General features: G+C 69.1%; 46 protein-coding genes (1 of these 46 only partly in view). 31 read left to right on the forward strand and 15 right to left on the reverse strand.

Translation table 11 applies throughout. From position 1 onward, the window contains the following. Nucleotides 1-40: 40 nt before the first annotated feature. The 4 genes from D474_RS0120845 to D474_RS0120860 are packed head-to-tail and all read right to left on the reverse strand — an operon-like array spanning nt 41 to nt 3,426. Entirely contained in the window at nt 41-832 is a 792-nt protein-coding gene (locus D474_RS0120845) for a pyrimidine reductase family protein (protein ID WP_026118668.1), read from the reverse strand. After that, nucleotides 817-1,512 (reverse strand): class III extradiol ring-cleavage dioxygenase family protein, encoded by a 696-nt coding sequence (locus D474_RS0120850; RefSeq protein WP_017615435.1) that lies wholly within the window; start codon nt 1,510-1,512, stop codon nt 817-819. Before D474_RS0120850 ends, D474_RS0120845 begins: the two co-directional genes overlap by 16 nt. Before the next feature lie 55 nt (nt 1,513-1,567). Further along, entirely contained in the window at nt 1,568-2,428 is an 861-nt protein-coding gene (gene folP / locus D474_RS0120855) for a dihydropteroate synthase (RefSeq protein WP_017615436.1), read from the reverse strand. Then, nucleotides 2,422-3,426, reverse strand: a complete 1,005-nt coding sequence (locus tag D474_RS0120860) for a glucosyl-3-phosphoglycerate synthase (protein WP_017615437.1) — start codon at nt 3,424-3,426, stop codon at nt 2,422-2,424. Before D474_RS0120860 ends, folP begins: the two co-directional genes overlap by 7 nt. A 1,187-nt stretch (nt 3,427-4,613) precedes the next feature. Here D474_RS0120860 and D474_RS32390 point away from each other — a divergent pair. The 13 genes from D474_RS32390 to D474_RS29520 all read left to right on the forward strand — a co-directional run bounded on the left by D474_RS32390 (nt 4,614) and on the right by D474_RS29520 (nt 17,908). Next, on the forward strand, nt 4,614-6,392 hold the full coding sequence (locus D474_RS32390) for a tetratricopeptide repeat protein (protein WP_017615439.1): 1,779 nt from the start codon (nt 4,614-4,616) through the stop codon (nt 6,390-6,392). Beyond that, complete coding sequence (locus D474_RS0120875; RefSeq protein ID WP_161628697.1) at nt 6,389-7,807, forward strand: TldD/PmbA family protein; 1,419 nt, start codon at nt 6,389-6,391, stop codon at nt 7,805-7,807. The genes D474_RS32390 and D474_RS0120875 overlap by 4 nt, the downstream gene beginning before the upstream one ends. Nucleotides 7,808-7,895: 88 nt before the next feature. Then, nucleotides 7,896-8,507 (forward strand): PmbA/TldA family metallopeptidase, encoded by a 612-nt coding sequence (locus D474_RS34335; RefSeq protein ID WP_394296541.1) that lies wholly within the window; start codon nt 7,896-7,898, stop codon nt 8,505-8,507. Further along, nucleotides 8,492-9,124 carry a metallopeptidase TldD-related protein gene (locus tag D474_RS32825; protein ID WP_017615441.1) on the forward strand — a complete coding sequence of 211 codons (633 nt, stop codon included), beginning with the start codon at nt 8,492-8,494 and terminating at the stop codon, nt 9,122-9,124. The genes D474_RS34335 and D474_RS32825 overlap by 16 nt, the downstream gene beginning before the upstream one ends. After that, the gene (locus D474_RS0120890) at nt 9,121-9,675 is read left to right on the forward strand and encodes an NADPH-dependent FMN reductase (protein ID WP_083931893.1); all 555 of its coding nucleotides are present in this window, start codon (nt 9,121-9,123) and stop codon (nt 9,673-9,675) included. The genes D474_RS32825 and D474_RS0120890 overlap by 4 nt, the downstream gene beginning before the upstream one ends. Continuing rightward, entirely contained in the window at nt 9,672-10,388 is a 717-nt protein-coding gene (locus tag D474_RS0120895) for an O-methyltransferase (RefSeq protein ID WP_017615443.1), read from the forward strand. Before D474_RS0120890 ends, D474_RS0120895 begins: the two co-directional genes overlap by 4 nt. Before the next feature lies 1 nt (nt 10,389). Then, entirely contained in the window at nt 10,390-11,076 is a 687-nt protein-coding gene (locus D474_RS0120900; protein ID WP_017615444.1) for a class I SAM-dependent methyltransferase, read from the forward strand. Continuing rightward, the gene (locus D474_RS30575; protein ID WP_017615445.1) at nt 11,073-11,996 is read left to right on the forward strand and encodes an NAD-dependent epimerase/dehydratase family protein; all 924 of its coding nucleotides are present in this window, start codon (nt 11,073-11,075) and stop codon (nt 11,994-11,996) included. Before D474_RS0120900 ends, D474_RS30575 begins: the two co-directional genes overlap by 4 nt. Continuing rightward, nucleotides 11,984-13,483 (forward strand): pyridoxal phosphate-dependent aminotransferase, encoded by a 1,500-nt coding sequence (locus tag D474_RS0120910; RefSeq protein ID WP_017615446.1) that lies wholly within the window; start codon nt 11,984-11,986, stop codon nt 13,481-13,483. The genes D474_RS30575 and D474_RS0120910 overlap by 13 nt, the downstream gene beginning before the upstream one ends. A 135-nt stretch (nt 13,484-13,618) precedes the next feature. Beyond that, complete coding sequence (locus tag D474_RS30580) at nt 13,619-14,374, forward strand: SDR family NAD(P)-dependent oxidoreductase (protein ID WP_083931895.1); 756 nt, start codon at nt 13,619-13,621, stop codon at nt 14,372-14,374. A 54-nt stretch (nt 14,375-14,428) separates the two neighbouring features. Further along, on the forward strand, nt 14,429-15,922 hold the full coding sequence (locus tag D474_RS0120920) for a peptide ABC transporter substrate-binding protein (protein WP_017615448.1): 1,494 nt from the start codon (nt 14,429-14,431) through the stop codon (nt 15,920-15,922). A gap of 523 nt (nt 15,923-16,445) precedes the next feature. Then, nucleotides 16,446-17,060, forward strand: a complete 615-nt coding sequence (locus D474_RS29515; RefSeq protein WP_017615449.1) for an NADPH-dependent FMN reductase — start codon at nt 16,446-16,448, stop codon at nt 17,058-17,060. Continuing rightward, nucleotides 17,057-17,908 carry a methyltransferase domain-containing protein gene (locus tag D474_RS29520; protein ID WP_017615450.1) on the forward strand — a complete coding sequence of 284 codons (852 nt, stop codon included), beginning with the start codon at nt 17,057-17,059 and terminating at the stop codon, nt 17,906-17,908. Before D474_RS29515 ends, D474_RS29520 begins: the two co-directional genes overlap by 4 nt. A gap of 704 nt (nt 17,909-18,612) precedes the next feature. On the opposite strand, the gene D474_RS0120935 is transcribed toward D474_RS29520, so the two are convergent. Continuing rightward, nucleotides 18,613-19,653 (reverse strand): glutathione S-transferase family protein, encoded by a 1,041-nt coding sequence (locus tag D474_RS0120935; protein WP_017615451.1) that lies wholly within the window; start codon nt 19,651-19,653, stop codon nt 18,613-18,615. A 252-nt stretch (nt 19,654-19,905) separates the two neighbouring features. Between D474_RS0120935 and D474_RS0120940 the strand changes: the two genes are divergently transcribed. Beyond that, nucleotides 19,906-21,189, forward strand: a complete 1,284-nt coding sequence (locus D474_RS0120940; protein ID WP_017615452.1) for an FAD-dependent oxidoreductase — start codon at nt 19,906-19,908, stop codon at nt 21,187-21,189. 63 nt (nt 21,190-21,252) lie between these two features. On the opposite strand, the gene D474_RS32830 is transcribed toward D474_RS0120940, so the two are convergent. Together D474_RS32830 and D474_RS32395 are read right to left on the reverse strand one after the other, a co-directional pair. Next, entirely contained in the window at nt 21,253-21,396 is a 144-nt protein-coding gene (locus tag D474_RS32830) for a hypothetical protein (protein ID WP_017615453.1), read from the reverse strand. 515 nt (nt 21,397-21,911) lie between these two features. Then, a complete protein-coding gene (locus tag D474_RS32395; RefSeq protein ID WP_017615455.1) occupies nt 21,912-22,202 on the reverse strand; it encodes a hypothetical protein in 291 nt (96 codons plus the stop codon). A 205-nt stretch (nt 22,203-22,407) separates the two neighbouring features. Here D474_RS32395 and D474_RS0120960 point away from each other — a divergent pair, with 205 nt between their 5' ends. From D474_RS0120960 to D474_RS31225, 7 genes are all read left to right on the forward strand, one after another. Beyond that, a complete protein-coding gene (locus D474_RS0120960) occupies nt 22,408-23,259 on the forward strand; it encodes a helix-turn-helix domain-containing protein (RefSeq protein WP_017615456.1) in 852 nt (283 codons plus the stop codon). Between the two features lie 12 nt (nt 23,260-23,271). Next, a complete protein-coding gene (locus D474_RS0120965; RefSeq protein WP_017615457.1) occupies nt 23,272-23,451 on the forward strand; it encodes a DUF397 domain-containing protein in 180 nt (59 codons plus the stop codon). Nucleotides 23,452-24,355: 904 nt separating this feature from the next. Then, nucleotides 24,356-25,228: a hypothetical protein gene (locus D474_RS0120970; protein ID WP_017615458.1), complete on the forward strand. Its 873-nt coding sequence runs from the start codon at nt 24,356-24,358 to the stop codon at nt 25,226-25,228. A 57-nt stretch (nt 25,229-25,285) separates the two neighbouring features. Next, the gene (locus tag D474_RS0120975; RefSeq protein ID WP_017615459.1) at nt 25,286-25,981 is read left to right on the forward strand and encodes a hypothetical protein; all 696 of its coding nucleotides are present in this window, start codon (nt 25,286-25,288) and stop codon (nt 25,979-25,981) included. A gap of 36 nt (nt 25,982-26,017) precedes the next feature. Beyond that, the gene (locus tag D474_RS0120980; protein ID WP_239647133.1) at nt 26,018-27,439 is read left to right on the forward strand and encodes a hypothetical protein; all 1,422 of its coding nucleotides are present in this window, start codon (nt 26,018-26,020) and stop codon (nt 27,437-27,439) included. A 9-nt stretch (nt 27,440-27,448) separates the two neighbouring features. Continuing rightward, entirely contained in the window at nt 27,449-29,272 is a 1,824-nt protein-coding gene (locus D474_RS0120985) for a DEAD/DEAH box helicase (protein ID WP_017615461.1), read from the forward strand. 56 nt (nt 29,273-29,328) lie between these two features. Then, on the forward strand, nt 29,329-29,838 hold the full coding sequence (locus D474_RS31225; RefSeq protein ID WP_083931896.1) for a DNA mismatch endonuclease Vsr: 510 nt from the start codon (nt 29,329-29,331) through the stop codon (nt 29,836-29,838). Here the strand turns inward: D474_RS31225 and D474_RS0120995 are convergent. Continuing rightward, a complete protein-coding gene (locus D474_RS0120995; RefSeq protein ID WP_017615462.1) occupies nt 29,818-30,951 on the reverse strand; it encodes a DNA cytosine methyltransferase in 1,134 nt (377 codons plus the stop codon). The genes D474_RS31225 and D474_RS0120995 overlap by 21 nt on opposite strands. 430 nt (nt 30,952-31,381) lie before the next feature. Here D474_RS0120995 and D474_RS29525 point away from each other — a divergent pair, with 430 nt between their 5' ends. Next, the gene (locus D474_RS29525; RefSeq protein ID WP_040704108.1) at nt 31,382-32,896 is read left to right on the forward strand and encodes a serine/threonine-protein kinase; all 1,515 of its coding nucleotides are present in this window, start codon (nt 31,382-31,384) and stop codon (nt 32,894-32,896) included. Nucleotides 32,897-32,966: 70 nt separating this feature from the next. Here D474_RS29525 and D474_RS0121005 read toward each other — a convergent pair whose 3' ends face one another. Next, the gene (locus D474_RS0121005; protein WP_017615463.1) at nt 32,967-33,575 is read right to left on the reverse strand and encodes a CueP family metal-binding protein; all 609 of its coding nucleotides are present in this window, start codon (nt 33,573-33,575) and stop codon (nt 32,967-32,969) included. A gap of 216 nt (nt 33,576-33,791) precedes the next feature. Here D474_RS0121005 and D474_RS0121010 point away from each other — a divergent pair, with 216 nt between their 5' ends. Next, nucleotides 33,792-34,883, forward strand: coding sequence for an Rv2578c family radical SAM protein (locus D474_RS0121010; protein ID WP_017615464.1), 1,092 nt, complete (start codon nt 33,792-33,794; stop codon nt 34,881-34,883). 21 nt (nt 34,884-34,904) lie between these two features. Here the strand turns inward: D474_RS0121010 and D474_RS0121015 are convergent, their stop codons facing one another. After that, nucleotides 34,905-35,702: a class I SAM-dependent methyltransferase gene (locus tag D474_RS0121015; protein WP_017615465.1), complete on the reverse strand. Its 798-nt coding sequence runs from the start codon at nt 35,700-35,702 to the stop codon at nt 34,905-34,907. Nucleotides 35,703-36,223: 521 nt separating this feature from the next. On the opposite strand from D474_RS0121015, the gene D474_RS0121020 reads away from it, so the two are divergent. From D474_RS0121020 to D474_RS0121030, 3 genes are read left to right on the forward strand one after another with little or no spacing between them, the layout of a single operon-like run. Then, nucleotides 36,224-37,066 (forward strand): nitrilase-related carbon-nitrogen hydrolase, encoded by an 843-nt coding sequence (locus tag D474_RS0121020; protein ID WP_017615466.1) that lies wholly within the window; start codon nt 36,224-36,226, stop codon nt 37,064-37,066. A gap of 9 nt (nt 37,067-37,075) precedes the next feature. Then, nucleotides 37,076-38,482: a dihydropyrimidinase gene (gene hydA / locus D474_RS0121025; RefSeq protein WP_017615467.1), complete on the forward strand. Its 1,407-nt coding sequence runs from the start codon at nt 37,076-37,078 to the stop codon at nt 38,480-38,482. 11 nt (nt 38,483-38,493) lie between these two features. Next, the gene (locus D474_RS0121030) at nt 38,494-39,519 is read left to right on the forward strand and encodes a TIGR03842 family LLM class F420-dependent oxidoreductase (RefSeq protein ID WP_017615468.1); all 1,026 of its coding nucleotides are present in this window, start codon (nt 38,494-38,496) and stop codon (nt 39,517-39,519) included. Between the two features lie 72 nt (nt 39,520-39,591). On the opposite strand, the gene D474_RS0121035 is transcribed toward D474_RS0121030, so the two are convergent. Both D474_RS0121035 and D474_RS0121040 read right to left on the reverse strand, forming a co-directional pair. Further along, complete coding sequence (locus D474_RS0121035; protein ID WP_017615469.1) at nt 39,592-40,194, reverse strand: response regulator transcription factor; 603 nt, start codon at nt 40,192-40,194, stop codon at nt 39,592-39,594. Further along, entirely contained in the window at nt 40,191-41,327 is a 1,137-nt protein-coding gene (locus D474_RS0121040) for a sensor histidine kinase (RefSeq protein ID WP_017615470.1), read from the reverse strand. Before D474_RS0121040 ends, D474_RS0121035 begins: the two co-directional genes overlap by 4 nt. A 158-nt stretch (nt 41,328-41,485) precedes the next feature. Here D474_RS0121040 and D474_RS0121045 point away from each other — a divergent pair, with 158 nt between their 5' ends. The 5 genes from D474_RS0121045 to rpsN all read left to right on the forward strand — a co-directional run bounded on the left by D474_RS0121045 (nt 41,486) and on the right by rpsN (nt 45,047). Continuing rightward, entirely contained in the window at nt 41,486-42,754 is a 1,269-nt protein-coding gene (locus tag D474_RS0121045; protein WP_040704122.1) for a DUF418 domain-containing protein, read from the forward strand. A 354-nt stretch (nt 42,755-43,108) separates the two neighbouring features. Continuing rightward, nucleotides 43,109-44,209, forward strand: a complete 1,101-nt coding sequence (locus D474_RS0121055; protein WP_017615473.1) for a CobW family GTP-binding protein — start codon at nt 43,109-43,111, stop codon at nt 44,207-44,209. A 3-nt stretch (nt 44,210-44,212) separates the two neighbouring features. Then, on the forward strand, nt 44,213-44,461 hold the full coding sequence (gene rpsR / locus D474_RS0121060; RefSeq protein ID WP_017615474.1) for a 30S ribosomal protein S18: 249 nt from the start codon (nt 44,213-44,215) through the stop codon (nt 44,459-44,461). 44 nt (nt 44,462-44,505) lie between these two features. After that, nucleotides 44,506-44,742, forward strand: a complete 237-nt coding sequence (gene rpmB / locus D474_RS0121065) for a 50S ribosomal protein L28 (protein ID WP_017615475.1) — start codon at nt 44,506-44,508, stop codon at nt 44,740-44,742. After that, nucleotides 44,742-45,047, forward strand: a complete 306-nt coding sequence (rpsN, locus tag D474_RS0121070) for a 30S ribosomal protein S14 (RefSeq protein ID WP_017615476.1) — start codon at nt 44,742-44,744, stop codon at nt 45,045-45,047. The genes rpmB and rpsN overlap by 1 nt, the downstream gene beginning before the upstream one ends. Nucleotides 45,048-45,150: 103 nt before the next feature. Here the strand turns inward: rpsN and D474_RS0121075 are convergent, their stop codons facing one another. The 3 genes in view from D474_RS0121075 to D474_RS29530 are tightly spaced (each overlapping or abutting the next) and all read right to left on the reverse strand, a layout consistent with a single transcriptional unit that may run on beyond the window. Further along, a complete protein-coding gene (locus D474_RS0121075) occupies nt 45,151-48,066 on the reverse strand; it encodes a glycoside hydrolase family 2 TIM barrel-domain containing protein (protein WP_017615477.1) in 2,916 nt (971 codons plus the stop codon). Beyond that, the gene (locus tag D474_RS34340) at nt 48,063-48,236 is read right to left on the reverse strand and encodes a hypothetical protein (protein ID WP_017615478.1); all 174 of its coding nucleotides are present in this window, start codon (nt 48,234-48,236) and stop codon (nt 48,063-48,065) included. The genes D474_RS0121075 and D474_RS34340 overlap by 4 nt, the downstream gene beginning before the upstream one ends. Continuing rightward, a protein-coding gene (locus tag D474_RS29530) for an alpha-galactosidase (protein WP_017615479.1) crosses the window boundary here: on the reverse strand, nt 48,233-48,255 show its 3' end. The gene runs 1,927 nt beyond the window's last position; only the last 23 of its 1,950 coding nucleotides appear in the window; the start codon falls outside the window, past its right edge; it ends in the stop codon at nt 48,233-48,235. Before D474_RS29530 ends, D474_RS34340 begins: the two co-directional genes overlap by 4 nt.

The following is a 48,255-nucleotide window of genomic DNA, read 5'->3' on the forward strand; positions in this document are numbered from 1 at the left end:
GTCATAACCATCAGCTACGCTGGCTCTCTCCCGGTCGGCTTCAGACCCCGTCGCGGATCCACCGGTGCAGGAGCGTGCCGTCGGCCTCCAGCACCAACCGCGGGAACAGGTGCCGGTCCGCGGGGGTCCCGGCGGTGATGCGCTGGGCTCGACCGCCGGCCATCAGCGGAACCACGGTCTGGCAGAGCTCGTCGAGCACACCGGCAGCAGCCACGTCGGCCAGCAGCCGCGGGCCGCCCTCGCAGAGCACCCGGCGCAGCCCCCGCTCGTGCAGCACCCGCACCGCCCTCGGCAGGTCCACCTCGTCCTGCCCGGCGATCAGCACCCGCTCGGCGCCCAGCACGTCGCGTGCCCGCTGCAGCGCTTCCGGCCCCGCGGCCTCGCAGGTCACCAGGTACACGGCGCCACGGTCGGGCACCTCCTCGGCCAGGATCGGCGGGACACCCCCGCTCTCACTGACCACCGCGATCGCCGGATGGGCTCCGCGCCCCTCCGCCAGGGCCCGCTCGGCCAGGACGCCGCTGCGGCGCGCCGCGCGCCGGTACCCCTCGACCCGTGCGGTTCCGGCGCCCACGAGGATCACGTCGGCCAGGTCGCGCAGCAGCGTGAAGACCCGGTTGTCGGGCTCGGTGTTGATGGAGGCGGTACGCCCGTCGTTGCCGGCCGCGCCTCCGTCCAGGGTCGCGACCATGTTGGCCCGGACCCACGCGCGCGCGGAGGTGTCCGGGTAGGAGTACAGGCGCTCCAGGGCCGCGTCGTCGACCGGGTCACCGGGGAACGGCCCGTCGGCCCCCACCACACCGGGAGCCCCTTCGTTCAGGAGGACTCGCACGTCCACACCCCCACCAGGTACTGCACCCCGAACGGGTCGTCCGCGTAGCGCACCCCGGCACGCACCGGAGCCCCCTCGAGCTCGACCGCGGCCGCCATGACCTGCCACGCCGCCCGGCCCGCGGCCATGAGTTCTTCGGCCAGTGCGGTGTCCAGCCCGGCCAGCGCCGTGGTGTCGCCCTCCGCGAGGGCCCGGTGCACGGTGTCGTCGAAGGCGAAGGAACGCTCGTCCAGGTGTCCTGGCGCCTTCACTCCGCGGCGCGCGCTGCCGTCGCCCATGACCAGCAGCCCAACGCGTACACCGCGCCCGGCCAGTCGCGCGGCCAGCCCCGCGACCTCACCGGCGTCGGCGTCGTGGGCGACGGTGTGCAGCTCCACGGGCAGTTCATTCCCGGTCTCGTCCAGGAGCCGCCGTGCCGCCGCCAGGCTCAGCGGGAGCGCGTCGGCCTGCGCCACCCGCGGCCCGTCTCCCCCGTAGGCGCGCGCGGGCACGGGCGCGTCGGTGTGCTCACCGGTGGAGTCACCGCCCCCGACCGCGATCAGGAGATCGGGGTCGGTCGCGGTGAGCTCGGCCAGCGCGCCGTGGCAGGCCTGGCGCAAGGGGGCCGCCACGTCCTGGCCGCCGGTCAGTTCCCGCAGCAGCAGCGGCGGGTGCGGGCACACTGCGGTGCCGACGATCATCGGTGTTTCCTTCCAGGCGGTGCGGTCCGTGGACGCGGGCGGGTGCCGGGGCGGCTCAGGCCAGGCCCCGGACGGTGCGGGCCGGGGGACGCACCCCGCGGATGCTCGCGACCATGTCCAGGACCTGCCGGGTCTCGGCGACCTCGTGGACACGGTAGACCTGCGCCCCGTGCCAGGCCGAGACCGCGGTGGCCGCCAGGGTCCCGGTGAGGCGTTCACCCACGGGCAGGTCGAGGCTCTCCCCCACGAAGTCCTTGTTGGACAGCGACACCAGGACCGGCCACCCCGTGGCGACCATCTCGTCCAGGCGGCGGGTCAGTTCCAGGGAGTGCCAAGTGTTCTTGCCGAAATCATGCGCCGGGTCGATGATGGCCGAGGCCGGGTCCACGCCCAGGGCCACCGCGCGCTGGGCCTGGGCGACGGTGGACTCGATCGCGTCGCGCACCACGTCGTCGTAGGCCACCCGGTGCGGACGGGTGCGCGGGGTGACGCCGCCGGTGTGGGTGCACACCAGCGCCGCCCCCTGCTGCGCTGCGACCTCCGCCAGCCCCGGGTCGTGGCCGCCCCACGCGTCGTTGAGCAGGTCAGCACCGGCCTCGCACACCGCCTGCCCGACGGTGGCGCGCCAGGTGTCGACGCTGATGATCAGGTCGGGGAACTCCGCGCGCACCGCGGCGACGAAGTCCACGACGCGGCGTTTCTCCTCGTCGGCACCGATCTCCTCGCCCGGCGCGGCTTTGATGCCGCCGATGTCGACGAGGTCGGCGCCCTCGTCCACGACCTTGCGCACACGTTCGAGGGCGGGACCGTCGGCCCAGGTCGCGCCCTTGTCGTAGAAGGAGTCGGTGGTGCGGTTGACGATCGCCATGACCAGCGTGCTGTCGGCCCCGTAGTCGCGCCCGCGCAGTCTCAGCACCGACCGGCCACCTCCCCGGCGAGCCCAGCGCCTACGCAGGCCCCGTTTCCAGCAGCCCCGGTCCCGGACTCGCCCGGTGGCGGGCCCACCCGGCTCGCCGGTCCTCGTTCCACGACCCCGACCTCGGTGGTCAACGTCTTCCCCCCGGTCCCGTACTGGTGCAGTTCCACGGTGTCGGTACCCGGCCCCGCACCCGCCCGGCGGTCGGCGACCGCGAGGAGTTCGGTGGCCATGGTGCCGAGCCCGTGCAGGCTCTGGTGGTGGTGTCCCCGGCGACCCATGCCGACCTGGGCGATCGCGTCCACGCCCCGGCTCAGGTGGGTGTCCACGAGGGTGGCCAGTTCGACCCCGTAGCCGACCGGGACGGGCAGTTCGCGCAGCAGGGAGCGCCGGATCGCCCACTCCCCCGACAGCGGCTGGATGATGCCGGACAGCTCCGGCCAGCGCAGCGCGATGGTGGGGCGGGCGACGAGTTCGGTGACGCGGCCGCCCTCGTGGGTGGGGCGGGCGTCCTCACGGTCCAGGACCCGGTCGTAGAAGGCCTTGACCAGATCGACGCGGGGCTCCTCCAGCAGCGGTCCCAGGAGTCCGGACACGAAGTGGGTGTCCCACTCGACCAGGTCGGCGTCGAGGAAGACCAGGACGTCGCCGGACGTGACGAACTGCGCCTTCCACAGTGCCTCGCCCTTGCCGCGGTGGTGGCCCAGGTCGGGGCGCACGTCAACGGTGCGGTGCACGCGGGCGCCGGCTGCGGCTGCCTCGCGTGCGGTGGCGTCGGTGGAGTCGGAGTCGATGACCACGATCTCGTCGAGCAGGGGGAACCGCTCGACCAGTTCCTCGCGCACGCGCGAGACGATGCGGCCGACGGTGGCCTCCTCGTCGCGGGCGGGGACGACCAGGCTGACGGTGGTTCCGGTGTCCCCCTTGAGCTCCACCAGGCGTTGCGGCGTCCACTCCGTCCATTGCCGGGTGCGCCGCTCGAACCAGCCGTCGTTCACCGTGCTCCTCCAGAAGGCTCCCGGGCCGGGGCCGCGGGACATGTGTCGCTCTGCTCTGCCCCGGCCGGGCGTCGGTGCCGGTACGGGGCGGCGGACAGGGGCCGGGCCCTGCTCCCCAGAGCCTACGCGCCGTCGGTCCGGGAGTGTGGGCGGACTGGAGTGAGGCTCACGACGCCGCTCCAAGATTCTGCAGCGCGGACGTTCTTACCAGGACGCCAGCACGCGTCCGCGAACCCGACCTGGTCAGGAGCCTCACGCACAATATGCATCGCCGTGGCCACGAACCTCTCGGCCGGGGACACCCGCCGTCCCACGAACCCGCATAGGCGCTTGCGGCCGTTGACGTAGCGCCATGCGGGCCATGCTCGCGAGCTGACGGGACGGTGTGAGCGAAGCACCCGGACCGCCACCCCTTCTCAAACACGCATTCACGGACATTGGAATGCTGAAACCATCCCATCTTTCTCACGCGTCACGTCCGTGGCCGACTCGGCCGCAACCCCCGACCGCCGCCCACAGATCTCCCACGCAAAAGCCCTGTTTGCAGCCGATAATCGAGCTACCTCAGCGGCATTGCCATGCATAGCAAGATGTTGCCATATCTCTATCCAGTAGTTGACGACACCCAAGCTGCAAGGGAGGATCTTTTCTTGAGGGCGCATTCACGAGCCGAATGAAAACCTCACGATGAAGGACTCATTGAGTTCGGGTTATCACTCAGGTGATCTTTCGGCGGGTGCGAACTCAAGATTTCGAGATCGAGATGAGAATGGAGGTGATTGCGAAAATGTCTGCTCTGCCTGAAGACCTGGTTGTGGCCATTGACGACCTGCTCGCCGAGGCCGACGTCCACGAGTCGGCTCTCGAGGACGAGGTCGAGACCGCGCAGCGTGCTATCGCGTGGTAACGAAAATTGAGGCCCATGGGGTGGACCCAAGCCACCCCATGGGCCCTTCTAGCCGGAACTTCGTTCCGGAGTCCAGTGAGGAGCAGGCGCAATGAGTGGAACAGAGCACGCGCAACTGATAAAGAATGCCATCGGCTCCCGTGAGCCCTTGGGTTCCGGTACAGATCATCGTACACCTCGCCAAGTAGTCCGTGAAGCGGTCTGGTTCACCGGGGTCAGTGATCAGCTCTGTTCGTCCGCTCTTTCTGCGTCGCGTTCCTCCCAGGACAGGCTCGTCGTCGTGGCGGACGGAGCGGGAAAGGTATCGGAACTGCCCTCCTTCGACGTCGCGGTGCGCTTGTCGCGCACACTCCTCGAGTCCCTTCCCGCGCACACGGAATTGACCGATCAGGACCGGGAGGGGCTCCGCTTCCTCGACCCCGGCCTACTCGGGGAAAGCGGAGCACGCCCTTCCGCGCTGGATGCTCATGCTGTCACGTACGCGATCGTGCGGCGTATCAGCAGAGAGTCGCTGCAATCCGCGATCAAGATCGACCTGGTGGCAATGTTCCTTGCGAAGGCGTTGCGTGCCTTCGCCGGTGACCGTGCTGTCACCATCGTCGTTCCGAAATTCGACCTGGTGGACCGCCCCTCCCTGCGGGTGCTCAATAGGTTGCTGTGGCTCGCCGACCGAAACGACCGATTCCGAGTGGTCGGCCTGTGCAGTGGCGATCCGCTCGCGCCGTCGGCGGAGATCGGCTCCGAGCCCGGGACCGCGAATCGCTTGACGAGGTCGAGGCAGCGGCTGTTCGAGCGGCTCCGATTGGAGTGGAAGCCGAAGGTCATCGGCCTCACTCCCGCCGGGCTCATACTGCCGGTGGCCGGCGGCGCGGCCCTACCAGACGGAGACGCCCGGCGCATGGACACGGTGGCCGAGGCGCTCGTCGAACACAATTACGATCGTGCCTACATGCTCGCCGAGATCGCGCTGCGCGATGCTCGCCCCGGGGACACCAAGGCCGACCTTCTGAGACTGGTCGGCCTCTGCGACGCCAACATCGGAGAGGTCGACAGCGGGGTCGAGTCCCTGCAAGCCGCTCTCCGCGAGGCACACCGTCCGGAGCTGCGCGCTCACCTGCACTATCTCGCGGGCCTGCTCATCACCAAGCGCCGCTACGACCTCGACGCCGCCGACGAACAGTACCGCTTCGGCTTGGCGGAACTGGAGGCCTCCGAGGACGAGACCGATGCCCGGTTCGAGCGAGCTTGGCTGCTCAACGGGCGGGCTCTCGTGGCCTCCCTACGGGCCCGGAGGCTCGCTCCGGAAGAACGTGAGGAGCGCCTGCACGAGGTGATGCGCCAGGAGGTCGCTGCCTTTCAGCTCGCAACCCGGGGAAGCGATCCCCGACACGTGTACCTCCGCCACAACCTGCTGGCCAACACCGCGTTCGTCCTGGAGATGCTCGGCCAGTTCGACGAGGCGATCCGCTTCTGGCACCGGGCCTTCGGTCAGTTCCTGGGCAAGTCGGGCCACGCCGGAGCCTTCGAACCCATCTATCGGTACCGAGTCGGAGTCCTCGAATGGAAGGCCGGGCGCCAGGAGGCATTGCCTTCTCTGCGTGAAGCCCTGCACCTGGCCACACTCCGCCACGACCGATTTCAGGCCGAACGCATCCGCTACGCGGTCGGCTACGTCTGCCTCGACCTGGGTCTTATCGAAGAGGCCGTCGGACACCTGCGGGCAGGGCTGTCGCAGGCATGGGAACTGCGAGACCCACTCGCTTGTATCCAGCACGCCACAGCGCTCTGCACCGCCGCTCAGCGCTCGGGCAAGACCCGCCTCGACCGCGCAGTTCGCCGCTGGCTGCGACTGACGGGGCACCACGCGCTGGCGGAGGTCGACGGCGAGCTCGAACCCGCCCCGGCCCCGCCCGCACCCAAGCTGCCCGCCTACATCCCCGGCATCGACCTGGAGCCCACACCGAACATCAACCTGAACGTGTATCTGGTCGGCAACCACGATGCGATCGCGGAGCCCGGGCCCGCTTCAGCAGTCTCATCCGGGGCGGCAGCCCGATGAGATCGCTCCGAGCACAGTCTCCCGACGAAGTACTGCCGCACCACCTGCTCATGGAGTTGCTCGACGAGCTCCGCCGCTCCGGCGCGGACTACGCCGACGCCTTCGTCGAAGAGCGCGATTCCCGATCGGCCGTCGTAGGCGATGGACGGGTCGAGGACATTTCGAACGGATGGCAGTGCGGGGTCGGTTTCAGGGTCCTTCGTGGTGCCCGGGTCGGTTCGTGCAGTACCGAGGACCTTAGTGCCGAGGGTTTGCGCGAGGCCGCCCACCGGGCTGGGAAGACGGCAGGGGCCGCCGTCCCTGAGCATGCGCTGTCGGTGGGCATCGCCTCCCGGGTTGCCCGCAACAGGTCATGGCCAGGACACGAGGGGATCTGCGACTGGAGCCCGCGTCTGGAATTGCTACGCATCGCGGATACGGGCGCTCGCGAGGCCGAGAACACCGTCAAGAGCGTGAGGACCACCTGGTTCGAGAGTTTGCACCGAATCCAGGTGGCCACGAGCGAGGGCGTTCGCCGCAGCGAGCAGCGTGCCCGCACCCGGATGCACGTCAGGGTAGCGGCTGCCGACCGTACCGGGCGGACCGCAACTGGTGCCCGAGCGCCAGGGAAAGGTGGTGGGCTCGAACGCTTCACCGCTGAGACGGATCCGGCGGCGGCGGCCCGGGAGGCAGCGCGCCAAGCGGTGCGGTTGCTCGACGCCCGTGATTGTCCCGGGGGTGAGCTACCGCTGGTCCTTCAGGGCGGCGCGGCAGGCGCCTTCCTCCACGAGGCGTGCGGCCATTCCCTGGAGGCGGGAGAAGCAGGCGGCACCTCGCCGTTCGACGGGCTGGCGGGCCACCTCGTCGCACCGCAGACGGTAACCGTGACCGACGACCACACCCTCGCTGGCGGTTGGGCCACCGAGTCCTTCGACGATGAAGGAACCGACGCCACGCGTACGGTCCTGATCGACCGGGGCCGCCTGGTCTCCCGGTTGCACGACCGCGCTTCTGCCCGCCGTGCCGGGGTGCAGGGCACGGGCAACGGGCGCCGACCATCCTTCCGGGGCCTTCCCTCGCCGCGGATGACCAACCTGTTGGTGAGCCCTGGGGAGGATGATCCTGACGAAATCCTGAGCCAAACCTGTGATGGCGTTCTAGCCCGCGAGTTCGGGCGCGGGGCGGTCGACCCCGTTACCGGCCTCCTGACCTTCGACGTCACCGAGGGCTACCGCATCCGGGCCGGACACGTCTGCGAACCATTGCGGGGTGTGCGGATCACGGGTCACGGCCCGAAGATGCTCGCCAGTATCGACCGGGTCGGTGACGACGTGGAAGTGACCCCGCTCGTGTGCACCAAGGACAACCAGAAGGCCATGGTCTCCGCCGGGTCACCGACCCTGAGGGTCACCGGGGCCTCGATCGGGGGCCGGTGAAGTGGCGGACACGACGGCGCTGGACCGCCTCGCGGTAGACCTGGCCGAGCGGGGCACCGCCGCGGGCGCCGAGGAGGTCGAGGTCTATGTGTGTGATGAGCACACCATGGGCCTGCGCTCATCCGGCTCCGGCACCCTGTCGGCGAAGGAATCGCGCACGCGCGGAGTAGGCGTTCGGGTCGTGAGGGAACGGTCCGTTGGTTTCGCCTACGGATCCCTGCCCGGAGGGCGGGATGCGGTCGGCCTCGTGGAGCGCGCTCTCGCGTCCTGCTCCTTCAACGAACCACTGGAGACTTCGGGGCCGATTCTTCCCGTGCCCGAAGCGAAGGCCCCCTTGGACACGCGGTCCTGGGTCGAGGGGGTACAAGCGTGGTCGATGGACGAGGCATGGCACAGCCTGGACCGTTTCGCCCAGGCTGCCCAGTCCACCCCCGGTGGGCACGACGTCCCCCGTTGCCACTACGGCGTCTCGCTGAGAGTGGTCGCCATAGCCGGTTCCTCCGGGATCCGCACCGGTTACCACAGCGGAGTGCACTTCCTCTGGGGGAGGTCCGGGACGGGGACGTCTCCGCGACAGGGTCTTGTTGGGCCCGCCATCCCGCCGACCTGGAGCCCGTGCGCGCAGCACGCCACGCGGCCGAAACGGTGTCCCGGTCCACACGGGCTGCCCTCCCCCGGGGAGGGATGCCCGTCGTCCTGACCCCGCCGGCCGCGTCCGCCTTGGTGGGACGGATGGCGGGCCCCCTCACCGTTGGCGGGCCCGAGGCGTCCGCGTCTCGCGGGGCGCGGGTGGCATCGGCCGAGGTCTCAGTGGTGGACGACGCGACACTCGACGGTGCACTGGCGAGCGCCCCGGTCGATGACGAAGGTCTCGCCGCACGGCGAGTGGAACTCGTGCTGGGCGGCGAACGCGTCCGGACCCTCACCCCGGGCCGGGGCCACTCGCGTCGGAGCAGCTATCGGGCTCTGCCCCGTCCGGGCGCGAGCAATCTGTACGTCCTTCCCAGCGGCCGGTCGCGACGGGAACTGATCGCCCTGGCCGGTCAGGGACTCCTGATCGAGCAAGTCAGCGGGCTCGCACGGCTCGGTCCGAGCAGCGCGGTGTCGTCCATCGGAGTCCGTGGACGGCGGATCAGGGGTGGCGAGCCCGCGGAGCCCGTGGCGGGCCCCCTGCCCATCTCGTCACTTCCGAACCTCTTCGAGGCGGTAGTGGGCGTGGGTGAGGACTTGGAGTTCTGGCCGGGAAAGGTCAACGCTGGTTCACCGAGTCTGCTGATCGATGCTTCGGGGTTCCCGGAGCGGAAAGGAGAGCGATGACGCAGGTCGCACTCATCTGTGGCAGTCGCAAACCAGCTCCGGGGGCGACGGAGCGTTCGGCCGCTCGTGAGATGCTGCGCGAAGTCGCCAGGGGCGTGGATGCCACAGGGCACGAGAGCACGTGGATCGACCTCCGGCGTGTTGAGCTCCCCTGGTGGGACGGGCGCACGGGCGAGGACTACGGCAGCGCCGATCTCGACCGGCTCGCCTCGGACCTGGAGGCATGTTCCGTCGCGGTGATCTCCGCCCCCGCGTACTGGAACGGGCTGTCCGGACCCGTGAAGAACCTCTTCGACCTCTTGGGGCCCGCCCCGTGGCGGGACACCACAGTGGCCGGGCTCATCGTGGGTATGAACGCCTCCTCCGCCTATGCCGGAGAGGACCAGCTGCGACAAGTGGTCTCGGCTGTAGGGGCGTGGTGGGCTCCGCACTCGATGGTCATCGGGAACCCGAGAGACCACACCGACGTACCCGCCCTGCGCCGCGACCTGCGCCGCTTCGGCGGCTACGCGGGCCTGTTGGCGGGCCGGACAGCGGTGGAGACGCCATGAGCGCCGCCGATGCCAAGCGCCTGACTATTGCCGAGGCCGACAGGGCAGTCACCGCTCTGGTGGACAGGCTCGCTGGGGCCGGCCTGCTGCCGGCGGGTTCAGAGTTCGATGCGGGGGCTTTCCATACCCTTCGCTCGCGCGTTTGGGATGCCTTCCACGTACCCCAGACCTCGATCTCCCCGGTGATGGCCCGACTGATGTTCGCGATCGGGGACTGCACCCGAGCGAGACGGGTCCTGGTCGTGGGTTCCTACTACGGCAACACACTGGTGTGGCTGGCCGGGCGGGCCCTGCTGGAGGGGGGAGCGGACCGGCTGGTGGGAGCAGATGTCGACCCGGATGCCTGTGCGGGGGCCGAACAGAACTTCGCACGCCTCGGAGGGCGCGCCCCAGTATGCATCGAGTCGTGTGACGGCCGTGATGTCCTCCCCAGCGACGAGTGGGACCTGCTTCTGCTCGACGCCGACTGCCCGCACACCCGGAAGGCCATCTACCTTCCCCTCTTGCACGCGGCCCTGCCCCACATGGCCCCGGCGGCGACCGTGTTGGCGCACGATACTGCGTTGCCCGCGTTCGCGGAACAGCTGGCGGGCTACAAGCATGCCGTCGGCGACAGGGACGTCTTCGCCGGCAGTGCCCATCTCGCCGTGGACCCCTGCGGTTTGGAGCTCTCGCGCGTTGGGCGCCCAACCACCACCACACCGAGGAGTTGACGTGACCGCGAAGAACGACCACATCCGGGGTGAGAGCGGCTCGTTGAGCGCGGCCGCCCAGCGGGGGCTGTTCCAACTGCCCCGCCGATTGGACTTCCTGCACGATTCGCTCCCCGAGGCACCGTCGAACATCCTCGACGTGGGCTGCGCAGGAGGCTACATCGGTTTGGTCCTACAACGCCTCGGGCACCGGGTCACGGGTGTCGAGCTCAACGAGGCCATGGCCGCCCAGGCACGTCAGAGGGGCATCGAGGTCGTCGAACACGACTTGGAAGAACCGGTCCCACTGCCCGACGGCTCCTTCGACGTAGTGCACGCCTGCGAGGTAATCGAGCACCTCTTCGACACGGAGGGTTTCCTCCACGATCTGGCGCGCCTGCTTCGGCCCGGCGGCACGCTCGTCGTCAGCAGCCCCAACCTGAACAGTCTCAGCAACCGGTGGAGGGTCCTACGCGGGTCGGCTCTGCCGATGTGGGGAGCCAGCCCGAGCGACCGCCACGGCGGCCATATCCGAGTGTTCAACCGCGCGACCCTCGAAGAGCTGCTCCACAGGACCGGTTTCACACCGGTCAAGACCATCGGCTCCAATCAGGGCGGTCGCTTGGCCCGCATGCTCGACCGCACGCCGAACCTGAGCGAGTTGATCCTGGTCAGGGCGCACCGCGAAGAGGTGATCCCGAGCCGATGAAGCTGCTCGTCACGGGTGGTGGGACCGTGGGTACCGCGGTGGCCCGCGCCGCACGGTCTCGGGGCGCCCAGGTACTTGTGGTCGACGCGCGCGGTCTCGACACGGAGCTCGACTCCGTGAGGTGCGACGTGACCGACACCGCTGCCCTCCTGAGCGTGTTCACCGAATGGGCCCCCGACCATGTCGTGCACACCGCGGGAATCATTGGGCGCAAGGTCGACACAGCCCCTCCCCTGGCAGTGGGTGTCAACGTGACCGGGACCGTGTCGGTCCTGGAGTGCGCCCGACGATCCTCCGTCGAGCATGTGGTTCTCGCCAGCAGCTTGGCGGTCTACGACTGGTCGAGAATCGATCCGGACGACGGCCCCATCCAGGAGGACGCGGCGGGACGGCCGACCTCCCTGTACGGGGCGAGCAAAATCGCAGCCGAGACTCTCGCAGGCCAGTTCGCACGTAGCGGTGGGCCCGCGGTCAGCGTGCTGCGGTTCGCCGGAGTGTACGGCCTGCACGGGGGTGGCGGGGGTGCGCTGCTCTCCTCCGCGCTGTCCAACATCATCCGGCGCTCGATCAGGGGCCAGGAGGTCACCCTCCCTCCCTTCATGGGGTGCACCGAGTACCTGAACGCCGTCGACGCCGCGCATGCTGTCCTCTTGGCCCTGGACACGGGCACGTCGCCGTGGCGCGTCCTGAACGTTGGTGCCGGCCGGGTCCACGGAGCTGACGAAGTGGCCGAGCTCCTGCGGTGGGCCGTGCCTGGTGCTCGCATCGGCGTGCCGCCCACGTCCCGGTTCCTGCCGCCGCTGGACCTGGCTCGCGCGCGCAGTGAACTGGGCTACGCCCCACAGGTCGATCTCCAAGACGGAATCGCGGAGCTGGCCGAGGCCATAAGACGTGATGAGGAAACAGCGTGCACGAATTGATCCTGGAGGCAGGGGCACGGGCCCGGACCGACCCCCTTCCCAACGGTACGCGCGTGGTGGACACCACCTCACTGCCCATGTTCGCCGCAGTGGGGTGGGACGGCGACGGCGCCGACCGGCTCCGCGACCTGGTGCGCCGCAGCGACGCTCTCACCCTTCGTGGGACGGCTGTCCGAGGCGGTGCCCCCGGTATCCTGGCCAACGGGCTCGCACTGCTGGGCGGGCCCGACTACGGGCGCTCCGAACGCGGCGACGTTCTCGCAGGCCGCTACGTGGTCATCGACCTCGAGGGCGCGCCCGCGGATGTCTTCCGGGGAGTCGCACACCTGGAACGCATGGCGCGAGCGCTGGGAGCCGATGACATCCGCTGTGCCACAGACCGCGGCGGGACGCAGGACTCGTGGGCGGTGGTCGGCACGTCCGCCGGAGCTGCCCCGGCGGTGGACGCGGCGCTGGGCCAAGTCGTGCTCCCCGAGCATCCGGAACTGGAGGAGGCGCTTGCTCGGTCCGTCCGGGCCGCAGCGCGCTACTGTCCCCCGGATGGACATCCACGGCTCCGGGAAGCTCTGTTCTCCGGGCTCGGTGCGCAGGCTGCCGGCCCTGCACGCACTCTGACCGTCACGGCGGGGGCCTCCATGGCGCTGACCTCGGCGTTGTCGGCTCTGGTTCCCAGGGGTGGGGCGGTCCTGGTTCCCGACCCCGGATACCCGCCATATCGGGCTCTGGTGCGCAAGCTCGGTCTCAGAGCACTCCCCTACCCCGCTCCCCGACCCGGGGAGCGCTTGTCCTCCCGGGCGCTGGCAAAGGCCGCTGAGGCACACGCGGTGTTGTGGAACAGTCCCAGCAACCCCACGGGTTGGGTCGCCACACCCGAGGATGTCGAGCTCCTGGTCGCGAGCGCGCGCAAACACGACCTGCTCGTCATCAGCGACCAGGTCTATGCCGGACTCGAGTGGGGCGGCGTTGCTGGAAGGGCCGTTCCCCAGGCCACGGAGATCGCGGATCGAACAGTGGTCGTCGACAGTGCATCCAAACGTTATGCGGCAGCAGGTGTGCGTGTGGGTTGGGTCCATGGCCCGACTGAGCTGGTCGATGCGGTCACCTCCGCGCACTGGTCGTTCTGCATGTCCCCGCCGAGCCATTCCCAACTCGCGGTGGTCGACTTGTTGGAAAGGTCCGACGTGATCCTCGACCGGGTCCGTTCGCAACTCAGCGAGGTCCTGGAGCGTCTGCCCCCGCCCGTACCTCGCCCTGAGGCCGGCCCGTATCTCTGGTTGCGCGCAGGTTCCTCCGGGACCTCCGCTGCGAAAAACCTCGAGATCGAGGGCCCGCTGCGCGTGATGCCGGGAGAGGTCTTCGGCGAGCGCGGCACCGGTCGCGTGCGAATCAACCTCGGGGCGCTCGCCGCCGAGGGCGAGGGCGCGGAACGGGCCCTGCACCGGGCGCTCGGAGTCCTTGACACCGCCCGTGGAACGGGGACCCGATGAAATGGCCGAACACGCGCAGATCTCGTCCCCCCCCATGCAGCGAGCACTGTTACGTCCCGTCCTGTCTGCGCTGTGGTTCCTGTCCGTGAGGCCATGGTTCCGACCTGAGTAGGAAAGCGGTGAAGGAGGATTCGTATGGCTGAGCCCGTGGTTGGCCCTGACAGCCCGGTCGCCTTGATTACGGGCGCAACCGGCGTTGTCGGCACACAGGCGGCGATCGCGCTGCGAGCCCGTGGATACCGGGTTGCACTGCACGGCCGCAACAGGCGCAGGATGGCGCGAGTGGTACGGGCCTGCCCCGACCCCGAGGAATCCGTGCTCGCTCTCACCGGGGACCTCGCTGAGGAGGGGACCGCCGCCGCGCTGGTCGACGCGGTCACCGACCGGTTCGGGCGGCTGGACGTGCTGGTCGCGGCGGCCGGGGCCTTCCCCAAGGAGGATTTCGAGAGCGCCGATGACCAGGTGTGGGACTCGATTCTTTCGCTGAACCTGAGCGCTCAGACGAAATTGCTGCGCAGGGCCCTGGGCCCGCTCAAGAAGGCGCGGCCGGGCGTCGTGGTTTTCATCGGCTCGGAGCCGGTGACACGGCCGGTCGCGCGCCCCGACCAGGAAGCCTATTACGCCAGCAAGGGCGGTCTGCTCGGGCTGGCCAGGGGGTTGCAGGCGTCTCTGCTGGACGAGCCGGTGAGCACCGTCATCGTGCACCCGGACTGGACGCTGCCCGACCAGGAGGTAACCGACCCCTCCGCCCAGCTCCCCGCCGGAAACCTGGGGGCTGCTCTGGCCCACATCGTGGAGATGGCAGGTCTTGTCCGGGTACGCGAGGTGACACTTCACCCCCTGGGATCGGCCACGGAGTCCGTCGACCGCACGCCCCGGAATACCGGCTGACGATCGGGGCCGAAAGCAGGATTAATCGAGACGACCCGAGGAACAGAAAGGAGTGTGATCGCGATCCCCGACGTGACCGAAGCACACGAGAACGCCGGAGCCGGTGACCGAACTCTGAGGACATGGCTGCCCGCCGACCCCCCGAACTGGGACCCGCACACGGGTGTGGACGACTGGTCGATGCGCGTGCACGCCGCCCTGTACGAGGGGCTGGTGAGCCCCGGGCCCACGGGGGAGTTGCGACCGGCGTTGGCCCGGGATTGGGAGGTCGACCCCTCGGGCCGGGTCGTCACCGTCCACCTGCGCCGCGGGGCACGCTGGTCCGACGGCCGCGAGGTCGAGGCGAACGATGTGGTGTATACGTTCGCCCGCGGCACGGACCCGGAGCTGAAGATGCGCTCGGCGTGGCAGATGTACGTGTTGAGCGGCGCGCGTGAGCGGCACCAGGGCGCCCCCGGGGCCGTGCTCGACATCGCGGCGCCCGACAGGTACACGGTACGCGTGGTGCTTGAGCAGCCCGTTCCGTACATGCAGGAGCTCTGGGCTCTGCCTGCGTTCGCCCCCCTGCGCGAGGACGCCCCGCCCACCCGCGACCCGGTCAGCATCCTCGGTGTTCCCAGCAGCGGACCGTTCCGATACCGGAGCATCGAACCGGGCCTCTCGATCGAACTCGAACGCAACCCACAGTACTGGGACGCCCCCTCCATGCCCGGTTCTGCGGTTCGAATTGTCATTGGCGGTGACCCTGTTCAGCTGTTCTCCGAGGGAAAGATCGATCTGGCTCCGTTGGAGATCCGCGCCTTGGACGAGGTCGATCCGGTCGATGTCGCCCGGGTCCCCGAGGCCACGGTGAGTTACCTGGTGATGAACACCCGTGACGAGATGTTGTCCTCGCCAAGGGTGCGTGAGGCGATCGCCGCGGCCGTCGACCCGGAGGAGCTGGTGACGGACACGCGCTCCGGTGCTGCGCCGACGCACCGGTTGGTACCGCCGAGCAAGGGAACGCGGAACTACTTGGAAGCGAGCCCCAGCGTGACGCGCCACCGCGGGACGACGATGCGGCTCGACGGTATGCGGCTCGGTCTCGTGTGCACCGACCTGCCTGACAGCATTGCCGAGGCCGAACGTATGGCCGATCAAGTACGAAAACGGACGGGGGCTGTCGTCGAGGTCGACCCCCGCAGCTACGCAGGGCACTACACGGCGATCCGGGAAGGGAACTACCAGTTGTCCATCGCCGCATGGCGGGCCGATTACGATGATCCGGTCGCTTTCCTGGCCGAGCACGTTTCCGACGGAGTAGCCGGAAACCAGTCGAAATGGTCGAGTCCTCGTTTCAACGAGCTGATGTCGAACGCCCGGGGCAAGGTCGAGGCGGCAGCCCGGCACGGGTCCATGGCCGAGGCTGAACAGCTTCTCCTGGATCACAACGCGGTAGTTCCGCTCTATTCCTGGTCCGGCCTGTGGCTGCACCGCCCGGGGACCAGGGGTGTGGTGCACAGGGGGGCGGGAGCCTCCCCCGACCTGCGTTGGGCGGTGGCACGATGAGCACGGAACGCCAAGTTCTCGTCGTGGGTGGAAGTGGCATGCTGCGCCCCGCCGTTCACGATCTTCTCTCCGCCGGCACCCGGGTGTTGTTGGTAGCGCGCCGACCGGAGAGAGCCGATGCCGGGGCCCCGGACAGCGGACAGTTGATTCCTGTCGCCGCAGACTGGTCCGAGCCGGAGGAGCTGGGCCGGAAAGTACGGGAAGCGGCCGGGGGGCGCCCGATCGACGAAGCGATCCTGTGGGTGCACACGCCCTACGACGCGGGCGTGCATCAGGCCCTGGACCCCTTGCTGTCCCCCGGGGCTACCGTGGCCCAACTCTGGGGCAGTGCTGGTGCCGACCCGAATCGGAGCCGTCCTCTGCCGGAGCAGTACAGGCCCCCGCGAAACTATCGCAGCGTCGTGCTCGGGTTCACTCGGACCACACACGGAACCCGTTGGCTGACCGACCGAGAGATCTCCAACGGTGCACTGCGGGGGCTGAGTGAACCTGATCCGGAACAGACCGTAGGAAGGACGCAACCATGGTCCGATCGCCCGTGAAGGCGCACGTCCTTTGCTTGCAGGGCAGCCTGGGCGTCCCGTCCAGGACGGCTGTCCTCTTGGAGCTGGTCGCTCGGCTCCTGCAACGGCAGGGAGCGACGACCGAGACCGTCGATATGCGGGACGTGTCCCTGCCGCAAGTCGACCCCCGCTACCACGGCGCCCCCGAGGACAACCCGGCCCCCGCGGTAGGCGGCTTCCTCGCCAAGGTGCGGGCCGCAGACGCCATGGTGTGGGCCAGCCCCGTGTACCACAACTCCTACTCCGGGGCTTTGAAGAACGCCATCGACCACCTGTCCATCGCCGATGTCCGGGACAAGCCCCTGGCGCTGTGCGGGAACGGCGGGCGACGCGCCAGTGTCCAAGCCACCGACCACTTGCGGATCGTCGCGCGTTCCCTGCACGGGATCGCCGTACCACTCGGGGTCACTACGGCCAATGGCGACTACGCCCGTGAGGGCGACGATTTCCGGATCAGGGAAACCGAGGTGGTGCAGAGGTCAGCTGCCATGTGCGATCAGCTGCTTGACTACGTGGAGAAATTCAGGACCGCGCCGGAAGTGCCCACCAGGGCTCCAGCGGTGGGACGGACATGAGCACCCCGGAGGCTCCCCGCCAGTTAGCGGAATTCAGTAACGAGGACGGCTTCCGCTTCGAGGGTCGAAGCTCGAGCAGTTCCGGGATCCGCGACCAGATCAAGATCCTGGACCTCAACAATGCGCGTCGCGGTGTCCGCTCGCTCAAGGAATGGGCGTTGTTCCGGCTCGCACCGGAATCCGGCCACCGCGCTCTGGACATAGGGGCGGGTACTGGAGAGGACACCGTCGCGCTCGCGGAACGAGTCGGACCAGGAGGGAGCGCGACCGGCGTTGAACCGGCCAATGGTTTGCGGAAGGAAGCACGGCGACGCGCCGGCGACCGTCACCCCGGGGTCGAGTTCGTGGACGGGGACACCCGGACCCTGCCCTACGGCGAAGGTCACTTCGACGTTATCCGCTGCGAACGGGTTTTACAGCACATCGCCAATCCGGAGGAAGCGGTTCGGGAAATGGTCCGTGTCTTGAGGCCCGGCGGGCGAATCGTGCTCATCGACACAGACTGGTCGACCTCCACCCTTCACCCGGGCCGCCCCGATCTTGTACGCCGGGTTCTCGGCGCTCTCAGCGCTCCGCTGGCAAATCCCGAGTCGGGGCGACAGCTGAGGGGGCTCCTGGTCCGGGCCGGCATCGAAATCTCCGATGTGCACGCGTCTACCTGGATCGATGACGGGGACGCGGGTCTGCGCGGCACTGCCGCGGCAATCCCCGAGCGTGCGCTGAAGGCTGGTGCCATCACACGGGAGGAGGCAGACCAGCTCTCCCGCGAGTTCTCGGAGTCGTCCCGGGCGGGGACGTTCTTTCGTTCCACCACCATGTTCGCGGTCTGCGGAGTCCGCCGAACCTGAGGATGACCCGGCCTCGTCGGGGCCGGCGTTCGGGCGGCCCCGCCCGAACGCCGGCACTGCGACGAGCGATCAACCCAGCGCCATCGGGACCCTCGCAGCCCCGGTGACGACCGCGCGCTCCAATGTTGCCCCGGATCAGCTGTTGCAGGCCGAACCTGTTTGGCGAACACCGATTACCTGTTGTGCGGCGCGCCAGTGGCACTCTCTCGGAGTTCTCATCAGTCGATAGGAGCCCCAGTTGTCGCATCACCGTCGCGCAGGTGACCGACGACCCGTGTGAGCACCTCGGTGGCGGCCGACAGCTGCGTTTTATCGACTGTGTCCAAGGCCTTGCACAGCAGGGCGGCGCGCAGGATATTACACCCGCACCGGCGCCGGCCCGCGCGCGGCCCTGCTTCCCACCCCGAGGAGGCCTTCGCCGAGCTGACCCGCAGCAGCGCGCCTAGCCCGCCTCGATCGTCGACGGTGTCCGGCCGTGCCTCGTCGCAGGCGCTCCCGATCCGGTAGAGGCGGCCGCGACACGGACTCGGAGGAGAGCGGCGCCGACGAGCCCATGGTGCAGAACGTCATCGCCGACCCCTGCGGGCCGCGGCGTTCCCACGCGCTCCAGGCCGTAGCCTTCGGGGCGAGCCGCGCGATGCCGCGTCAGCGGAGGAACGGCAGGGATGACGGGACGACCGGGGCGTTCAGCGGCGCTCGCATGGTCAGGGGCTCGATCGCCGGTACTCCCCCGGTTCCGGAACCCGCTCCCCCTCCGGCACCGGCCCCGGCGCGGTCCCGCCGCCGAACGGGGAACCGCCCAACGCCTCACGCCCGTGCGGGATCAGCCACTGGCGCGGGTCCGGGCCCGCCGCCACGATCCGGGTCGGGTTGATGCCCTCGTGGACCCAGTAGTAGTGCACCCGGATGTGGTCGAACTGGGTGGTGTCACCGAACCCGGGTGTCTGGAACAGGTCTCGCGCGTAGGCCCACAGCGCCGGGTACTCGATGAGCTTGCGGATGTTGCACTTGAAGTGGCCGTGGTAGGCGGCGTCGAACCGGACCAGGGTCACGAACAATCGGATGTCGGCCATGGTGATGTGGTCGCCGACCAGGTAGCGCCGGTCGGTGAGGCGTTCTTCGAGCTCGTCGAGGCGGGTGAAGAGCCGGGTGACCGCGCGGTCGTAGCGTTCCTGGTCGGGGGCGAACCCGGAACGGTAGACGCCGTTGTTGATGTCGCGGTAGACCCACGCGCCGATCTCCTCGATCTCGTCGCGCAGGGGTACCGGGTACAGGTCGGGGGCGCCCTCGCGGGTGAGCCTGTCCCACTCGGTGGCCATGTCCAGGGCGAAGCGGTTGTAGTCGTTGGTGACAAGGTGGCCGGTGGGCACGTCGACCAGCCCCGGAACGCTGACTCCCCCGTCGTAGTCGGGGTCGCGGGCCAGGTAAGCCTCGCGCAGCGCGTGGATGCCCAGCACAGGGTCGCGGTCGCCGGGGCTGCCGGTGTCCTCGGTGAAGACCCAGTGCGGGTCGCCGTCGATGATCTCCTGCTTGGGGTCGGTCACCGTGAGGGAGATCGTGTTCTCCAGGCCCATGAGGCGGCGGGTGATGACCGTGCGGTGCGCCCAGGGGCAGGCGCGGTTGATGACGAGGCGGTACCGCCCGGGCTCCGCCGTGCGTTCGAACCGTCCGTCGGCGGTGACGCGGTCGTCGAACGCCGCCGATTCGCGCTTGATCTCCTCGGTCGGGATCCGGTTGGCGCGCACGGTCTGCCCCCATTTCTCGCGTTGCTTCGCGGCCGGTGGTCCGCCGTCGGTGGATCGTCTCCGGCGGACCGCTGCCGGTGGTCCTGCCCTGCGCGGCCGCGTTTGTCACCGGGGGCGCTGCGACCAGTGGCACGGCGGCACAGCGTTCCCCTGACAGCTTCCCAGACGGGCTTCCCGGATAGGCGGTGGTCTCGGGGGAAGAACCGCAGTACGGGAACCGAGGGACACGCCCCGAACCGTGGAGGAGCTGCGATGAGCGCCGTCAAGAACATCGACACCACCTGCGTGATCGTGGGCGGCGGTCCTGCCGGGATGATCGCCGGGCTCCTGCTCGCGCGGGCGGGTGTGGAGGTGACCGTGCTGGAGAAGCACGCCGACTTCCTCCGCGACTTCCGTGGGGACACCGTGCACCCGTCCACCCTGCGGCTGCTCGACGAGCTCGGGTTGGCGGAACGTTTCGCAGCATTGCCGCAGACGCGGTTGGAGCATGTGGCCTTCCCCGTCGACGGCGGTTCCGTGACCATCGCCGACTTCACCCGGCTGCACACGCCGCACCCCTACATCGCGATGGTGCCGCAGTGGGATCTGCTCGATCTGCTCGCCGACGCCGCACACCGGGAACCCACGTTCACGCTCCGCATGAACACCCGCGCGACCGGCCTCCTGCGTGAGGGCGAGCGCGTGGTAGGCGTCGAGTACGAGGGGGCGGACGGGCCGGGGCAGATCCGCGCAGACCTGACCCTGGCCTGTGACGGGCGTCGTTCCCTGCTGCGCGATCTCACCGGGCTGGATTCGAAGGACTTCCCGCTGGACGTGGACGCGTGGTGGTTCCGACTGCCCGGGAGCGGGCCGGAGGAGCTCGCCCTGTCCCCCAGGGCCGGCGCCCGGCGCTTCATGGTGGTCTTTCCCCGCGAAGGGTATCTGCAGATCGCCTACATCGGCCCGAAGGGGACCGACGCCGAGCTGCGGGAACGGGGTGTCTCCGCCTTCCGCCGGGACATCGGCGAACTCGCACCCGAGCTCGCCGAACGCACCGACGCCCTGACGTCGATGGACGAGGTCAAGCACCTGGACGTACGCATGGACCGGCTGCGCCGTTGGCACTCCGACGGGCTGCTGTGTATCGGCGACGCAGCCCACGCGATGTCCCCCGTCGGTGGTGTGGGCATCAACCTCGCCGTGCAGGATGCGGTGGCCGCCGCGACCCTGCTCGCCGGCCCGCTCCGCCGGGGTCGGCCCACCCCCGCGCAACTGGCCAGGGTTCGTCGGCGGCGGTTGCTCCCGACGATGCTCGTGCAGGCGCTGCAACGCGGCATCCACCGCAACGTGGTGACGCCGATCCTCGAGGGTCAGCGAGCGGGCCCGCCCAAGCCGATCATCGCGGCGCTGCGCCGCTTCCCCGCGCTCACGCGCGTGCCCGCCCATCTCGTCGGCCTGGGGCTGCGGCCGGAGCATGCGCCCGAGTTCGCGAGGAGGGCGCCGCAGGATCCGCGGAACTCACGACCGGCCTCGTCCGGGAGCTCGGGCCCGGCCTGACCTCGGTACCAGTGGTGGACCTTTTCCTGCTCTGTTGTCTCGGGACCTGAATCCGGATCAGAGTCAGGGCAGCTGCTCTCGCTCAGCTGCTGCGCATTCGCTCCGGTTCTGAAGACGTATGCGGTCGACCTCGTCGGAGAACTCCTGCTCGTCGGGGGTCAGGGGCAGGTCGGCGGCGGGGTCGTCGGCGCTGTAGGTGCGGACCATGGGTGCTCCTCAAGCTGGGAATGCGAGCGCGGGTGTGCTGTGCAGCCCTGTGGCTGTGGCGCGGCCGGGCGGGGAGCCCCGTTATCTGGGGAGACAGGGCGTTACCCGGCCGCGCCGGTCTCTTCTTGTTAGGGACGAAATCGGCTCCTGGTCCCGGCATCACGTTCGGAGTCAGGTTGCGACCGGACCACCGATCTGGCGCCCGGGGTTGCGCAGCCGCCGTTCGAGCTCGTCGGGTGTGCGCTCCATGAGGGTCGGGGTGACGCCGTTGATGCGTGCGGTGGCCATCCACCAGTTGGGCGTGCGCCAGATGCACCAGCGATGCCCGTAGGTGCGTCGCAGGTGGGCCAGGTCCGGATCGGGTTCTGAGTCAGGCTTCGAAGCCGTAACCAGGTCCGGATCCATATCCGGCGTCGGACCAGGGCCCGGATCCAGATCCTTGTTCGGGCTCGGATTCGGGTTCCGACGCGGGCTCGGGATCGGGCCAGGGTTCGTGGGAGGAACGGAGGCGTTCTTCACATCGCCTCCCCGGTGCGCGCATCACGCGCGAACGGACCGGCCGCCCGAAAGTTCTGAGCGAGCAGGTTCTGGACGAACTGATGCAAGGCCACCCCGGCCAAGCGGGTGAGGTCCTCGGGTTGGAAGGCGTAGCACCGCACCCGATGGGCGCGCCTCGCGCGGACGACGCGGGTGGTGCGCCCCAGGTGCGTAGTGCGCCCGGAGCGCGTTGTGTGCGGCCGGTTTCCGATGGTCGGCCAGGTCGGTGAGGTCGATCGGTTCCGCAGGTTGCGTGGGTCGCGCTCCATGGCGCACACCTCCAGAGAAGAAGCCGGTTGGAAGGTCCGGCGGGAATGTGTACACCCACAAGAACATGAAATCTTCAGAGTTACAAGCGATTCAGATTTTGAATCACCACCTACCATGAGGATTTCATATATTCTGTGTTCGGATGCCCGAATCGGCTGACAGCCGTAACATCCTGAGTGACCCCGTCACAGCAGGAGAGCACTCATGCCCGACACCCCTCGAAGTCTCAGCGTGCGGCGCCGCAGGCTCTCCGAAGAGCTGCGGGCCTTGCGCAACGACGCAGGGATGACACTTGAGGCCGCAGCAGCGGCCACCGAGTGGAGCGTTGGCAAGGTCTCCAACATCGAGACCGGTGTTCGCCTCCGGCCTTCCGTGGTCGAAGTGCGGGCCCTCCTGGACGTCTATGGCCTCACCGATGAGCATCGACGCGAAGCTCTGATCGCCATCACACGCCAGGCCGGCAAGAAGGGCTGGTGGACCAAGTACAGCGACGTCTTCCCCGACGAGTTCCCGGTGCTCGAATCGGAAGCCACTGCGATCAGCACCTACGAGCCGATGGTCATCCCGGGGCTCCTCCAGACCCCGGCCTACGTCGAGCTCCTGACCAAGTCGGCCAACCTCGTCCGCGACCCGATCGACATCCAGCGTGTGGTCGACGCTCGTCGCCGCAGACAGGAGCTCCTCTCCGGAGCGGACCGGCCGGAACTGTGGGCCATCATCGATGCCGGAGCCATCGAACGCCTTCGAGCCGCCCCGGACGTATGCCGCGAACAGGCCGCTCACATTGCGGACCTGGCAGACAGAGGAGACGGCGTCACCGTTCAGATCGTTCCGTTCAGCGCAGGCATTCACGTCGGCGCCAAGGGTTCCTTCGTTCTGATGGACTTCGCCGCAGCCGACTCGGTCACCTACCTGGAAATGGACCAGGACGGCCTGTTCCTGGAGTCGGCGGACGAGACAACGCGTTACCGGAACCTGTTCAACCACCTCGTGAGCCGCTCACTCGGTGTGGACGAGAGCGTCGCCTACCTGCGCGACGCCGCCAAGAAACCCTGAAAGAAGCAGCCGATGCTCATCCCCGACGACCTCGACTTCCGGACATCCAGCTACAGCGACCGGAGCAACTGCGTGGCCTTCGCTGACGCCCACGGCAGCGCCGTCATCCGCGACTCCCAGCACCCGGACCGCGAGCACCTCCCCTTCGCCGCGTCGGAGTGGGTGGCGTTCCTCCGCACCGCGAACGCGTAGAGACCGACGCACGAGGGCCCTCGGCACGAGGCAGAGGGCCCTCAAGTACATACCGGGAACCGTCAGCCTCCGCGTTGCCACCGAGAGCGCGCCACTCGCCGACGTGCGCGCCACGACGTAGCTCGCCGCACGACTGCATGGCCGACTATGGCCACGCAATGAACGCCGGCAACGGGTAAGTCACCTGCATGGAGCAACTGACGTTCCGCAAGTTCAGCTACTCCAGCACCACAGGCCAGAACTGCGTCGCCTTCGCTGACGCGCACGGCGGCGCCCATCCGCGACTCCCAATACCCCGATCGCGAACACGTCCCCTTCACCGCCGCCGAGTGCGTGGCCTTCCTGCCGCACGGACGTGTAGGACGCAGGAAAACAAGCATGCGGCAAGGGCCCTCGGCACGAATCAGAGGGCCCTTGGCGCATGACCACGCCGGACCCAAGACCCCTCTGACCGGCACTGATTTCTGATCTCGAACCTCTGAGCTCTGCAAGTGGCCACAGCTCGTCGGCTTCATCGACATGGGCGCGTATGGCCAGAGCCCGGCGGCCCAGCTACGTTCACAAGGCACATACCTCGCATCCACCCGTCAGTACGCATGCGCAGACACTTCACCCATAACCACCTGAAGTCACGCGATCACGGTGCGGCAAAAACGCGTCGCCGGCACTGCTCAGGAGCAGGTTCCTACACCCCCATCTGCCGGTCCCCCCGGAATTCAAAACATCTCAAAGAGGCGCAACCGGCGCACAAGCCCTCAGGGGTGTCTGCAACCTCGCAATTTGCAGCAAGCCCGGAACAATCCCTGAATTTGTGGAAATCCCGGAACTTGTGGCAAGCTGGGGCGATCGGGGCAGCACCGCAGTTTCGTTTCCTCCCAACGCGCCCCACGAACCGAGGTGAGCTATGCGCGCAGACCCCCCGAGCAACCGGCATCAGGATCAGGATCAGAAACGTCGGGTTGCCTACAGCCTGGCCGACCTCGCGCAGGAGTTCATCACCAGTCGCGGATGGACTCAGTGCCAGGTCGCCAAGAAGACGCGGGAGCTCGAAAACGCTGTTCCGCATAACCAACGGGAGCTGGTGAGGTCGTTCTCCAATTCCTGCCTGTCCCGTTGGAAGACGGCCATCGACAAGCCAGTGCTGCGGCACCAGTTTGTCTCGGTGGCGTATGCCTCGGCACACCTGGAATGGGAATCCTCCGGCGAGGAGGGCGAAAAACCCGGGTTGGGCCACATGTTGGACCTGTGGGAACGGCGGCATCCACCCTCGCCCTTCATCAAGGACAACAACAAGGACGAGGCAGGCAAGGCGACGGAAACGCAGCCTGCGCCTGCCTCGACGCCAGCGCCGGAGCGGCCGCAAATCGACCTCAGCGATTCCGCGCAGATCAAGGCGTTGCGTTCGTACGGCGTCACCGGGATGAACCTCCTCACCGCCGCACGGGCCGGGGACCAGAGGGCGGCGCTCGACTATGCGCTGCTCCGTGCTCTCGACGGCCACCGCCAGGAGAGCCAGGGTTGGTTCCGTGCCGCCTCCGCCGACGACGTCCTTGAACAGGTCGCGGTGCAGTACTACGACTCGCTCCCCTCGTTGGCCGAAATCGCGGTCGAGCGCGCCGCCGCTCTCCCCGATGACGGCATCTACCAGGAGCGCAGGGCACTGCTCCTAGAGCGGGCAGCCACACACCGCTCACCGCGTGCAGCCGACCTGTTCGCCGACCATCTCGAAAGGCGGGGAGAACAAGGCGCTGCAGCACGTTGGCGCGCGATGGGTTAAACCCCTGTCTCCAGCAACACAGCTCCACTCGATGACAACCCAAAGGAGTCCCCTCACATGGCCCCGCGCTGGAACGATCCCAATACGAAACTGGGCGTCCGTGCCCGCATCGCCCTCTGGCTTCACGAAGAAGTCGGGGAAGGCAACGTCTTCGTGAAAGCCGACCTGCGCGAGGCTTTCCCTGAGTCCGAGCAAGTGGACCGCAGGATGCGGGAGCTGAGAGAGCACGGCTGGGTGCTCGACACCAATAAGCAGGACGAGGGCCTCAGGCTCAACCAGCTGCGCTTCGTCAAAGCCGGCGTGCCCATCTGGGAGCCCGGCGCCATGAAGCGCAACTCTTCGGCTCAGATCAACAACAAGCAGCGCTCGGCCGTGATGTCCGCAGACGACTTCATGTGCACGGCGTGCGGCATCGCAGCAGGCGAGGAGTACGCGGAGTTCCCTGGCGCGGAGCCGGCCCAGCTCGCCGTCAGCTCCCGCGCCATGGAACATGCGGACGGGAGCACCAGCACCGAGTTCATCACTGAGTGCAAGAGGTGCAAGGCCGGGACCCCCGCCGAAGACGCGCCGAAACTCCTGCACGTGCTCGACGGGATCGAGGACGTCGGCCCTGCCGAGCGCGAAGAGCTCGCCCAGTGGATCCGCAGGGACCACCGCCTGGTCCGACGCGTCGAACAGTTGTGGACCCAGTACCGCCGCCTGCCTGCCGACTCCCGGGCGGAAGTCGCCGACCGCCTCCGCAAGCAGCCGTAAGCGCAACCCCCTCGAAAGGACATGACTGTGACTCAGATGCCCGTACAGACCCCCCGCGGTGATGAGATCCGCACCATCGTCGAGACCCGGCTTGCCGAGGCCCGTGCTTCCGGCCGAGCGGCGGAAACCGTTCGGATCGAGTTCAGGGGCGAGCCCACCGCCCTTGAGGTCGTCAAGATGCCGGTGGCCGATCTCTACTACAACCCATATACGCACCGCGTCCGTGTTCAGCGCGCCTACGACCCTGTTCGGGATTCCGAGCTCAAGCTCCACCCGTTCAGCGACGAAAGCCAGCGGTACTTGCATGGACTGCTGAGCGGCAACCCGGAACAGCCCGACGCAGTGGACCCGGCCTTCGAAAAGCTCCGGGACGATCTGGAGGAGTACGACCAGAACGACCCGGGGATCATCACGCCCAGCGGTGTCCTGGTCAATGGCAACACCCGACGTGCGGCCCTCCGCGACCTGGGAAAGGATCACATCCGGGTCGCTGTCTTGCCGGCCGACACCACGTGGCCGGACATCGAAGCGATCGAGCTGGAACTACAGCTGCGTCCCGATCTCAAGCGGGAGTACTCGTACATCAACCGTCTCGTCGCAGTCAACGAGATGGTTGTAGCGGGACGGAACATCAGTGAAATCACCAAAGCGTTCCGGACCACCACAAAGAGCATCGATCGGGACCAGTGGGTTTACAGCTTCATCAGTGAGGCAATCAAACGGAGCGAGACCAAGTTGGCCGACGGGAGCCCCGTTTCCCTCCGCCTCATGGATTTCGAGGGCCACGCAGAGAGCCTTCGGGAACTCTACCGCCACTACCAGCAGCTGAGCGGCGCCGACGCCGACCTGCTGAGGGAGAGCCGCCTCTTCTCCCTGATGACAGACTTGGCCAAAACCGAACTCCGGTATGTCCGTCCGGATTTCCACGAACGTTATCTCTCTCCCCGGTTGAGCAAGCGTTTCGCCCCGGCCGAGCAGTCAGCGCCTGAGACCGGAATCCCCGGTTTCGACGCGGCCCCCGACCTCGAACTCCCTGGGGACTCGGACGCCGTGCAGCAGGCCCGGGTCGCCACGGACACTCTCCTTCAGGCCACCACCAAGGCCAATGTTTCTGAGTTCCTGAGCCCTGCTGAGCGAGAAGAGACCACCGAGCTCATCGAGAGCGCAACACAGTCCGTTCGGGATGCGGCAGATGAGTCGAAGGCGTTCGACCTCCGCGAGAAGCGCAAGGCTGCCGCAGCCGAGCGGCTCAGGGAGGCGGTCCGCCTGATTGAGGAAACCACGGAACAAGTTGCCAAGGCCCGTGGGCACAACCTGATGGAGCACCAGGAGCTGGATGAGGCCATGGTGGACCTCTCCGCCGCGCTCAAGAAACTGTCCAAGCATGCGTCCCGTGGGGTCACAACCCCGGGAGACGGGCTCACCTGGCTACAGCACTCCGTCTCCAACAACCCCTAAGGACCACCCATGCCGACTCTGCAGCTCGCCCTGGGGCAGGAGGGGACCTCGGTCTCCCTCCACTCCGAGGACTCTGAGCCCGATGATATCGGGCGGATGGCCGCACAGTTCCCTGGGAGCCAGCGCACGGCACCGCGAACGCTCCAGGTACCGCTCGACGCCTTCCTCCAGAACCCCCAGGGTCTGAGGGCGTGGCCGTCTTCTGATGTGCGCTGGCCGAAAGCCCTCCACCAGCTTCTGAGCGATTCCCTGCGCGATGCGCAGAAGGCCAAGGCCGGCCTGGAGGGCCTCCCCGAACAGCAGTCTGTGAAGGTCAACCCGGAGGAGATTGAGGAGTATCTCGCCCCGGGCTGGATCGCCCCTCTTGCCTGGTTTCAGCGGCGAGACATCAGCAAACTCGCTGAGCTGAGCCACGGGGCGAACTTCAGTGTTCCCGGCGCGGGAAAGACCCGCGTCGCGTTGGCCGACTTCCACGCCAAAAGGCAGGCCGAGGAAGTACAGCGCCTTCTTGTCGTCGCCCCGAAGTCCGCGCATTCAAGCTGGTTTAACGAGAACCAGCTCTGCTTGTCCCGCCCGTTGCGGGCCGACATCGTGGGCGGGGGAAAGACCAACCCCCTCGCCGAGATCCTGATCATCAACTACGAACGGTTGGCCACCCAAGAGGTCTTCCTGAGCAAGTGGCTGACCGCCCAGCCGTCCATGATCGTGCTCGACGAAGCCCACCGCATGAAGCGCGGCTCCACAGGGGTCTATGGCCGGGTCTGCCTGCGTTTGGCCCCCCTGGCCCGGCGCAGGGTCGCCCTGACGGGGACCCCGGCCCCCAACGGGGTCCAAGACCTGCAGAACGTTTTCAACTTTGTCTGGCCCGGGCTCGGCGGCCGCCATGTCGAACAAGCGACCGCGAACCAGTCCCTGGGCGAGGCCAGCTCGCAACTGAAACCGTTCTTCTGTCGCACCACCAAGAAGGAACTGAACCTCCCTCCCCTCAACGCCACGTTTGTCCGGGTGGCGCTGGAGGGTCGGCACAAGGAGGTCTACGCGGCCATCCGCGGCGAAGAGAGCTTGCGTTCCGCCACGGGCCGACCTGGGGAATTGGAGCGCTACGGGCGTTCGGCGATGAACCTCATCATGGCCGCAACCGCACCCGCGCTCCTGAGCTCCGGCAACAGCCGGTACGAGCCCCTCCCCTATAACGTCCCGAAGGTCGAAGAACCGCAGGGCCAGACGCTCGTCCAACTCCTCGCCGACCTCCCCAGGTTCGAGGACTCCCCGAAGTACGAAAAGGCCAAGGAGTTGGTCGCTGCCAACGCGGTACGCGGGCGCAAGACGATCGTGTGGTCGACCTTCATCCGCTCCCTCACGACGCTGGAGCGTATGCTCGCCGAGCTGACGCCGGCCATGGTGTACGGGGGCACGGTTGACAGGCAGGAGCAGATCGACCGGTTCCGGAATGACCCGAATTGCATGGTGCTGTTGTCCAACCCGGCCACACTCGGGGAAGGCATCAGCCTGCACGACGTGTGCCACGAGTCGGTCTACGTCGACCGGGACTACAACGCCGGCCGGTTCTTGCAGAGTTTGGACCGCATCCACCGTTTGGGATTGCCGAGCGACACTGAGACCAATGTGCGCATCATCGTCGCTGAGCAGACCATCGATGAACTCATCGAAGTGCGCTTGGCTGACAAGCTCCACTTCATGGGTGCGGTCTTGGACGACCCCGGCGTCGAGCAGCTGGCCGACCTGGAGGATTACTCCGACGTTCCGGCCGGCCTCGAGCGCTCTGACCTGGAATCGCTGCTGTCCCACCTCAACAGGACACAGCAGCAGTGAAGGAGCTGAAGCCGTCCAGCCACGGGCAGCCTCCGCCACAGGTTAGCCTGCGGAGCGTGGACACCGAAGGACTCAGGGCAGGCCCCCGGAACTCCTCCGCCGGGCCTGCTCATGCGGCCGACAGCACAGAGACGTGGGAAGCCCCGGAAGGGTCCTGGGCTTCCTCAGCCGCCAACCGGCGCAGTATGCGGGGCAACCGCAGCCGGGACACCAAGCCCGAGCTAGCTCTGCGCCGTCTCGTGCACGCACAGGGACTGCGTTACCGGGTCGCCGCCAAACCCCTACCGAAGATGCGCCGGACGGCCGATCTCCTCTTCCGCCCGGCCAAGGTCGCGGTCTTCGTCGACGGGTGCTTCTGGCACGGGTGCCCTGAGCACTTCGTACCACCGAAGACCAACCCCGGTTACTGGGAGCAGAAGATCGGCGGGAACATGCAACGGGACCACGACACTGACGCACGTCTAGCGGGAGAAGGCTGGTTGGTCCTTCGTTTCTGGGCGCACCAAGATCCCGAAGAATGCGCCAAGACCGTCGTGCAGACTGTGTCAGCCCGCCGAAAGCTCTAGCCTGCGCTCCCCGATCACCAAGGTGGCCTCTGGGGGCTCGGGGGGTGTCTCTTTCCGGTCAGCGGCGTTGAGGGCTTCGAAAATCGCTTCGCCCACTGCCTGCGCCACAAGCGGGGGGAAAGCGTTGCCGACTTGGCGGTAGGCGGCTGTCTTACGCCCGACGAACTTCCACTGCTCCGGGAACCCTTGGATAAGCGCTGCCTGGGCAACGGTCAGCTTGGGTCCACGCGGACCGAAAAGATCGCGTTCTTCGTCCTTGGTCTGCCCCAGCGGTTCAGCGACCCCGTGCGCGTCGACGCCGAGTTCCTCCCAGGCGCGCTTAGCCCTGGTCGGCCCGAGGTCAGCACCGCCATGCTTCTTAGATCCGCCTACGAGTGTCGGGGCGACGCTGTTCTTCGCCTTAGCCTTGGCGAGCCACTGGGCAAACGCCTGGTTTGCCTCATCACGAGTTCTTGTCTCAGCTGCGGAGAACCGCTGTCGCATGGACTCCTCGAGAGCGTCCGCGACCGTGGTTTCCTTGCTGGCTCCGCTAGGCTCGATGAAGTACGGTGCGTCGGACTTCATCATCGCGACGAGGATTGACCGCGGCCGGAGCTGTGGGACCCCGAAGTTTCGCGCCTCCAGAAGCTTCCAGAAAACGACGGTGTATCCGAGACCTTCCAGACGGCTCTTGATCTGATCCCGGTACGCTCGGAACTGCTCATCGAGCAACCCGCGGACGTTTTCGATCATGACCGCTCGGGGACGGAGCTTATCGACCATGTCGAGCATGGCCGGAAAGAGATCACGCTCGTCATCGGCCCCGAGCCGCTTTCCCGCCATCGAAAAGGGCGGGCACGGAACACCGCCGGAAATCAGCGCAAGCTTCTTCGCGTCTTCTGTTTGGATGCGCTTCTCAAGGTCAGCTGCGCTGAACGTAGTGAGGTCCTCTTCCAGGACCTCACACCGGCGCCAACCCTGCTTTTCGGTGTTGTACCGGAGAGTCTGGGCAGCATGGGGATCAACTTCGATCAATGCCCGGTGGCTGAAGCCTGCGTTATGCAGACCGACCGCTTGTCCGCCTGCTCCCGCGCAGATCTCTACGGACGCGTACGCGCCGTCGCCGCCCGACATCAGTGACCTCTCCTCATTCAGACCAGATGCAACCTGACGCCGCACCCGGACCTACATCGAACACCCGATCGATGAACAGTACAACCCGATCTTCCCACGCCCTGCCACCAGGCCTCACAGGCCCCCTGTTTGCCATGCGCATCGCGAGATTTGGGAGTTGCGCGCGGGCGAGGGAAGGGGGTCTCATCAGGCTCTTCCGCACCACGGCTGACCTTATCTCAGACCGGGCTGGCCGCGGGCTTCAAGCGCCCTGGCCGCATTGAGCGGACTATCGTCTGCGCCCTCGGAGGCCTCGGCCACACCCCCGGGGGCGGTACCGTCGAGATCGTGTGTTACCGGAACGACACAGGACAGACCGGATACGCACGCGGGCGGCAGCCCCGCTCGGCCCGCACACGACCGTCCCGTGTCCCGACCACCGGAGGCCCCAGTGAGCTCCCCCTCTCCCCTGCGTGAAACCGACCCGCGCCGCGTGGGCGCGTTCGTCCTGACCGGACGGATCGGAACAGGGGGCCAGGGCACCGTGTACCTGGCCGAGGGCCCGGACGGTGCCCCGGTGGCGGTCAAGACCCTCAACAGCCAGGTCGTGGACGACCCGGGCATGCGGCAGCGGTTCGTGCGCGAGGCGCAGGCCGCGCGGCAGGTCGCGTCGTTCTGCACCGCGGCGGTTCTGGCGGTGGACTTCGACGCACGGCCGCCCTACATCGTCAGCGAGTACGTGGACGGCCCCTCGCTGCAGGACCACGTGGACGAGCGCGGCCCGATGGGCGGCGGGGAGCTCGGCCGTCTCGCCGTGGCGACGGCCACGGCGCTGGTGGCGATCCACGAGGCGGGGATCGTGCACCGCGACTTCAAACCCGGGAACGTGCTGCTGGGCGGCGACGGCGCCCGGGTCATCGACTTCGGGGTCGCGCAGAACACACTGGGCGGCAGCACGCTCACCAATTCTCCGATCGGCACGCCGGCGTTCATGGCGCCGGAGCAGATCGCGCACGGGCGGGCCACACCGGCCTCGGACGTCTTCTCCTGGGGCGCGGTCATCGCCTACGCGGCGATGGGAAGCTCGCCGTTCGAGGGCACGACTGTGCACAACGTCCTGCACAACGTCATCAACATCGAACCGGACCTGCGGCGTCTGCCCGAGCCGCTGCGTTCCCTGGTGGCGGGCGCGCTGTCCAAGGACCCGGCGCAACGTCCGAGCTCGGTGGACGTGCTCATGGCGCTGTTGGGGCGCCAGGGCGGCCCGTCGGACGCGGGCACGCTGGTGCAGGCCGCGCACGCCGCGCAGGCGACGATGGTCGACCCGAACGCGGCGCAGCAGCCCGGGGCGACCGCCGTGGCACAGAAGAAGCGTTCGGGTGCGCGCGGTTGGCTGATCGGCGCCGGCGCGGTGGCCGCGGGGGTTGCGCTGTTCCTGGCGGGCCTGTCGCTGGGCGGTGGCCTGGACGGGCTGGACGGTGCCCCGGGGAACGCTCAGGTCGGTAGCGACCAGTCGGCCTCGGGTGAGGAGGGCGACGCTCAGGAGGACCCGTCCGAGGAGCCGCAGGAGCCCGATGAGCCGGCGTCCGGGGACCGCGATCTCGACCCTGCCGAGGGCGTTCCGCGCTTCTCCCAGGCCCACGAGGGCGACTGGGAGGGTGTGGCCGAGAACGGCGCCCTGGTGGAGCTGCAGGCGGATGAGGGCGATCAGAGCGGGCAGCTCGACATCGACCGCGACGACTGCGACACCGACCTGAACCTGAGCGGGGCGACCGACCGCGGGTACAACGGTGTGGTCTCCTTCGAGGCGTCCTCCCCCGGCCAGTGCGTGCTCACGCAGCCGGCCCAGTTGGACGAGCAGGTCGCGGTGATCGTGGACGGCGACACGATGGCGATCGACTTCTTCGAGGAGGGCGATGCCGGCGGTGAGCCGGTGACCACGCTCAGCCTGGCCCGCACCGACTGATCAAGCCGATCCAAGGTGCGGTGGAGCCGTCCACGCCTGCACCGGGAGCCGGATCCCCGGACCCGATGCCTCAGTCCAGCTCGAGGGTGGTCAGGCAGGTGGGGTCCTCCTCGCCGGTGGAGACCCGTGTACTGCCGCTGTACTCGTCGTGCTCGACGGTGACGGTGGCGTCGATGCCGCTGGGCAGCCAGTACCCGGCGAAGCCGTTGTCGAAGGTCTGCACGGTCTCCTCCACCAGGACGCTGTCGTCGGCGTCGTCGGTGATGGTCACGTCGATCTCCTCGTCGCGCAGCTCACCCAGGCAGGTGGTGAGGCTGTGGAAGAAGCAGTCGTGGGTGTGCTCGACGTAGGGCGCCATCGACAGGTAGAAGCGATCCTCGGGCAGGTCGAGCTCGGCCTCCTGGCCGCCCTCCGGTCCCTCCGAGGCGTCGGAGAGCACGAGGGAGCCGGGCTGCACCGAGGCCATGAGGTCGGTCGGCCGCTCCTCCACCGCCATGGTGTCGAGGCGGTCGACGACCTCCTCGGGGTCGAGGCCGTCGAGCCCGTGCTCGGCGAGCAGCTCGTCCGCGGAGACCTCTCCCCCGCCGGTGGGGACGTTGCCCTCGGGTTCGGGGACACTGCAGGCGCTGAGGGCGAGGGCGGCGGTTGTCGCGACCGCGGCCGGTGCCGTGAACTTCATGGGGTTGTCCTGTCCGTTGCGGTGGGGTCGTCGACCGCGGCCAGATTATACCGGGTGCGGGTATCGCCCGCAGCGCCCCCGGGAAAGTGCCGACGCTGCCCGGCACCGCCGCGCCACCGCCCGCAGCCCCGCGACGACCCGCCACGCCCCGCACTTCCGATCACTTGCCCACAGGCCGCCCTGGACAGCCCATCGAAAACATGTTCGAATATGCCCATGCGCTGGGAGAACCTCCGTGAGGACACCGCCGACGAGACCGCACAGCAGACTTTGTTCGAGGCCCCGCCCCTTCCCGAGCGCGGCACCGGCCGCGCGGGGCTGAGGGCGCCGGGTCCCGGACCCGTGGAGTCCGGCGGCGACGGCTCCCCCGTGGCCGTGGAGATCCGGGCGCGCTCGATCCTCAACAAGGTCCCGGGCGAGGACCCCATGTTCCGGTGGACCCTCAACCCGTACCGGGGGTGCGCGCACGCCTGTGTGTACTGCTTCGCGCGGCGCACGCACGAGTACCTGGACCTCGACAGCGGCCGCGACTTCGACACCCGCATCATGGTCAAGGTCAACGCCGGGGAGCTCCTGCGCGCCGAGCTCGCGAGCCCCGGCTGGGCGGGCGAGCCGGTGGCCATGGGCACCAACACCGACCCCTACCAGCGGGCGGAGGGCCACTACCGGCTCATGCCGCAGATCATCGGGGCGCTGCGCGACGCCGCCAACCCGTTCTCGCTGCTCACCAAGGGCCGCCTCGTCCTGCGCGACCTCGACCTCATCGAGGAGGCCTCCCGCGTGACCGACGTCGGCCTGGCGGTCTCGGTCGGGTCGGTGGACGAGGCGGTGTGGCGGTCGGTGGAACCGGGAACGCCGAGCCCGCGCGCACGCCTGGACGTGGTGCGCCGGTTCGCCGAGCGGGGCCTGAGCTGTTCGGTGCTCATGGCGCCGATCCTGCCCGGGCTCACCGATTCCGCGGAGCAGATCGAGGAGACCGTCGCTGCGATCGCCGAGGCCGGGGCGGCTCGCCTCACCCCGATCGTGCTGCACCTGCGCCCCGGTGCCCGCGAGTGGTACCGGTCGTGGCTGCAACGGGAGCATGCGCACCTGGTGCCCCTGTACCGGGAGCTCTACGGTCGGGGGTCCTACGCGCCCAAGGCCTACAGCGACGCCGTGGTGGCCGCGGTGCACGAGGCCGCCGCGCGCCACGGGCTCAACGGGCCGGCCGCGCACCGGCCCCGCGGGGGCGACCGCCGCGTTGCCACCGAGCCGCCAGCCTCCGGCTCACCGCAGCGCCCCGTCCAGCAGCTCTCGCTCGGGTTCTGAGGCGCCCCTTGCCCTCCGGCCTCAGTTGCCGAGGCCGTGCCGGGGCACGGTGATTCGCATCTTGGACTGCCCGTGCGGCAGCTCCTCCCAGTCCTCCATGAACTCCGCGTCCAGGCCGTGCTTGTGCGCCAGGGAGACGAGCGTCTCGGTGCGGTAGTAGAAGTCCTCGCGCAGCACGTGGTGCTCATTGCCCTCGGTGCGGTCGAAGGTGAAGTCGAAGAACCCGCCGGGGGCCAGGATCCGCTCCACGTGGCCCAGCGCCTCGTCGATGACCTCGATCGGCGAGTGCGAGAAGACGCTGTGGGCGTGCACGACGTCGAAGTGGTTGCGCGGCAGGAAGTCGAAGGTCAGGTCGTGGGTGAGCGTCAGGTGGGGGAGCTTGTCCTGCAGCCCGTGCTCGGCCAGCACCTTCTTCGCGGAGATGAGGATGTCCGGCGAGATGTCGATGCCGTAGTAGTCACCGGAATCGAGGTAGTCGATGAAGCGCCACCCGGCGCGCAGGTTTCCGCAGCCGATGTCGAGCATGCGCTGTCCGGGCTTGAGGCCGTGTTCCTCGACGAGGTAGTCGAACTGCATCTGCCCCAGGGCCATCCAGCGCTTCTCGTTGTGGCTGCCGACGGCCTTGCGGGGATCGCGGGCCGTGTCGGAGGCCATCACCGCGCGGTAGTAGGAGACGTGGTCGCGGTGGGTGAGCCGCAACTTCAGGTCACGGGCGGAGCGGCGCAGGAACGGGCCGATCCGTTCCGGGTGTCGGATCGCGTAGCGGACACGGTGCCCCAAAGAGGAACGATCCGCGGTGAGTGAGGTTCGCTTCGGCATCGGTTCTTCGTTGCCTTCTCGGTCGGTCGCCCAGGCGCCGTGACGCTCCGGGTAGCGGGAACACGTCACGTCCGCGGGCCGGGTGCGCGGGGGGCCGCACCGTCGCGGACGGGGACCCAGGCTCTCACGCGCACGCGCTTGCGTGGGTCGGGGACGCGCACTGTTTCCCGCGCCGACACCGGCCGTGGCCGGCACCGAGACGGCGACGTGATCGCGGCCCGTTCAGAACCCCCCGTTCTTCTGGACCCGGAATCCCCGTGTGTGGGATCCATGAAACCACTTCCCCATTCGGTGTCAAAACCTGTCGGCTCCCCCGAACCCGAGCTCCGCTGAACGGGACACCGGGCACCGAGCAGGCCCATTCACGTGGATCGGAAACGCCGCCGCGACAACCCCGCGCGGATGTCGGGCATTGACCCTCCGCCCACCGTTCCCTACAGTTCGGCGACACGCGCACCGCCTACTCACCCAGCGTTCTGAGCCGCCCACCCGGCGGCACTCTTCCGAGGAACGAGGCAAGCATGCCGCACAACGTCCGTGCAGCACTCGTCCAGACCGAATGGACCGGCGACACCGAATCCGTGCTCGCGGCCCACGAAGAATACGCGCGGGACGCAGCCGCGCAGGGAGCCCGGGTCATCGGCTTCCAGGAAGTGTTCAACGCCCCGTATTTCTGCCAGGTCCAGGACCCCGAACACCACAAGTGGTCCGAACCGGTTCCGGACGGCCCCACCGTCACCCGCTTTTCCGCCCTGGCCCGTGAGCTGGACATGGTCATGGTGCTTCCGGTCTTCGAGGTCGAGGGCCCCGGCTTCTACTACAACACCGCCGCGGTGATCGACGCCGACGGAACCTACCTCGGCAAGTACCGCAAACACCACATTCCGCAGGTCAAAGGGTTCTGGGAGAAGTTCTACTTCCGCCCCGGGAACCTGGGCTGGCCGGTCTTCGACACTGCGGTCGGGCGCATCGGCGTCTACATCTGCTACGACCGCCACTTCCCGGAGGGATGGAGGGCCCTGGGGCTGGCCGGCGCCCAGCTGGTCTACAACCCCTCGGCGACCCACCGCGGCCTCTCCTCCTACCTGTGGAAACTCGAACAGCCCGCCGCCGCGGTGGCCAACGCCTACTACATCGCCGCCATCAACCGTGTGGGTGTGGAGGAGTACGGCGACAACGACTTCTACGGGACCAGCTATTTCGTGGACCCGCGCGGCCGGTTCGTGGGGGAAGTCGCCTCCGACACCTCCCCCGAGCTGGTCGTGCGCGACCTCGACCTCGGCATGGTCGACGAGGTCAGGCAGCAGTGGGCCTTCTACCGCGACCGCCGCCCGGACGCCTACAACCCCCTCGTCGAAGGCTAGGAGCTCCCCATGACACGCACCCTCATCACCGGCGGACTGGTCGTGACCGCGGCCGAGGAGACCGAGGCAGACGTCCTCGTCGAGGACGAGAAGGTCGTTGCTCTCGCCCTGCGCGGCAGCGACGATGCACAGGCATGGGCCCGCAGCGGCGCCAGGACCATCGACGCGACCGGACACTACGTCGTCCCGGGCGGCGTGGACCCCCACACGCACATGGAGATGCCGTTCGGCGGCACCTACGCCTCCGACACCTTCGAGACCGGGACCCGCGCCGCCGCCTGGGGCGGGACCACCACCATCGTCGACTTCGCCATCCAGCGCCCGGGCGAGCCGGTCCGGTCCGGGGTGGAGACGTGGATGGGCAAGGCCGACGGCAACTGCGCCGTCGACTACTCCTTCCACTCGATCCTGTCCGACGTCAACGAGTCCTCCCTGAAGGAGATGGACACGCTCGTCGACGAGGGCATCACCTCCTTCAAGCTGTTCATGGCCTACCCGGGTGTGTTCTACAGCGACGACGGGCAGATCCTGCGGGCCATGCAGCGCGGTGCCTCCAACGGGGCGCTGACGATGATGCACGCCGAGAACGGCATCGCCATCGACGTGCTGGTCGAGCAGGCGCTGGCCGAGGGGCGCACCGACCCGCGCTACCACGGTGAGGTGCGCAAGGCGTTGTTGGAGTCGGAGGCCACCCACCGGGCCATCCAGCTCGCCCGGGTGGCGGGTTCCCCGCTGTACGTGGTGCACGTGTCCGCGCAGGAGGCGGTGGAGGAGCTCGCGCGCGCCCGTGGCAAGGGGCTGAACGTGTTCGGCGAGACCTGCCCGCAGTACCTGTTCCTGGACGTCGAGAACCTGGCCGAGCCGGACTTCGGCGGCGCCAAGTACGTGTGCTCGACCCCGCTGCGCCCCAAGGAGCACCAGGAACACCTGTGGCGGGCGCTGCGCACCAACGACCTGTCCGTGGTCTCCACCGACCACTGCCCGTTCTGCTTCACCGGGCAGAAGGACCTCGGCAAGGGCGACTTCTCCAAGATCCCCAACGGCATGCCGGGGGTGGAGAACCGCATGGACCTGCTGCACCAGGCGGTGGTGGAGGGGCGCATCAACCGGCGGCGGTGGATCGAGATCGCCTGCGCCACCCCATCGCGCATGTTCGGCCTGTACCCGAAGAAGGGCACGATCACCCCGGGCGCCGACGCCGACCTGGTGGTCTACGACCCCTCGGCCCGGCACACGATCTCCGCCGAGACCCACCACATGAACGTGGACTACTCCGCCTACGAGGGCATCGGCGTGACCGGCAAGGCGCGCACGGTGCTCTCGCGCGGCCGTGTGGTGATCGACGACGACACCTACCTGGGCGAGGCCGGACACGGCCGGTTCGTGCCCAGGTCCACCTGTCAGTACCTGGTCTGAGGAGGCCGCACGTGGACATCGGACTCGTCCTGCAGACCGACCCTCCCGCCGACACCCTGGTGGAGCGCATGGTGGCCGCCGAGCGGCAGGGGTTCACCCACGGGTGGACCTTCGACTCGGTGGTGCTGTGGCAGGAACCCTTCGTCATCTACAGCCGCATCCTGGAACGCACCCGGCGCCTGCGTGTGGGGCCGATGGTGACCAACCCCAGCACGCGCAGCTGGGAGGTCACGGCTTCGCTGTTCGCCACCCTCAACGACATGTTCGGCAACCGGACGGTGTGCGGCATCGGCCGGGGCGACTCGGCGATGCGGGTGGCGGGGCGCAAGCCGGCCACGCTCGCGCGGTTGGGTGCGGCGATGGCGGCGATCAAGGACCTCGCCGAGGGCCGGGAGGCCGACGTCGAGGGTACTGCCATGCACCTGCCGTGGGTGCGTGAGGGGCAGCTGCCCGTGTGGATGGGCGCTTACGGCCCCAAGGCCCTGGACCTGGTGGGGCGGCGGGCCGACGGGTTCATCCTGCAGCTGGCCGACCCGTACCTGACCGAGTGGATGGTCCGGGCAGTACGGGCGGCGGCCGTCTCGGAGGGGCGCGACCCCGACGAGGTGCGCATCTGCGTGGCCGCTCCGGCCTATGTCACCGACGGCTCCCGGCAGGCCGGAGACCACGCGCGCGAGCAGTGCCGCTGGTTCGGGGGGATGGTCGGCAACCACGTCGCCGACCTGGTGGAGCGCTACGGCGACTCCTCCGACGCGGTGCCCCAGGAGCTGACCGACTACATCCGGGCGCGCCAGGGCTACGACTACAGCCACCACGGGCGGGTGGACAACCCCGACACCGAATTCGTGCCCGACTCGATCGTGGACCGGTTCTGCCTGATCGGCACGCCCGAGGAGCACGTGGCCAAGCTGGAACGTCTGCGTGCGGCCGGGGCGGACCAGTTCGCGGTGTATGCGATGCACGACGACGTCGACGGGGTCATCGAGTCCTACGGCAGGGACGTGATCCCCTCCGTCTCGGGTGGCGGACCGGTCTGACACCGCGGGGAGCTTGTTACCAGAGCCGGTTTGCGCCGAATGTGGCTCCGGTAACAAGATCCCGGTCGGGGTTCAAAGCCAGTCGTGTTCGCGGGCGTGGCGGGCGGCTTCGTGCCGGCTGCGGCTCTGGGTCTTGCCCATGGCGTTGGACAGGTAGTTGCGCACGGTGCCCTCGGCCAGGTGCAGGCGGGCGGCGATCTCTGCGACCGAATATCCGTGCCCGGTCTCGCGCAGCACGTCGAGCTCGCGGTCGGTGAGCGGGCAGTCGTCGATGATGGCGAGCGCGGACACGTCCGGGTCGATCCACCGCCGCCCCTCGTGCAGGGCCGCGATGACCGAGGCGATGTGGGAGGGGTCGGCGGACTTGCTGACGAACCCCTGCACGCCCAGTTCCAGGGCCCGGCGCAGCACCCCGGGCCGGGCGTGGCGAGTGAGCATGAGCACCACCTGGTCGGGCCGTTCGCGGCGCAACCTGGCGAGCGCGGCCAGTCCGTCGGTCCCGGGCATCTCCAGGTCGATGACCAGCACGTCGGGGTGGTGTTCGAGCGCGGCACGCACGGCCCCGTCGCCCTCCTCGGCCTCGGCGAGCACCGTGACGTCGCCTTCCAGGGGCAGCAGCGAGGCCAGTGCGGAACGCAGGAGGGCCTCGTCGTCGGCCAGGACCACGGTGGTCATCGCTCGTCCTTCCTTGCGGCGGGGGCGGCTTCGGGGCGGGGCAGTGAAGCAGCGGTGTGGAACCGGGTTCCGTCCTGTTCCACCGCCAGTGTTCCCCCGTGCTCGGCCAGGCGCTCGCGCAGGCGCGCGAGCCCGCTGATCGCGGGCGGCCCATCGGTGTGCGCGCCGTCGTTGGCCACGGCGAGGTCGCCGCCGTCGAGGGTGATCCAGACCCGGGCGGCCTCGCTGTGACGCAGAATGTTGGTGGTGGTCTCCCGCAGGACCTGGCCGAGCAGCGCGTCGGTGCCGGGGGCGGGCTCGGCCCCGCGTTCGGCGTGCACCGCGATGCCGGCGGCCTCGAGCAGGTTCTTGGCGTTCTCCAGTTCCGCGGTCAGGTTGAGGCGGCGCTGGGCGTGGGCGAGCTCCCTGGTCTCGGTGATGGTGTCGCCGACCAGGGTGTGCACCTCGTCGAGTTCGTGTTCGACGCCTCGCAGGTCGCTGTGCAGGAGCTTGCGGGCCAGGGCAACCTTGAGCTTGACCACGTGCAGCGTGTGGCCCTGGATGTCGTGCAGGTCGCCGGCGAAGCGCACCCGCTCGCGCATGACCGCCACCTCGGCCTCGCGTCTGCGGGCCCGGTCCAGCTCCGCGACGAGCTCCTGCACCGCCTGACCCAGGACGATCAGGCCCACGCCGCCGGCGGCCACACAGGCGGACACGAACACGAACAGGGCCGTTGCCCCGAGGCCCTCGCCGCTCTGCAGCACCGGCCGCAGCGCCAGGACGGCCACCGCGAACACGGCGATCGCGGTGAGGGCGGCCCGGCGCCGGCGCGGGTGTTCGAACACGGTCAGGGAGGCCACGGTCGCGAACCCGAAGACGCTGGTAGCGGCGCCGAAGACCAACACCCCCGCCGCCCACACGGCCGCGGTCAGCACGAGCCCCGGCACGGCGACGGAGGCGAAACGGCCGGCCCGCCACCGGTCGAGCACGATCAGGGTCACAGCCAGACCGGCTCCCATGAGCAGCGCATCCGGCCAGCCGTCGGCGTCGGTGGCCACCAGCAGCGCCCCGACGGCCGAGACGGACGCGAAGACGATGTCCAGGTTGAGTCTGCGCAGCCGCCCCTGCGCCTCGTCGGTCAGTTCGGACGTCATGCACGCCCCTCCCCTGTTGTTCGCACCGCCCCAGTCTCCTCGGCGGCGCCCGTGCCCACCAGTGACACCACGTCACGGGTGGGAGCACACACGTGTCACAGGGATCCGGTGACACGGCCGCACTGCCCCGCGGGGGCGGTGCGGGCGAGGCTTTCCGCATGATCTCCGAACAAGCCGTACAAGCCCCGGTGCGCGCCACACCGGTGACCGAACGCGTACTCGCCCCCGACCTCGCTCGCGGCATGATGTTGCTGCTCATCGCTCTGGCGCACGTTCCCTGGTTCATCTACGACGTGCCCGTGGGCATGATGCTGCATCCGGACGGGGGTTCGGTCGCCGACCGGGTCGCCCAGGCCCTGACCCTGATCGTGGTGGACGCGCGCACCCACACGATGTTCGCCTTCCTGTTCGCCTACGGCATCGGGCAGATGTACGCCCGTCAGGTGGAGCGCGGCACCTCCCCGGAGCAGGCGCGCCGGTACCTGCGGCGCCGCCACCTGTGGATGTTGGTGTTCGGCGCCGTGCACGGGGTGCTGCTGTGGCAGGGCGACATCCTGGGCGCCTACGGGCTCATGGCGCTGCTCATGGTTCCTCTGTTCTTCGGCCGCCGTGACCGCACGCTGCGTATCTGGACGGGGGTGCTGCTGGGTGTGGGCGCGCTGTCGGTCGCGGCATCGGCGCTCATGGCCCGTCTCGCGCCGGCCGACCCGGCCGCTTCGGCCCCCGGCGCCGAGACGCTGCAGCGGTTGAGCATCGCAGAGCCGGACTACCTGCTCTCGGCGCTGTTCCGCGTTCCGGCCTGGTTCCTCACCACGACGCAGGGGGTGCTGACTTTGGCCCTGCCCACGGCCTTCCTCATCGGTCTGCTGGCCGCGCGGCACCGGGTGTTGGAGGAGCCCTACCGCCACCTGCCGCTGCTGCGCCGGGTCGCGGTGTGGGGTATCGCCGCCGGGTGGGCGGTCGGGGCGGGCCTGGCCCTGCAGCACCTGGGTGTGTTCGGCCCCCGGACCGTGGCGCTGGTCAACGGGCTGCATTTCTACACGGGCATTTTCGCGGGTGTCGGTTACGCCGCTCTGTTCGGCCTGATCGCCCACCTGATCTCGGTGCGCGGCCGCCGGGACGCCTTCCCTGTGCGGGCGGTGGTGGCCCTGGGCCGGCGGTCGCTGAGCGGCTACCTGGCGCAGTCGCTGGTCCTCCCACCGCTGCTGGCCGCGTGGGGTCTGGGTCTGGGGACGTCCCTGTCGAGCTGGTCGGCGATGCTGTTGGCGGTGGCGACGTGGTCGGCGACCGTGGCCGCGGCCTCGGCGATGGACCGGGCCGGCGTGCGCGGTCCGGCCGAGACGCTGTTGCGCCGACTGACCTACGGCCGGTCCGCGCGGGGCTCCGGCGCGCCCCCGGCGGCGCAGGGGGCGGGCGCTGAGGCTTGACGGTGTCCCCACCGCCGACCGGGGTCACGGTCGGTCGGCGGTAGTTCACCCGTGCCGGGACGGTGCCGCTGTCGAACGTCTCTCAGCCCGCGCCTGGGAGCACCGTTTCAGGGCGAGGACGGTGACGGCGAAGGCGGCGGCCTCGGCGAGCAGGGGCCCGCCCCGGCGCAGCTGTTCGAACGCGATGCGGCAGACCAGCACTGCGAACCCGTAGGCGCTCGTGAGCGGCCCTGTCCGTGCGCACGCACCTCACACCGGGGCGGTGTTCCGAGCACGGGGTCGGCATGGTTAGACTTAGAAAACGGTTTTCATTTTCATTTCTGGAGGGGTCTCTCCCTCGGGAAGGAGCGCGCCATGCGCATCGCCCTCGTCACCGGTCTGCACGGGCTCGCACGGCACGAGACCGTGCAGGCCCTGTTGTCGTCGCGGCCCCGGACCCTCGCCGTCCACCACGACCTCGCCCACATCGGGCAGGGCACCGTCCACCGCCTCACCCAGGACACCGGCGGCAACCAGCAACGCGACCCCGTCCACCTGGACCACGCCTGCGCCTCCTGCACCCTGCGCGAGGACCTGATCCCCTTCCTCCTGCGCACCGCGGCCACAGGCCGCCACGACCTGTGCGTGGTCGAGGCATGGAACAGCGTCGAACCCCAGCTCATCGCCGAGTCGATCGCCGCACAGGACGAACTCCGCCTCACCGCCGTGATCACCGCCGTGGACGCCTCCCGCCTGACCGCCGACCTGGGCACCCACGACGAACTCTCCGACCGCGGCCTGGACATCGCCCAGGACGACCACCGCACCGTCACCGAGGTCCTGACCCGCCAGCTCGAGTATCCCGGCCGCATCGCCCTGCGCGGCGAGCCCACGCCCCACGCCCGCTCCCTGCTCACTCAGCTCAACCCCGCCGCCGAAGCCGCACCCACCGCCGAGGCCGCCGAGGGATGGTTCGGCGCCGAGTTCGACACCGAGGCCGCCCACGCCCGGCTCAACCCCGCCTGGGCCCGCTACACCGGCCACGCCGACGAGCACGGGGTCAGCACGGTGGTCTGGGACCGCGACAGGCCCCTGCACCCCGAACGCTTGGCCGAGGCCCTGGAGGAGCTGGCCTCCCGCACCCTGCGCGGCCGCGGGCGCTTCTGGCTCGCCAGCAAGCCGGACAACCTCATGCTCTGGGAGTCCCACCAGGACCTGCTCATGGTCGAGAACGGCGGGCCCTGGCTGGACGCGCTCCCCGAGGCCGCCATGGACCTGGTCGCCTCCGGCCGCCGCGACGCCGCCCATCGCGACTGGAACCCCGTGCACGGCGACCGCCGCCAGCATCTCGCCTTCACCGGAGTGGGCATGGACGCCCTCGCCCTGGTGGAACTCCTCGACTCCTGCCTGGTCACCGACGACGAGACCGGCCAGGACTTCAACAACGACCCCTTCGCGACCTTCACGGAGAGCTGACCCTTGGCCGCCGACCGACGCCGCACCAAACCCGCCCGCAAGCGCACCCTCGCCAACCCGCTGGGCGAGGCCGACCACGTCGACTACAAGGACACCGCCCTGCTCAGGAAGTTCATCTCCGAGAAGGGCAAGATCCGCAGTCGCCGCGTCACCCGCGTCACCGCCCGCCAGCAGCGCCTCATCGCCGCCGCGGTCAAGAACGCCCGCGAGATGGCGCTACTGCCCTATCCGTCCTCCACCAAGCAGAACTGACCACGACCAGCCCGACCGGCCGCTCAACGAATTGGAGATTCCCCGTGTCCCGCGTCTGCCAGGTCACCGGTAAGAAACCGGCGTTCGGCAACAACGTCTCCCACTCGAACCGGCGCACCCGCCGCCGGTTCAACCCGAACATCCAGACCAAGCGCTACTGGCTGCCCACCGAGGACCGCCACGTCAAGCTCCGGGTGAGCACCAAAGGCATGAAGACCATCGACGCCCGCGGCATCGAGCGGGTCGTCGCCGAAATCCGAGCCCGAGGGGAGAAGGTCTGATGGCCAAGAAGAGCAAGATCGCCCGCAACGAACAGCGCAAACGCACAGTCGCCCACTACGCGCAGCGCCGGGCAGAACTCAAACGCACCATCAAGAACCCCGAGACCGCGCCCGAGGAACGCGCCGCGGCCGTGGCCGAGCTGAACCGCCAGCCCCGCGACGCCAGCGCCACCCGTGTGCGCAACCGCGACGCCGTCGACGGGCGCCCGCGTGCGCACCTGCGCAAGTTCGGCCTCTCCCGGATCCGGTTCCGCGAGATGGCCCACCGCGGAGAGCTGCCCGGGGTCACCAAGTCCAGTTGGTGACCCAGGGCGGGCCGGCTGTCAGCGATCCGGCCGGTCGGCGGGGCCCCGGGGTGACCACCTCACTCCCCCGGGGCCCCACCCACGCGTCAGCCCGGGGCCGGGGTCAGCCCGGCAGGCTCGAGAAACCCACCCGCAGGCGGTGGGTCCCCGGCGTGAGCTGGTGTTCACCCAGCACCCCCGGGCCACAGGAGGCCGACCCGGTGCCGTGGTGTTCGGCGTCCAAGCGCAGATGCAGCAGGTCCTCGGCGGCCAGCTCGTGCGGGTGGCGGGCGGCGTCCAGCGCGTGCTCGTCCCATCGGCGTGCGGTGAACGCGAACCCCGGTCCGGTCCCTGCACCGTCCCGGATCCGCAACCCCGCACCGTCGGCACCGCGCAGTTCCACCCACCGGGTCCCGAGCCGGAGCCCGTTCTCCTGCGGCCGCAAGTAGGGGGTCTGCAGTCCCGCCACGGTCTCGGTGAAACGCCCGACCCGCACCCCCTGATCCATGTCCCGGAACGCCTCACCCGGACCGAGCCCGAACCACTCCACCGTGTCCAGGCCGCCGGGCAGCACCAGGTCCAGGCCCACGCGCGGCAACGGGCACGGCCACTCCCCCACCGCGCGGGCCTCCAGATCCAGCCACAGCGTTGAACCGGCCGCGCTCCAGCGGTAGGAGACCTCCAGCCCCAGGTCGCGCGCGGCCGGCGCCAAGCGGGTGCGCACGTGCAGGCTCTCGTGGCCGGCCTGGACGGAACGGCGGCGCTCGACCATCCGGTCCAGGCCCACCGCCCTCCAGAACGGCGCCACCGGGACCCCGTGGTTGCCCTCGTCGTTGTCGGTGGGCGCACGCCACACCCCCAGCCGGGCGCTGCCGGCCTCGAGCCCGGCCACCTTCAGCAACCGCCCGGTGCGGGCGTCGAAGCCTCCGGGCCCCAGGCGCACACGCCCGCCCTCGGTGACCGGGTGGTGCGCCGCCGGTTCCGGCCCCGGTTCTGCCTCGGTCAGGAGCCCCTGACCCCACGCGACCTCGTGCCCCTCTGCGGCCCAGGGCAGGTCGCGGGCCAGGCGTACCGAGACCGTCATCCACACCTGGCCGGCCGCAGCCCCGCGCACCTCGGGCAGGTCCACGTCGGAGCGTTCCCCCGGCGCGAGCACCGGGGCCGGGAGCGTGCCGCGCTCCAGCACCACGCCCTCCTCGGCCGCCTCCCAGCGCACGGCCAGGTCGCCGGTGTCGGCGAACGCCCGCAGGTTCTCCAATCGCACCACCCCGGCCGCGGCATCGACCTCGACCCGCACCGGCGCGAAGGTCGCGGCCAGCGCCGCGAGCCCGGGACTCGGGGTGCGGCCGGGCAGCACCAACCCGTCGGCGACGAAGTTGCCGTCGTGCAGCACCTCACCGAAGTCGCCCCCGTAGGCGAACCACTCGGTGCCGTCGGCCTCCCGGCGGCGGATCCCGTGGTCGAACCACTCCCACACGAACCCGCCGGCCAGGCGCGGGTACCGCTCGAACAACCGCTGGTACTCGGCCAGCCCGCCCGGCCCCGCGCCCATCGCGTGCGCGTACTCGCACAACACGAACGGCAACCCGCGCCGGTGGGCGTCGGCCGACGGGTCGTCGGTCGCCGGTTCCTCGCCCCTGCCGATCTCCTCGACCTCGGCGTGGGGCGCGTACATGCGCGAGTACACGTCCACGTAGGAACTGTCCCGGTCGCCCTCGTAGTGCACCGGCCGGGTCGGGTCGTGTTCGTGCACCCAGTCGGCCATCGCCCGCAGGTTCTGCCCGCGCCCGGCCTCGTTGCCCAGCGACCACATCACCACCGACGGGTGGTTGCGGTCGCGCGCCACCGTGCGCCGGATCCGGTCCAGGTAGGCCTCACGCCACCGGGGGTCGCCGGAGGGGTTGGCCCGCCAGTCCACGGCCTCGAACCCGTGGGTCTCCAGATCGCACTCGTCGACCACCCACAACCCGAGCTCGTCGCACAGGCCCAGGAAGTACGGGTGGGGCGGGTAGTGGCTGGTGCGCACTGCGTCGACGTTGTGCCGTTTCATCGCCAGCACGTCCGCGCGCATGGTCTCCGGCGGCACCGCGCGCCCGTGGTCGGGGTGCCACTCGTGCCGGTTGACGCCCCGCAACAGCAGGGGGCGGCCGTTGGCCATGAGCACACCGTCCTCGACGGCGACGGCGCGGAAGCCGATCCGCAACCGCACCCGCTCACCCGCGGAGACCGCCTCGGCGGTGTACAGGCGGGGCGACTCGGCGCTCCAGGGCTCGACCGGGCCGACCTCGTGCACGGTCCCGGTGGCCGCCCCGTGCAGCCCCAGCTCCGGAAGGTCGATACGGACCGGCGCGGAACCGGGGGTGTCCACGCGCAGCGTTCCGGTGCCGGTGGTGTGGTCGTAACCGGCGACGACGGTGAGGTCCTCGATGCATTCGGCGGGGCGGTGCTGCAGGGTGACGCCACGGAAGAGCCCCGACAGCCACCACATGTCCTGGTCCTCCAGGTAGGACCCGGCCGACCACTGGTGCACCCGCACCGCCAGCACGTTGCGCCCCGGCCGCAGCAGGTGGCCGGCGTCGAACTCCGCGACCAGGCGGCTGCCGGTGGAAAAACCCAGCTCGGTGCCGTTGAGCCAGACCCGCACGAAGGAGTCCGCCCCGTCGAAGCGCAGCACCGCCGCGCCGTCGGGCCAGTCGGCGGGCAGCTCGAACGTGCGCCGGTACTCGCCGGTCGGGTTCTCGTCGGGCACGAACGGCGGATCCAGGGGGAAGGGGTAGTGCACGTTGGTGTAGGCGGGCGCTCCGTACCCGTGCAGCTGCCAGTGGGAGGGCACCGGCAGCTCGTCCCACCCCGAGTCGTCCAGGCCCGGATCGGCGAACCCGTCGTGGTCGTCCGGCACCTCGTGCCAGTACCGGAACCGCCACGTGCCGTCCAGGTCCAGGGCCGGGGCGTCGGACTCCAGCCGGGCGCGCGGGGGCCGGGCGCCGGCGGAGGGAGCGAAGGACTGCAGGTCGGGGTCGGGGCTCGTGCCGGTGCTCATCGGATCTCCTCCAGGTCCAGCAGCATGGCCTGTGCAGGGTTGAGTCCCGGAAGCTGCAGGCCCGCGCGAGCGAGCACGGCCCCGGAGGCCTCGGCACTCTCGGCAGCGAGCCAGGCCGGCATCTGCTGCTGCATCGTCGAGGGCCGCCCGGTCTCCTCGCGCCAGGTCACCCGGTAGCGGCGGGCCCGG

The sequence above is a fragment of the Nocardiopsis salina YIM 90010 genome (assembly GCF_000341025.1).
GTDB classification, from domain to species: Bacteria; Actinomycetota; Actinomycetes; order Streptosporangiales; family Streptosporangiaceae; genus Nocardiopsis; species Nocardiopsis salina.

Coding starts and splice junctions, on each gene's coding strand:
- D474_RS0120850 (WP_017615435.1), bottom strand. CDS start 1,512: ATGATCGTCGGCACCGCAGTGTGCCCGCACCCGCCGCTGCTGCTGCGG.
- D474_RS0120875 (WP_161628697.1), top strand. CDS start 6,389: ATGAGATCGCTCCGAGCACAGTCTCCCGACGAAGTACTGCCGCACCAC.
- D474_RS32825 (WP_017615441.1), top strand. CDS start 8,492: ATGCCCGTCGTCCTGACCCCGCCGGCCGCGTCCGCCTTGGTGGGACGG.
- D474_RS0120890 (WP_083931893.1), top strand. CDS start 9,121: ATGACGCAGGTCGCACTCATCTGTGGCAGTCGCAAACCAGCTCCGGGG.
- D474_RS0120895 (WP_017615443.1), top strand. CDS start 9,672: ATGAGCGCCGCCGATGCCAAGCGCCTGACTATTGCCGAGGCCGACAGG.
- D474_RS30575 (WP_017615445.1), top strand. CDS start 11,073: ATGAAGCTGCTCGTCACGGGTGGTGGGACCGTGGGTACCGCGGTGGCC.
- D474_RS30580 (WP_083931895.1), top strand. CDS start 13,619: ATGGCTGAGCCCGTGGTTGGCCCTGACAGCCCGGTCGCCTTGATTACG.
- D474_RS29515 (WP_017615449.1), top strand. CDS start 16,446: ATGGTCCGATCGCCCGTGAAGGCGCACGTCCTTTGCTTGCAGGGCAGC.
- D474_RS29520 (WP_017615450.1), top strand. CDS start 17,057: ATGAGCACCCCGGAGGCTCCCCGCCAGTTAGCGGAATTCAGTAACGAG.
- D474_RS0120940 (WP_017615452.1), top strand. CDS start 19,906: ATGAGCGCCGTCAAGAACATCGACACCACCTGCGTGATCGTGGGCGGC.
- D474_RS32830 (WP_017615453.1), bottom strand. CDS start 21,396: ATGGTCCGCACCTACAGCGCCGACGACCCCGCCGCCGACCTGCCCCTG.
- D474_RS32395 (WP_017615455.1), bottom strand. CDS start 22,202: ATGGAGCGCGACCCACGCAACCTGCGGAACCGATCGACCTCACCGACC.
- D474_RS0120960 (WP_017615456.1), top strand. CDS start 22,408: ATGCCCGACACCCCTCGAAGTCTCAGCGTGCGGCGCCGCAGGCTCTCC.
- D474_RS0120965 (WP_017615457.1), top strand. CDS start 23,272: ATGCTCATCCCCGACGACCTCGACTTCCGGACATCCAGCTACAGCGAC.
- D474_RS0120970 (WP_017615458.1), top strand. CDS start 24,356: ATGCGCGCAGACCCCCCGAGCAACCGGCATCAGGATCAGGATCAGAAA.
- D474_RS0120975 (WP_017615459.1), top strand. CDS start 25,286: ATGGCCCCGCGCTGGAACGATCCCAATACGAAACTGGGCGTCCGTGCC.
- D474_RS0120980 (WP_239647133.1), top strand. CDS start 26,018: ATGCCCGTACAGACCCCCCGCGGTGATGAGATCCGCACCATCGTCGAG.
- D474_RS0120985 (WP_017615461.1), top strand. CDS start 27,449: ATGCCGACTCTGCAGCTCGCCCTGGGGCAGGAGGGGACCTCGGTCTCC.
- D474_RS0120995 (WP_017615462.1), bottom strand. CDS start 30,951: ATGTCGGGCGGCGACGGCGCGTACGCGTCCGTAGAGATCTGCGCGGGA.
- D474_RS0121005 (WP_017615463.1), bottom strand. CDS start 33,575: ATGAAGTTCACGGCACCGGCCGCGGTCGCGACAACCGCCGCCCTCGCC.
- D474_RS0121010 (WP_017615464.1), top strand. CDS start 33,792: ATGCGCTGGGAGAACCTCCGTGAGGACACCGCCGACGAGACCGCACAG.
- D474_RS0121015 (WP_017615465.1), bottom strand. CDS start 35,702: ATGCCGAAGCGAACCTCACTCACCGCGGATCGTTCCTCTTTGGGGCAC.
- D474_RS0121020 (WP_017615466.1), top strand. CDS start 36,224: ATGCCGCACAACGTCCGTGCAGCACTCGTCCAGACCGAATGGACCGGC.
- hydA (WP_017615467.1), top strand. CDS start 37,076: ATGACACGCACCCTCATCACCGGCGGACTGGTCGTGACCGCGGCCGAG.
- D474_RS0121035 (WP_017615469.1), bottom strand. CDS start 40,194: ATGACCACCGTGGTCCTGGCCGACGACGAGGCCCTCCTGCGTTCCGCA.
- D474_RS0121040 (WP_017615470.1), bottom strand. CDS start 41,327: ATGACGTCCGAACTGACCGACGAGGCGCAGGGGCGGCTGCGCAGACTC.
- D474_RS0121045 (WP_040704122.1), top strand. CDS start 41,486: ATGATCTCCGAACAAGCCGTACAAGCCCCGGTGCGCGCCACACCGGTG.
- D474_RS0121055 (WP_017615473.1), top strand. CDS start 43,109: ATGCGCATCGCCCTCGTCACCGGTCTGCACGGGCTCGCACGGCACGAG.
- rpsN (WP_017615476.1), top strand. CDS start 44,742: ATGGCCAAGAAGAGCAAGATCGCCCGCAACGAACAGCGCAAACGCACA.
- D474_RS0121075 (WP_017615477.1), bottom strand. CDS start 48,066: ATGAGCACCGGCACGAGCCCCGACCCCGACCTGCAGTCCTTCGCTCCC.